We start from the raw sequence: 55,046 nt of genomic DNA on the forward strand, positions 1-55,046 counted from the left end.
TGATCGAGCAGCCGGGCAATCTGCTGGAACGCCGGGTGTGGCTGCAGGGCCTGGACAGCGGCCGCCCCGCGCTGCTGCAGGAGTACAGTCACGGCGGGCGCGGATGGGAGCAGCATTGGCGCAACGGTCATGTGCATGCCGGCTGCCTGCATTTCCATCCGGGTACGGTGCCGTTGCGCGCCGTGCCGGGCGAACTCGATGCCGGCGTGGAGGCTGGCGCCGCGCTGCCGCGCACCGACACCCTGGACGCCGCCGCCCGTGCGCATGCGCTCAACCCATGGCTGCCGCAGGTGCCGATGCGCCTGCGGGAGGCGCAGATCGCGCACGACGGCCGCAGCGTCCGGGCGCAGCACAGCGAAGGCAGCCTGCCGTTGCAGCTGCCCGCGATGCAGGGCTGGGCGCTGCTCGCGTTCGCCGGCGGTCATCCTGTCTGCCTGATGGGCGAGTGGGACGGCGACACGCTGTGGCCGCTCAGCGCGTGGAACGCGCAGGGCGAGCGTTGGGAAAGGAGCGCGGCATGAACGAGGCCTGGTTGAAACCGGCGCTGCTGGGCATCGATCGCCCGCAACGGATTCCCCTCGATGGCGCACTCGGCGAGCTGCTCGCCGCCATCGCCACGCAGGACGATGCCGCACTGGGCTACAGCCTGCAGGTGGGCGCGTTGGCCGCCTGCCGGCGTGCGGCGCTGCGTCTCGGCGCGCCACTGCTGCTATCGCCGCCCGCGCCGCCCGATCCGCAAGCGCTGCCCGCAGACCATGCCTGGGTGCCGCTGTTGCGGGCGCTGTTCGCCAGCGCGCAGCCCGCAGCGTGGCTGAAACGCCTTCGCCACGAAGCCTGCCTGCAGCTGGCCGCACGCGGCCAGCATCTGCCGGTCGCAGTACTGCCGCAGGCATTGGACGCAGGCGCGCGCCTGAGTGCGCTGCGGGGCGCATTGCGCCCAGTGCTGGGCGCGCGTGGCCGCTGGCTCGCGGCGCGCAATACGGAGTGGACCTACGCCGCCGATGCGGTAGTGGCGGCGCAGACGCCGGCCGATCTGGCGCGGATCTGGGAGGAGGGCACGTTCGATGCGCGCCTGCTGGCCTTGCGGCAGTTGCGCGCGTCCGACCCCGACGGCGCGCGCCAGCGCCTGCAGGACGCGCAGAAGGAACTGTCCGCACGTGAACGCGCCGCCTGCGTCGATGCGTTGTGGCCGCAGTTGTGCGAGGCCGATGCGCCGTTCCTGCAGCAACTGCTGAAGGACCGCAGCCGCGAGGTCCGCCAGTTGGCCGGGCCGATGCTGGCGCGGTTGTCGTCCACCGCACATGCGCAGTACCTGCAGGCGCAGATGTCGGCGGTGTTGCAACAGCAGCGCACTGGCCTGTTGCGCCGAGTGAGCTGGACCCTGGAGGCGCCGAGGGCGGCCGATGCCGGCTGGAACGAGGCGGCCATCGACAGCAAGCGGCCCGACAGCGACGCGCTCGGTGAGCGCGCCTGGTGGCTCTATCAACTGGCGCGGCAGTTGCCGCTCGCCTGGTGGTGCCGCACGCTGGAGAAGACCCCGCAAGAGGTGCTGGCCTGGTCCCGCACCACGGAGTGGGACGCCGCCCTGCTGCGTGCCTGGCTGGAGCAGGTGGACGCCAGCGAGCCGGCCTGGGTGGAAGCCCTGCTCGACGTGGAGCAACGGCAGCGCAGCCCGAGCGAGCTGCTGGCCCTGCTGCCGCCGGAGCGGCGCGAGCGCTACTGGCCGCCGAGTACCGCGCAACTGCAGCGGCAGGCGCTGCTCGGCGAGGTGCTGGCCGGCACCGCCCACGGCCAGCACTTGAGCGCCGCCTATTCGCAGTCGCTGGCGACAGACCTGGGGTCGCTGTTCGGCGCTCCGATGCTGCGCCACGACTATCTGCTGCGCGACGCGCTGCTGGAACTGCTCGCCGTCCTGCATCCATCCGCATTGCCGCGGGTGCAGGTGGCCGATCCGCCGGCGGACGCCAGCGCCGCCTTGCTCGACTGCGTGCAGCAGGCCCGCCAGCTTCTGGTCCTGCGCCAGAGCCTGCACGCCGCATCCTGATCCTCACGCCTTTCACTGGAGACCTCATGAGCACTGCCGTCCTGCGCCAGCACGCCGAACATCAATACGCCGAGGAACTGGAGGAACTGCGCCGCCAGGACAACCGCCAGCGGCCTGCCAACTGGCAGCTGTCGCCCTGGGCGGTGGTGACCTACCTGCTCGGCGGCACGCTGGAGAACGGCTTCGTGGTCAGCCCCAAGTACATCGGCGACCGCCGCCTGATGGAAGTGGCCGTGGCGACCATCGCCACCGATCGCGCCCTGCTGCTGTTCGGCGTACCGGGCACCGCCAAGTCCTGGGTGTCCGAACACATGACCGCGGCGATCAGCGGCGATTCCACGCTGCTGGTGCAGGGCACCGCCGGCACCAGCGAAGAGCAGATCCGCTACGGCTGGAACTATGCGCAGCTGCTGGCCAACGGGCCCAGCGAGAAGGCGCTGGTGCCGAGTCCGCTGATGCAGGCCATGCGCCTGGGCAAGATCGCCCGCATCGAGGAGCTCACCCGCATTCCGGCCGACGTGCAGGACGCGCTGATCACCGTGCTGTCGGAAAAGACCCTGCCGATCCCGGAGCTGGGCAGCGAAGTGCAGGCGGTGCGCGGCTTCAGCGTGATCGCCACCGCCAACAACCGCGACAAGGGCGTCAACGAACTGTCCAGCGCGCTGAAGCGCCGCTTCAACACCGTGATCCTGCCGGTGCCGTCCAGCGAGGAGGACGAAGTGGCGATCGTGCGCAAGCGCGTGGCCGAAATGGGCGCGGCGCTGGACCTGCCGGCCGAACCGCCGGCGCTGCAGGAAGTGGCGCGCGTGGTGCGCATCTTCCGCGAGTTGCGCAACGGCGTCACCGAAGACGGCAAGGCCAAGCTGAAGAGCCCGACCGCCACGCTCTCCACCGCCGAGGCCATTTCCGTGATCAACAACGGCATGGCCCTGGCCGGCCATTTCGGCGACGGCGTGTTGCGCCCCGGCGACATGGCCGCCGGCATGATCGGCGCCATCGTCAAGGATCCGGTGCAGGACGCGCTGGTGTGGAAGGAATACCTGGAAACCGTGGTGAAGGAGCGCGAGGACTGGAAGGATCTGTACCGCGCGTTCCGCGAGCAGGCCTGAGTGAGCCGTCGTCGATGAGCGAAGCCATCTCCCTGTTCGGCATTCGCCACCACGGTCCCGGCTGCGCGCGCAGCCTGGTGGCCGCGTTGACGGCGTTGCAGCCGGACTGCGTGCTGATCGAAGGGCCGGCAGGTACCGAAGCATTGCTGCCGCACGTGCTGGAGGAGGGCATGCAGCCGCCGGTGGCCCTGCTGTCCTATTGCGTCGACGACCCGCAACTGGCCGTGTTCCATCCGTATGCGGCGTACTCCCCGGAATGGCAGGCCATGCACTGGGCGCTGCGCAACGGCGTGGCGGTGCGCTTCATGGACGTGCCGCCGGCCCTGACCCTGGAATGGCAGTCGCAGGCGCGTGCCGAGCGCGTGGCTGCGCCTGCAGACCAAACGTTGGAGCCGGCGGACACGTCGCCACCGGTGCAGGACGCCGCCGACGCACCCGAGGACGAGCGCGCCGAGGTGCGCCCGTCCGATCCGCTGGACTGGCTGGCGCGCGCCGCCGGTCATGCCGACGGCGAGGCCTGGTGGAACCACATGGTGGAAGAGCGGGGCGACGGGCAGGGGCTGTTCGATGCCATCGCCGAGGCCATGGCCGCCGTGCGCGAACACACGCCGGAGCCTCCCGGCCTGCGCGGCGAACACGAGGCCGTGCGCGAAGCCCACATGCGCAGCGCGCTGCGCAGTGCCAGCAAGGCGTTCACGCGTGTCGCGGTGGTTTGTGGCGCCTGGCATGTGCCGGCGCTGCAGCCGGACGCGTTGCGCGCCAACAGCGCCACCGCGGACAGCCGCCTGCTCAAGGCGATGCCCAAGCGCAAGACGCAGAGCACCTGGGTGCCGTGGACCTATCGCCACCTGAGCATGGACAGCGGCTACGGTGCTGGCGTGGAAGCGCCGGGCTGGTACGACCACCTGTGGCGCAGCAGCGGCGTCCACGACCAACGCGCCGTCGGCTGGTACGCGCGGGTGGGGCGCCTGTTGCGCGACCACGGACTCGACTGCTCGTCGGCGCACCTGATCGAGGCCACCCGCCTGGCCGACACCCTGGCCGCCTTGCGTGGTCATCCGGCCCCTGGCCTGGAGGACATCGCCGAAGCCAGCCGCGCGGTCATCTGCAATGGCGACGATGCGCCCATGCGGCTCATCCGCGAGCGCCTGATGGTCGGCGACGCCCTGGGTCAGGTACCCGACAGCGTGCCGGCGGTGCCGCTGCAGCGCGACCTGGAGGCGCAGCAGAAGCGCCTGCGCCTGAAACCCGAAGCGCTGGAAAAGACCCTGGATCTGGATCTGCGCAAGGACACCGACCTGGCACGCAGCCATCTGCTGCATCGGCTGCGCCTGATCGGCATCGAATGGGGCCGGCTCGCGCGCACCGGGCAGTCCGCACGCGGCACCTTCCACGAAATCTGGCAACTGGCCTGGCAGCCGCAGTTCCTGGTGGACCTGGTGCAAGCCAGCCGCCACGGGCAGACCCTGGCCGATGCCGCGTCCAGCATGGCCATTGCGCAGGCGCGCAAGGCCGAGGCGCTGCCGGCGTTGTCCGCGTTGGTGGACCAGGTGCTGCTGGCCGATCTGCCGCAGGCGGTCAGCGCGATCGCCGCCGAGCTCGAGGCCCGCGCCGCCACCGATGCCGACCCGCTGGCGCTGCTCGGCGCACTGCCGCCGCTGGCCAACGTGTACCGCTACGGCAATGTCCGCCAGACCGAGGGCAGCCAGGTCGCGCACCTGTTCGACAGCATGCTGGCGCGCGCGGTCGTCGGCCTGACCCTGGCGCTGTCCAGCCTCGACGAGGCCCGCGCCGAGCAGGCGCGCAGCATCGTCCTGGACGCCGATCGCGCCATCGGCCTGCGCGGCGATGCGGACGGCAGCGCCAACTGGCAACAAGCGTTGCAACGCGTGGCGCTGTCGCCGGCATGCAACGCGTTGCTGCAGGGCGTCGCCCTGCGGCTGCTGTTCGACACCCAGGCGGTGCAGGGCACCACCGTGCACCTGCAACTGCAGCAGCACCTGTCGCCGGGTGCCGAACCACTGCAGGCCGCGCAATGGCTGGACGGCTTCCTCAACCGCAACGCCACCGTGCTGCTGCACGACGACGCCGTGTGGCAGATGATCGACGCCTGGGTCGTGGCGCTGGACGAGGCGCAACTGGTGCGCGTGCTGCCGCTGGTGCGGCGCACCTTCGCCGCCTTCCAGCCCGCCGACCGCCGCGACCTGGGAACGCGCGTGCGTCAGGCGCCGTTGGAGAAAACCGAGGCCGCTGTCGTCCCCGATTGGAACCTGGCCCGCGCCGAGCGCGCCGTGCCGACGCTGCGCGAACTGCTGGGATTGCCCGCATGACCGACACGCCATCCACGCCCGACACGCCCACCTCGCGCGCGCAGCGCTGGCGCCTGATCCTGGGGCAGGAGGCCGAATCCAGTTGCGGCGCCTTGCCCAAGCCGCTGCAGGGCATCGACCAAGCGCTGGCCGCCCTGTACGAGCCCGATGGCCCAGGCGGCCTGGGGCGCCGCGGCGGGCGAGGGGCCTCCTCGCCCAATGTGGCCCGCTGGCTGGGCGACATCCGCCGCTACTTCCCCTCGTCGGTGGTGCAGGTGATGCAGCGTGACGCCCTGCAGCGCCTGGATCTGACCCAGATGCTGCTCGAAAAGGAAATGCTCGAGCAGGTGCAGCCCGACGTGCACCTGGTCGCCAACCTGATCGGCCTGACCCAGGTGATTCCGGCGCAGACCAAGGACACCGCGCGCATGGTCGTGCGCCAGGTGGTGGAGAGCCTGCTGCGCCAGCTCGAGGAACCGATGCGCTCGGCGGTGACCGGCGCCCTGGACCGCGCGCGCCGCAACCGCCGCCCGCGGCTGGCCGAGATCGACTGGCACCGCACCATCCGCAGCAACCTGCGGCACTGGCAACCCGACCTGCGCACCGTGGTGCCGCAGGACCTGGTCGGTTACGGCCGCAAGGCCAGGAAGCCGCAACGCGAAGTGCTGCTGTGCATCGACCAGAGCGGCTCCATGGCCGCCTCGGTGGTGTATTCCAGCATTTTCGGCGCGGTGATGGCCTCGCTGCCGGCAGTGTCCACGCGCCTGGTGGTGTTCGACACCGAAGTGGTCGACATGAGCGAGCAACTGGACGATCCGGTGGACCTGCTGTTCGGCGTGCAACTGGGTGGCGGCACCGACATCCACCGCGCCGTGAGCTATTGCCAGAGCATCATCCGCGAACCGCACAACGCCATCCTGGTGCTGATCTCCGACCTGTACGAAGGCGGCGTCGAGGAGCGGTTGCTGGCGCGTGCCCGCGAACTGGTCGAATCCGGCGTGCAGTTCATCGTGCTGCTGGCCCTCAGCGACGAAGGCACACCGTCCTACGACCGCGCCCTGGCCGCCAAGCTGGCGGCACTGGGCGTGCCGTCGTTCGCCTGCACCCCGGACGCATTCCCCGGCCTGATGGCCGCGGCGATCCGCCGTGACGACATCCAGCAGTGGGCGGGGGCGCAGGGATTGGTGACGGTGCGGTGAGGTTGGTGGGTGTGATGGTGTCTGGGTTGCGGACCGCCTTGGGCCTAGGTGATTTTACATAAGATACATACGAGGCGCGTTGCTTTCGGGAGCCGTTGCAGATAGCGCGTTTCCGGCTATCCCAATTACGCATAAAAAAACGGCGGCGGTCGCTCCCAGCCGCTTGTAGAGCTTTGCCCATTCGCGGCCAAGTTCACCCTGGTCTTGTTCCGATCTGATCAGCAGCAGCCAAGGGCCGGCGTCCTGCCCGGCGATCTTTGCTAGCTGGTGGATCCGCTCGTCTGGTATCGGCTTATTGCCTTTTTTCCATTCGCTCAGCACACCGCTGGTGATGTTCATCTGCTCGGCAAGGCCGCGCAGGCTCTTTCTTAATGAACGCTGAATTGCAAGTTCGATCAATGTGTTTATGTGCATGATCGCTTCCTAAATGGTATGCAGTGCTTCCCGATTAGCATACACTTGGACCGCTTCCTGATTGGGAAGCACCCAGCCCCCGGCACCCCCCGGGGTGTCTGGGGTCCAGGGTAGGGGTAAGGGGCAACACATGAACATCGATCAGTACAACCGCCTTCAGCCGCGGATTGTCGACTTGCAGCGCGCTGCGTTGGAGTTCGCGGAACTCGGCCTGACGAAGGTCTCGCGTCACATCCTCGCCGCGGTTTTCACCGCCCAGAAGATCAAGCCGACCAAGGCGGCCGTTGCAACCCAGCCGTCCGAGCCGTCCGAGCCGTCAAGCCTCACCGCCAAGCTCTCCGTAGATCAAGCGAAAGAGCAATTTGGTTCCGCACCGAAGAAGGGGAAGGGCGCCTAACGCGCCCGTTTCTTCGTAGGGGAAATTCGCATGTTGCACGAGTACGAAATTCAGCAACGCGATGGGCGGCGCTGGGTCGTCGTGGACGTGTGTACCGATTACCACGATGCATTGGAACAGAAGCTAGAGCATGTGGCTGCCGAGGTTGAACACGGTCGTCTCTTTGCCCTGGTGATTCGTGACTTCCGTGTGCGTCGCGTTTCTATGGGGGTTCCGTGATGTATACCGGCCAAGATATTGCGCACATTTGCGCCCTGGTTCTCGCACTATTTTTGCTCGCGTTCTGCGCACTACGTGCTCTGCGCGCTTATCTCGACTACCGTAAGGACGTTCTGTTTAGGCGCGTCGATTCCGCCTATCGTGCAGCCGCCATGATCGCTGAGGCGAAACGGTCGGTGCGCCGTGGATGACAGCAATCTCAAGCTTTGGCAACTGATCGACCAGCGCAAGCAAGCGACGACGAACGAAGAACGTGACCGATTCGACCGACTGATAGAAGCACGCATCAGGTTGGTCGGATCGGGGCAGGGCGATGCCCAATGAACGCTCACTTTCCGAACCGTCCTTGTTACCACTGCGGGGGCAACCTCCAGACGATCAATGCGGCGGATGTGGCGTTGACGGTCTGCACCAGCTGCGGGCTGTTGACCTCGAAGCGCAGGGCTATGCAGAACTCCTACAGCGCATCCCTTGGCAGCAGTTTTGGACGCTCACATTTCGGCTCAATAAAACAGGCCGAAACGGCGGCGTCCACGCCGAGGCCGCAGACAAAGCGTTCCGCTTCTTCGTCAGCAGCATCAACCGCAGCCTGTACGGCGCTCGATGGTCTGCACGGCCCCACGGTGGTCTCCAATGGGCGCGCGGCCAAGAGTTCCACCGAGACGGCCGCCTGCACTTCCACGCCGTTGCAGCTGCGCCTAACGACGATTTAAACCGCCTCATCAACCGGTACGAATGGCACGAGTTTTGGTACCGCGAATTTGGCCGCAACAAGATCGAAGCGCCACGCAGTCAATCGGATATCACCGGCTACGTGTCGAAGTACGTAACAAAGGGCGGTGAGGTCGATTTCAGCAAGAACTTTGGCGCGTGGTTGCCACCGCCAATCGACTACACCGCACGACCCGAGCAACACGCCTTGATCGCAGGCGACCAGCTTCACCGCGATCACCGGGTGGCCCGCAGCGAGCTGCGCACTGGGGAACAACAAGCGCCTACCACGTCCTCCTCCGGGGGGGTAGGGGGGGACTTAGCTTGACCCCACAGTACCGCCCGAAATTTGCAGTAACCCCAACCGTAAGCAAGCCAACTCAACGACAGAGAGAACACACGAATGAACGCTCCCAAGATCACCATCAATGGCCCCGTCGATACCCGCAACGTCACCACGTCCAAGGGACTCCCCCGCGCGATCTACAGCCAGAAAGCCACGCTCGAAACCGAACTCATGCGCGTGCAGATCGACGTCGAGGTCGACGGCCCGAACTCCGGCTATCCGGTCGGTGCCGTCAAGGAGTGGGACATCGTTGCCGACCTCGTGCCGGGTCGCTTCGGTCCCGAGCTTGCCCGCCGTATGACCCTGGTCGATCCCCAGGGCGCGCGCGCCAAGGCCGCGGCCTGAGTCATGGCGCGCGTCCTCACCTGCATCGACCCCACGCCGGCGCAGGACGGTACGTGCGCTCAAACCGCCTGGGTGGACGAACCCACCTGGGTGCACATGCTGCCCACTGTTGATCAGGCCAACCAAGTGGGCGCGGCCATCTTCACTTCGGTGATGTTGGTCGCAGTCGCAAAACGCCTGCTCTTCCCACCGCAAGAGAGAGAACTTCAATGAACAGCAACACCCGCAAAACCATCCTGCTGCGCGCCAAGGCCAAGGCGCTGTCCCTCCGCAATCGCGTCGTCGTCTTCGTTGTCGCGTTTGCCACCGCCCCTGCCTTCGCCATGGCGGCGGATGGCGACTTCGACGTGTCCACCATCCTCAGCAAGGTGACGCTGTACGGCGGTTATGCCCTGGCGATCATCCTGGGTTTCGCCGCTGCCGTCTGGGGTCTGCGTGCTGCCGGCCTGATCGGCGGCCGTCGCTGATCGTCCTTCCGTGTCGTTTTAATTGGGGCGGGAAACCGCCCCTTTTTTTAGGGGAATTTTATGGAAGGAATGGTGATGCTTCTTTGGTGGCTGATCCTCACGTCCGTTGCTGCGAGGGTGTGATGCGCTGGCTCGCGCGTTACTTTGCTCGCGCTGTTGTCCGACGTGTCGCCTATCTGGCTGTTGCAGGCGTTCTCGCGCTAGCGTTTCAGATGTGTTCGCAGCCTGCGCACGCCCAGGCGCAGGACTGCTTTAGCAACGTCCGTTATGGCGTTGTCTGTGCTGATCAGGGCGAGGCCAAGGCGGGCGTGTATGCCAACCTGATGAAGTATAAGAAGCCCAGGAACATGATTTGTTGGGGTGATGAAAGCGGGTCTCAGGTCTATGGGTACGTTACGGGCGAATCTGATTCCCCTTCGTGCAACGGTAGTTACGCCGTTGATTTTTCGCGTCAGTGGCCTACCGAAAAGACGTGCGCGGCGCGCAATTCCACGCCGCTCGCCGATGCGAAAATGTGGTACTCGGCCCCTGCTACGTGCGTCTCAGGTTGTCAGATTCAGGGCGAGGCCATAAGTCAATCTGTTGGTGGCGTTACGGTTTATGGCATGCGTAATCGCACCTACACCGGTCAGACTTGCACGCCTCAGACAATCGATGCTGACGCGCCCATTTCTACGTCCGATAGCGCGGACAAGCAGCAGGATGCGACCAAGCCTAAGCCGCCCGAGTGCACTGCTCTAGCTGGTGGTCAGACAGGATGTATGAAGCCCAACGGCGATTACTGTGCCACGTCCTCTACAGGCAAGACTTTCTGTTGGCAGCCCAATGAAACGGGAAAAAAGACTGACGGGTCGGACGCTCAAGTCAAGTCTAAAAAGGGTGAGCCTGTGACACCGCCCAGTGTCACCATTCCGGATCAGGAATGGCAACGTAAGGAAGGGCATCAGAATACTGCGTGTGTTAACAATACTTGCAATACTTATAATGTCACTAATTATTCAAGCGTAGGTGCTGGAACATCAAAAAACTCAACTGGCGATAATAGCACCGATGGAACTGGCAACACGTCTGGCAATGGCGCTCCTGGCAAAGGCTCTAAGGATGGTGATAAGGACGGCGACAGTGACAGCGCGTCTGATAGTGGCAATTGTGCTGCTCCGCCTGCTTGTACAGGTGACACCCTTAAGTGTTTGCATCTGAAATACACTTGGAAAAACCAGTGCAACACTGCTCATAATGAAATATCAAAAGGCGATGGGTGCGCTGATAGCGATGTGCCTGTTTGCGCTGGCTCCAGTTGCAAGGCGGAGGCATACGCTCAGCTATTGCAGCAGTGGCGTTCTCGCTGTGCTTCCGAGTCGATGCGTAAGGGCGTCGAGGATCAGGCGGGGCAGGGCGATGGTGACGACGGAAAGGGGTCTATATTCATAACGGATAGCGATAAGCCTGGTTTAAATGAGGGGCTTATATCTTATGGCGGTGGCGAACTTGGGTATAACTTTGACGTTGAGGGCATTAAATTCCAGATGCCTCAGAGGGTTCTAGATTTCATTCCAATATTGCGAATGCTTATAATAGCTGCAGCGACCTTATATGCCGTTTCGATTGTTCGGGGGCAGTGATGAGTCTTTTTACTGATGGCCTTGGCGTCTGGCTTTCCAAGATAATTATCACCAAGGCGGCCCGCTGGGTCACAAAGACCTTTATTGGCCTCGGTGTTGGCCTGGGAAGTTATGCGCTCATATTGCAGCCCCTCTTAGATTGGGCTGTTACCAAGTGGCAAGCCATGCCCGGGAATATTGCTGCTTGGTTGCACGCGCTTGGTATAGACGTGGCGGTGTCAATCATCCTCAGCGCTTACGGCTTTAAGGGTACGGAAAGGCTATTCCTGCGGAGGCGTGATATCCCATGAGTATTTATAAGACTGCTGCCATGTCGATTCTTACGGGAATCCTTGGCAGTGGCAAAACACTGCGTGCCGTACAGCTGATGAACGAAGCCATTAAAGATGGCGAAAAGGTTTATCAGTCCGGCTTTAAGGGGCTGACCGTTCCCGGGGTTATCGATTGGGAGGACCCGCGGCAGTGGCAGCAATTGCCCCCAGGTTCTATTCTTTTCGTTGATGAGGCTCAGAAGTGGTTCGGCGAGCGTCGATCAGGTTATGCCCCTGATTACCTCAAGGCGATGAATACCATGCGCGGCGAAGAGGGTGTGCGTATGGTCTTGCTTACTCAGCATCCAAAATACCTCGATAGTCACATTAAGGATTTGGTTGGTTGCCATGAGCATCTGCTGCGCGAATCAGGCAAGCTGTCTTCTAAGCTGTTTCGTACCGATGAAATCATGGAAGACCCGCGTAGTCCGCGCGGTCGCGCAAAGGCAGATAGTGAGACGTTCCGGTTTCCAATTGAAACCGCTGGAAAAATGTATGTATCTGCCAATAGCGATCACACCATTAAATATCGCATGCCTGCCCTGGTTAAAAAGGCCATTCTTATTGGCGGCGCTGGTGCTCTCCTGCTGGGTCTGACGTGGTACTTCATGTTTCGCGGTGCTTACAAGCAGATAGCGGACGCCGAGCCTGCCGGTGCCGCCGCCGCCGGCCCGGCCACGCCGGGTCGTAGCGGCGGCACCGCTTCCCCTGGCGTTGCTGCTGAGCGTGTGGTTCCGCGTACAGGAAGTGACTACGTCGCGTCTATTACGCCCCTTGTACAGGACGTGCCTTGGTCCGCTCCAGCCTACCTGGCCAGGCCGGTCGTTTCCGATCCGCACGTGTACTGCATGAGCACGTCCAACAGTTGCAGGTGCGTCACTGAGCAGAACACCCGCATGGTTGTCAGAGACGACGTTTGCCGCGATATCGCGCGCAACGGCGAACCTTACAACCCCTACAAGGCGCCTCAGCGCGTGCAAGAAGCCTCGCAGCGTTATGACGCAGGGCAGGGTAGTGACCATCCTTCTCATGCTGCCCCGATAGCGTCTGGTGTGCCTGCCGGCGGTGTTATATCCAAGCAGCCCCGCGCTCTCGGCACCTTCCCAGAGTCCAAACCTTACCCGAGCTCCAGCGTCACTCCTCCCACAACTCTTGAAATGTGACTATGGAAAGCATCGATTGGATTGCCACTGCTCAGCTAGCTGTTTTCCTAGTACTTTGCCTGGCTGGGATCTTTTCCGGTGTTCATGCCACTCTGCGTATTCGCCATTTTGAACGTGCCAGACGCAGACTAGAAGCTGAATCCTACATGCGTCGCCTTCATCAGCATGAGCGTGACGTTTTTTATGATCCTTTCGATTAGCGCCACGGGTTTTCTTCGCATGGCATTGCACGTCCTTGCTTTAGCAATGACTCAAATCCATGCTCTGTGTGTATCAGTAGCACGCCACCTTGGCATCGCACATTGTCAGGCCAATCCATGCGCCCGTATCGCTTAGGGGCGTCCTGTGGCCTCTGCTGACTTACTTCTTCAGCCGCGTTGTGCGTGATCGTCGGGCAGGGTTGTGCGTCGTTTCTTTCTTGCTGCAATGCGCTTCGGTTCGCCAACGCTCCAAACCCTGCGCCTATGAATGCTAGCCCCAGTGCAAACGCTGTTACTTGCCATCCTGTCTTGCCCATGTTTGCTCCATGCTGCTGGTGCCGCATTTTGGGGTGCAGGGGCGTGCCCCTGCGTAGACGCCTTATCCTGCCATCTGCCCTGAGTGTCTGTCCCGCCAGGTCGCAAGATCAATGATGACCACTTTCACCATCTGCTGACCGGCTCTTTTGCGGCCAGCTTCGGCCTTTCGCCGTGATGCGTAGCCCGCCCGCAGCAGTTCCATGTGATCGCGCCACGCCAAACCCTTCAGCCGTTCGGGCGTCATCCTGTCGCCATCTGGACTGACTAGGTAGTTGCCGGCCACACGCCAGCCCGCGAAGCGACCACTCAGATACTCACACATGCGTCAATCCTTCCTTGACCTCGGGGAGGTTTGCCGGGACGCAAGAGTGATGCCAGAAGCAGCCGCAGGAGTCCCCAGTAGTATCGGCACGCACTTAACATAAGATACATTATGCGAAATTGGCTGTGCACGGCGCGGGCGCGGGCGCGCATGCGCTGAGTCTGGCTTTTGTCAGTCTCTTTAGTATGCAGGCAGCTTGATTGGTGTCAGGTTGCAGCCACGTTGCCGCTACTACGCCTGGAGCGTGCTGTTTAGGAGGCTTGGGCTGACCGTGTCCAACACGTTGGTGCCAATCCGCTTCGAGTGCCGCAGGGAGATCGTTCAATTTGGCCAGCTGTGCCTCCAACGCGTCGGCACGCGCTTGCTGGACGGTAAGTTCCTGGCGAGTCTGAGAGACCGTGGCCTTCGCGCGCTCGAGCTCCTCGTCATGCAGCCGTTCGGCCATTGCAGCTTCTTTTCGCAGGCTCATCAGTTGCTGTTGAGCCTGGCTAGAGGCCGCCGGGATCAACGAGGGGGCGATCTTTCGGCGGATCTGGAAGGGGCGAGTTGGCCCTGCCCTGCTCCCGGGCTTAGTGGCCGCTATCGTGAAGCGCCGGGCGCGTTTGACGGGATTGGAGGGGGACTTTGGGACTCACAGCTTGCGCTCGGGCCTCGTGACCGAGGCAGGTAAGCAAGGTGTGCCGCTGCCGCCGGTGATGGCGATGACCGAGCACCGATCTGTGGCGAGCGTCATTGGATACTTCCAAGCCGGCGCTGCTGAGGACAATCCTGCGACGCGACTATTGAAGTAGGTGCTGGTGATCAATGGTTTTCCTGCTGAGCTTTCCGCACCCAGAATATCAACCTCACGTAGTGCCCGCCCCCCCAGGTCCAATCGGCCCCTCCTACCACGAATATCTCTTAACTGAGTTCCCGCCCGGCGAACGATGTGCGCACCTTGGTACGCACATCGTTCCGACTTGCATCGGCGGTCGCTCCTTCGAAATCACCGAGCACTTACCCAACGCACGACTAGTCGGGGAGGCAGTCCGCGTCGCCGCGTCGGCCGATCAATGCGACAGCGCTCGCTATCACTGCGTCGCGATACCCTCTCTGTCCTCGTCGACCCAGCGCCGCACATCTTCGCTGTTCTGAACGACGACATGCTGTTGAGCAGGAACCTTCCCGACTTCGAGGTCTTGAAGATTTAGATGCCGCAGCGTGTAGAAGAGCATCGCTTTTCTACACTTCAACTCTATCTTACCGTTCTGCATGGCGTAATCACGCATCACGCATTCGCGTTGCGAACTCGAAAGTCCAGGATGAGGCACAAGGAGGACTACGACCTGAGTGTTCCATCCTTCGTCAGTGGCTGCGTCAATCTTGGGCGCTAGTACGGGCCCCAGAACAGTCAGCCGGCCGATTGCGTAATCCCGAAACCGCGCTCTGGAATGGCACCATGCCCTCACATGCCAGCGCAGGCCATCGAAGCCCATAGCGTGCGGTGTCAGGACGAACTCTCTCGGGTCATCCTCTTCCATGGACTGGTAGCGCACCCGTAGCGCAACCTGATCACGGATAGCGCGCACGAGGATGGCGACCTCGACAGCGCCAATCTTTCGCACTGGCGTCGCTACCACGCCGGTGTCCGGCTGGAACCCGATGAAGCTTTCGTCTGGCTCGATGATCCCGCGCGCCAGGCGCTGCAACTCGTTCAAGTAGCGCGTCGCTTCGCTTCGCGCGAATGCCGGCTCGAATCTGGGATCGGCCAGATACATCCGCTGCCGAGGGTCATAGAGCAAATTCTGGGGCGCTAGGTCTTGATAGAGCTTCAAATCGGCGCTGGCCTGTGGCAGCGAGATGTCGAAGAAGGACATCAGGTCGGCCCGGTTGATCCGCCCGTCGTATTGCAAGCGGACGTCGATGAAGTGCAGTCGGCGGTTCTGCCCCCACCGATGCTTTGCCTTCTCGGCTGCTTGGTTCATGTGGCGCCTCCCGAGGATTGGCCGCACATTACCATCAGATAAGATAGTTGACTACCTATAGAAACTACGCGTATGATTTCTATACGGTCAATCCGGCCGCTAGGAGGCACACATGTCCAAGCGCATTCATGTGGTTCCCCATGGCCCGGGCTGGGCCACCCGCTCCGAGGGGGCCAGCCGGGTCGGCAGCACCCACGGCACCCAGACCGAGGCCACCGAGGCCGCCCGCCAGCAGGCCATCCGCGAGCGCGGCGAGGTCGTGATCCACCGGCCGAACGGCCGAATCCGCGACTCCAACAGCTACGGCAGCGATCCCTTCCCCCCGAAAGGCTGACCCACTCATTCTCCTAACCGAGACTACGACTATGAACCAGCAAGACCAGAGCGAACCGCCCGAACAAGCCAACGACCGCCGCCAGAGCGCGGTGATCGTGAACGACCAGCCCATCGAACTCGGCGATCACACCCCGACCGGCGAGCAGATTCTGGCTGCAGCCCGGCTCCGCCCCGCGGCTGACTACGCCCTCCTGCGCTGGCCCGACAGCGGCCCGACCAACGAGGTGGCCCTCGATGACACCATAAAGCTGCCGCGCAGCGGCCCACTCCTCGCATTCTTCGCCATCAAGTCGGACAGGGTGTCCTACTTCACGCTGGACGAGGAGCGCTACGCCTGGGCTGGCCCGCTGGATGCGGACACCGTGCGCCGGATCGGTCGCGTCGATCCGGCGATGGAGCTCTGGCTTGAGCTCAGCGACCAGAAGGATCGCCTGGTCCAGCCGGGCGAGGTGATCGACCTCGACATGCCGGGTGTCGAGCGCCTCTACACCAAGCGCGCGGTCTGGCACCTGCGCGTGAATGACGAAGACACTGAGTGGCCGCAGTCGCGCGTCTTGGTGCGCAACGCGCTGACCGCAGCCGGCTTCGACGTGTCGCGGCCCTGGACGATGAAGTTCAAGGTGCAGGGTCAGCCGGTGCGCACGGTGAACCTCGATGACGAGCTCGACCTCAGCCAAGCCGGCGTAGAGCGCCTGCGCGTCGCGCCCAGCGAGGTGAACAACGGCGACGGGCAGGACGCCCGCCGGGAGTTCAGTCTGCTCGCTGCGGACGCCGAGTTCCTCGACAGGCGCGGCCTGCACTGGCAGGCCGTCAACAACAACGGGCAGTGGTTGATCGTGAGCGAATTCCCGCTGCCGCCGGGCTACAACGCCGCCGCCTGCACCTTGGCCGTCCTGATCCCGCCGAGTTACCCGACTGCCGCGCTGGACATGTTCTTCTGCCACCCGCCACTCAGCATCAACGGCCGCGTCCCGCCGCAGACCGAGCACCACCAGGCGATCGATGGCCGGAATTTCCAGCGTTGGTCGCGCCACCGCGGCGGCGCCAGCCAGTGGAACCCGGGCGTCGACAACCTCGCCTCCCACTTCGCGCTGATCGACGAGGCGCTGGCGCGGGAGGTCGGCGCGTGAAGCGCAGCAGCGCGCTTGTGATGGCGGGCGTCGACCACGACGTGCTTCGGGATCACCTGTTCCCCGGCGACGGCAAGGAAGCCGCCGCCATCTTGGTGTGCACGCGCGACGCGGGCCAGCGCTTGAAGCTCTTGGTCCGCTCGGTGGTTCCGGTTCCCCATGATGCTTGCCGGCGCAAGCCCGATCGCCTCACTTGGCCGACGGACATGCTCGATGAGTGGCTCGACCGGACCGAAGAGGAAGGACTCGCTCTGGTCCTGATCCACTCCCACCCCAGCGGCTATCCCGAGTTCTCGCCCCTGGATGACGCCTCCGACCAGGAGTTGATGCCCTACCTGTATCCCTACGCACGCACCGACGCGCCGTGGCACGGTACGGCGATCATGCTTCCGGGCGGCGCGATCCGGGCACGCCTTTACGCCCGCGACATGACACCCCAGCCCATCGACCTCGTCGCCGTCCACGGCGAGGAGATCAATCTCTGCTGGCACGACGATCCGCCTGGCCCGCCGATCCTCCCGTTTAGTGCCCAGATGCGCGCCGAGCTCTCGCGGCTCTCGGCGGCCATCGTCGGGATCTCGGGCACCGGGAGCCTCGTGGCCGAGATGCTGCTCCGGATGGGGGTCGGCGAGCTGATCGTGATTGACGACGATCGGGTCGAGCCCAAGAACCTCAACCGCATCCTCAACTCCACCGCCGCCGACGCGATCAACGGGCGCTTGAAGGTGGATGTGTTCAAGGACGCGGCTGCGCTGAGCCATCCCGGTACGCGCGTGATCGCGGTGCCGGAGCGAATCGGCACCTGGCCCGCAATCCGGGCTGCGGCTGACGCGGATATTCTTTTCTCGTGCGTAGATAGCGTGGACGGACGCCACATTGCCGACCGCCTCGCCGCGTCCATGCTCCAGCCGCTCTTCGATGTTGGCGTGAACATTCCTGTGTTCCACCCGCGTGGGCATATGAGGATCGCCAACATTTCTGGCCGTATCGACTTTATCCAGCCCGGCCGCTCGACCCTGCTCGACCGCCGCGTATACTCGCCCGAGCAGCTCGCTGCCGAGGATCTTCGCAGGCGAAACCCCGAAGCCTTCGCGCAGCAGGTGATGGAGGGCTACATGCCTGGCAGCCATGAAGAAGCACCAGCCGTGATCTCGGTGAACATGCGCGCCGCGAGTATGGTGGTGCAGGAGCTGGTCGCGCGCCTCACGCCTTATAGGAAGGACAACGGGCCCTACGCACGAACCGAGTTCGATCTGGTGATCGAAGAGACCTCCCACGCGCCCGAGACGGAGTTCCCGGCCCAGCGGGCCTCGCAGACAGCGCTCGGCCTCGGCGCCCCACTGCTCGGCCTTCCGGCATTGGAGGATAAGCGGTGCGCGTGATCTGGTGGGTCAAGGACTTCTTCCGCCAGTTGCTCGGCCGCCGGCGCATCGACATCCGCGTGCTGGATACGATTGGATATGACGCGCCTTCCAGTGTTCCGCCGAAGCGGCTTCTTCGCATGATGGATGAGGGCGAGGCATGGGCCGCGGTGATGACTTGCCCATGCGGCTGCGGTGCGGTGATCGAGCTCCTGCTGTCTCCGACAGCGAGGCCTCGATGGACCCTCACTGCGCGCGGCGACTTGCCGACTCTTCATCCCTCAGTGTGGCGCAGCACCGGTTGCCGCTCGCACTTCTGGGTGCGCGATGGCCAGATCCATTGGGTGCGCTGATGCGCCGCTTCCAAGCCTCTCTAATCACGCCGCTCAGCTCGTGCTCTTGGGTGCCCCCACCCTCGCTCTCATCGGCCGCGTTTGTGGTGTGATCGTGATGCCGCTGAGCGCGGCGCATAGTATCTGCAGCGCACGAGCGGAGCGCGCATTTGAAGAGTGAGCGCCCCTCGGCCAACAGGCACAGATGGTCGGATTCAAGGCAGAGTCAGGCGCGCTATTGCAACTCGTCCGATGCACGGAACGATTCTGCGCGGTGAAGGACGGGTCTCTACTCAGTGTCGTGACGATCGACGAGATCGCCTGGCGGATCGACTCCGCTGACGAGTCCGCCGCCGAGTAGCGCCGCCCTGAGTAGCAAGAGACGCCGCTGCCTTTTCCCTCCAGTCGCCCTGCGCGGATTCGCCCGAAACTAGGCCAACGCGAACTCCGCCTCGCTCGCTTGTATGCCGCGGCCAGCACGGGCCTATTGGACCCAGGCCTCGCGCGTCCCGCGGCGAAGGAGAGTAGCTGCGTTGAGCGGTGGACGGTGCTCAAGAAGGTCTGAGCCGGACAGCTCTGAACTTGGCTTTGCAAGGCCTCGGCGTTCTGGCCGCGCCTCCATCTTCTCAGCAGGCCAGGCGCAATCTGCGCTCGGCCACTAGCCACGCGGCTGCTTCCCCCCGATAAAGCCTCCTGATCACCTGCCCCGCGGGCTTCCGTTTCCGGCCGCAAACAGACATTAGTACTGCAAATTGCAAGAGCGGCTTACTCCCTTACGCTCTCGATGAGCATATGGCGAATGGTCCGATTCTCCAGCTTAGAAACGATGGGACTATTGTCATCCACGTTGTCGTGAACGTGCATCCCGTCGTTGTAGATGATGCCCAGGAGGTAGATGGTGTCGTCAACGTCGACACCATTTGCAACGGCAAAATCCAGCTTGTTCTTCGTCATCCGCTTGCCGAGGAAATCAGACTTCTGAACCGGGCCTTGGATTGCGTCATGGACAATCTTCTCAATCCTGACACGGACAAAGCAGCAGACCGCAAATGGATCATAGTTATCCGATTCGTTGACGTACTTATTCCACTCCGCTTCTGTGTAAGAATGGAATGCGATCGAATCTCCCCAGGACTCCTTCAGGCCAAGAGCTTGGAACTGCGTCGTTACGTCAACCGGTGACGGGTCATAGTGCAGATAGTGGCGACCAAGGTCTTCTTTAATGGATGGATCTTCCCGCTTTGCGATGAGGGCGCGAAAGTCCTTGTTGATGGCTGGCTTGGACTTCTTCAGAAAATAGACCTTCTGACTAGCGAATGTGAAGTTCCTAAAGTAGTAAGGATTCAGATGCGTTAGAATCAGGGGGTACATGCTCCTTTGTTTTTCACGGACCTTCTTGATGAGCCTGGTGATGTAGTACTGGACAGCCACAAGATTGGCGTCATCTAGGTAATCAAACACCTCGTCAATGACGAGAATGATGTCGCGCGACGAGATTGATCGCTCAATCTTCCTCAACTCGGCCGCAAAGCATAGAGAGTCACGCTGGCCATTAGAGATATGCAACGCTGGCGGGAACGAGACAACGAGACTCCCCTTGCGCTCAGTAGGCTTGACCCTTTTCCATGTAGAACCGAACGCTTTTATGATGTCCTCAAAGCTCTCCTTTTCGTTGACGTACGAAAGATACTTACACGCTTCCTTGAACGCCTTCTTATTGCCTAGGTAGGTCAGCACCACCTGCAGACCCGATAGGAGAGCATCGATACGGGCTTGAGTGGGACCGGCAGCCATCGCCAAGAGATCAGCCAGCGCCTTGACGGCGTCTATCGCTTCAAGGCGTGGCGCGAGGGCACCGCCAGCCCACGCACGTATTTCGTCGGCGGTTCCGGCTTGGGCCTGAAGCAACGCGGTCATCTCTTCTATGTCATTTTGAATGCGGACACCCGACACTTTGTCCATCACGCCATACAGATCAATCAAACCGTCGGCTAGCGTCGGGCTCCCGAGTGTCTTGCCGAGGTTCTGAAAAGCCTTGCCGGATAGCCCAAAACGCGTGCGCATCTCCATCACGTCATAGGCATGTTGTGCCTTGGGGGGAATGGTCTGGACCAGCACCAGGTCACTGATCTCCAGCGATGCTGTTGCGGTCGTGAACTTGCCCATATTGTGCTTAGTGGCCTTTGCCCGAAGCCGGCTGGCGACCACATGGATATCAAAGAATGCCGCAATTGCGTTGCAGTTTCTGTCTGCAACGAGAGTGGAAGTCCCGTCATTCCGCCTGATGGTGAGGGTTAGTTTTGGTGCGAGCGATTCGTCTCCTAAGTGGAACTGATTCTTTGGGAGCTCTATTCGGTTGGTCTTGAGCGCGGCAAACGCCGCTGCAAGCGAACTTTTTCCGAACCCATTTGGAGCGACAAGGAGCGACGGCTTGTTAGGAATAATGTCGAGTTGAAACGTGCAACTCTTGATGCCCCTAACGTTCTCAATGTCTATAGATTTGAGCATCGCTTCCTCCTGCGAATGACGTAAGCGCCTGGCCAAACTATCGCGCGTCAGACTTCCATTGCACCAAGCAAATAGTGAGGGGGCGCCGCCACAACTGCCTCAAGGGCGCGATCGACGCCAGCCCCAAAGCACCGACTGCCCTGAGATCCCAGAGCAGTCTGTCAGCTATGGGTCGGCTGCGGCATCCCTACCCCCGATAAATCTTCCTAATCCGCTATCCTACTCAGACGTCCGTTCCCAGCCAGACGCTGTTGTCCACGATTGAAAACCTTCGAGTAAGCTCTGTCTCGATACGAAGAATCTCTGATTGCCAAAGCGACCTGTGAGATCCCTCACGGCTATACCTGCCGGACGAATGGAGGGTGCCTGACCTACCTTCGCCCACTTGGCCTTGAGCAAAGAGAGAGTCGTCTACTTACAATGACGCAGAGGCATAGATGAAAACATTGCGCATAAATGGCCGAGACGTGAAGCCTCACAAGGCCACGGTCAGTCCCAATCTTGGCGCCCGCACTGTCTTGACCGACAGCCACTGGGAGTACGTCTCCCTCTGGCTCCGTCGCGCCAAGAAATCTAACGCGTTGTTCTATTGGGAGCAAGCACAGTCGTTCTTTTCGGCATCGCGGGGAATGCCAGTCGAGTCCGCCCCGCTATTGCTCTACTACACTTTCATGAACGCCACGAAGGCATTGCTCTCCGCCAAAGGTGTTGCTTTCGATGAGCACCATGGTGTTCGCGCGCACAACATGAGGGGGGCGTCTAGCAAGATTGCCCTTTCAAATGAGGGGGTAAGAATCATGCAAAGAGGTATTGCGCCCGCATTGTCGCAGTACCTGGGTGAGTTGGAGACGTCGTCCACTCACAGCCTAGAGGAGATTTTTTTTAATTTGCCATGCATCCATCGGACCTTTTGCCTAAGCTATGCAAATCAGCGCGATCTTTTCATTCCGCTTACGGAATGCGAGATAAAGTTTGATGCAGCAACAGGCGCTGCCTACTTCTCGGCACTCTTGTCGAAGGACTTCATGGGACGGGCCCACATGCGTCACCTTCCACCTTCGCTCATAGCCGATCCAACAGTGAAGGATGAAAGAACGATCAGGTCTGTTGCGGCGGCGATAGTCAGTAAGAGAGATGCTGATTCGGCAACCGATAAAGCCGCCATTGCAGGGCTTTTGAGCGGACTTCGGCCGGACATCAATTACCTTGCCGGCTCGCAGACGCTTTGGTATGCGAAGTGCGTTGTTCATGGCCCACCTAGACTGCAGCGTTCGCCACTCACGCTGACGCTACTTGCGATGCATCGGCTCAGCGAAATTTGTCGATATCGCCCTATCGAACTGGTCTCCTTTCTAAATGGCCAAAAGAACTGGCTGTTGACGGAGTTTATACGAATGTCGCCGGCTCAATTTCTTGACGAACTGGCAGCAGAGCTTACAGGTCAACAGTTCATGATTCCCAACGTGCGACCCTCAAACTGAAGTGTATCTATCATGATTAAAATTTATCTGGCATGCGGATTGACGCACGTACCTCGCTGCGAGTTTGCTGCATATGTGATCCTCTTGCAGAATCTGGCGGCGCATTTGACAGAAAGGCATGACGCCGAAGTCAAGTACGCCCTTCGCGACAGCGATCCTCAACTTGGGCAGAAACCATTTTCTGATCGAGCGAGACTCTGCTACGATTGGGACAGGGAAATGGTCGAGTGGGCGGACTTAGTCATTGCTGAAGCGAGCTTTCCGTCGACGGGTCTAGGCATTGAAATGCAAATTGCTTGTGCCCGAAAAACCCCAATCATCGTCGCTTTTAAGCTGGACGAGGGGCATAAAGCCCAACCTGTCGATTACCGAACTCCGGATCAAGACCTTCATAGCCTTCAACTCGGAGAGGGCTATGTCTCACTTATGGCTCTGGGCTTGCCGACGATCGCTAAAGTACTGTCGTACGGAAATGATGCCGACGCTCTGGCAAAGGTCGGTGCAGCTATCGATGCGTACAGATGACGTTCAAGCCTATCGACCTAAGCCTTAGAACGTTCTTAATGAAGATTTCATTGCACGCAGGAAAGGTTTTTGCCTCTTATCGATGCTAGAGGCTTTACGACTATTTTCAGGTATTACAACTGAATCTGTCCGCCGACAGCAACGGGCCGAAGGCGGACATTAGTTCCAGCACCATGCCCACGACCTACCCCGATAAACATCACTAATCGCCTCCCAGGCGCGCTTGGTCTAAACCAAAAGAGAGCCTTTCAGGATGTCGGCGCAAGCCGAGCCTAGAACCCGAGTTGGCGAGTCCCACTGTACGGCTCTTCGTCTAAGGGAAGTGGATCTTCGGTTCATGTGGAATGCTTCTGGCGGGAGATGTCTCGCGATATTCGGATCAGGATTGTCTGTCAGAGGCGATACAGACTGCCAGCGCCATTCGCCGGCGTCCCGTCAGTGCATTCGGCCATCGGCAAGCCCTGCGACCATCCTGCCGCCATGGCCTGGGCATCACGCAACGGATCGGACGCCTTGGCGCGCGCATTGCGAAGACGGCAGGTTTCGGGGTCTTGGGCGAAAAGGCCGCGCGCGAACAGTCTGCCCTGCTCTGCCAGCTTCGTGGTCTTGGGTCCGCGGATTGCGGCAAAACACGGCAATGCTCGATCCAGCACACCGCCGGCCGCTTCGAGGCACCGCGCCAGATGCCAGGCGTCTTCCAACGCCTGACAGGCGCCCTGGCCCGAGGTCGGCAGTGGCGCGTGCGCCGCATCGCCGACGAGCAGCACATTTGCTCGGCTCCAGGTGTGCAGCGGCTGCACGTCGTGCACGGCGATCAGTTGGATGGAGTGCGCCGGCGTGGCTTCGATGAGGCGGGCGACGGGCTCGGGCCATCCTGCAAACAGATCCATCACTTCCTTGCGCATCTCCGCTGCTGGCGTCGCCTCAGGCAATGGCCGCGCCTGCGCGGCGGCCCAGTACACCAGATCCTTCCGGATCGGCACGCAACCGAAACGATCGCCGGTCCCCCAGTAGTCCTGAATTGCGAGCTTGCTGACCAACGCGCCACTTCCCTGGGCAACGCCGATCCAGTTTACGAACCCTTGGTAGATGGGGGTGTTGTCCCCTGCGACGAATTTGCGCGCGACCGAGTCCATGCGGCCATCGGCACCAATGAGCAGATCTGGACGGATGCTCTTCCCGTTCTCGAACCGCGCCACGGCCTTGTCGCCGGCATCCAGATCAATCGCGACCGTCCGATGCCCGAACTCCACCTGGATACCAGCGCGTGCCACGTGGTCCAGCAGCACAGCCTGCAGATCGCGACGCAGGATCGTATGGGTCGGGTAGCCCATGAGTCGGTCCAGCAGCGTGATGTCCAGGCCTCCCAGCGCGTTACCCGCTGCGTCTTTACGGTGTACCGACAATGGCCGACCGCCCACCGCCCCGACATCCTCCAACAACCCGAGTTCTTGCAGCACAAAACCCGCGTTGGGCCAGAGCGTCACGCCAGCGCCCATGGTGGCCGGCCCATTCCGACGTTCATAGACGCGGACGGTGTGCCCCTGCTTGTGCAACGCGAGCGCCACGCTCAAGCCTGCGATGCCGCCACCCAGTACTCCGATCTTCATGCCGATGCATCCCGATTCAATTGGTCCCCGCGTGCCGTTGAAGGTCAGCCGTTGGACGGGAGTGCATCTTGGTCCCCACCAATTGCGCAAACTAGCATGCAAAAATGGCGGACTTTCATACCTCAGGTGGGATAACGGTGCGCAGCAAGCTCGACCTGAATGCAGTCCGCGTCTATGTGGCCGTCGTCGACGAGCAGAGCTTTTCCGGCGCGGGGCGCCTCCTGGCCCTGCCGTCGTCGAACGTCAGCCGTCACGTCGCGGCGCTGGAGCGCAGGTTGGGCGTGCGCTTGCTGGAACGCAGCACGCGCCATCTGCGCATGACGGAAGCCGGCAGGCTGGTGTACGAGCGCGCCAAACCGGTACTCGACGCCCTGCTGTCCACGGAGGAGGAGCTCGGCGCAGTACAAGGCGAATTGAAGGGGCCTCTCAGGATGTGCATGCCCAACGAGGCGCCCAGGCTGCTCGCGCCTATCCTCGCCGAATTCTGCAGTCTTCATCCTGGCATTGAGTTGGAATGCGACACGCGCCTCACCGGACTGGAAGTGTTGCGGGAAGACATGGACCTCTCCATTATCTTCCACCGCGGGCGTCAGGACGACAGTGCGTTCATTACCCGCGAACTGGCGACATTGCCCAGCATCGTGGTCGCGTCCCCCGCGCTATTGGCCCAAACCGGAATCCCGCGCCACGTGCGCGAGCTCAAATCCTTGCCTTGCATCACCACCGTGAGCGCCCTGAAGGGGCAACCCTGGCAGTTTCTCGATCCTGCGGGCGAGATCGTGAAGGTGCCGGTGCGCAGCCGCTACCGCGTCAACAGCGGGGAACTTGCGGTGGCGGGCGCGCGCCAGGGGCTTGGCTTCGCGATCGTTGCGGCCTACCCATGCCAGGAAGATCTTGCCGCGGGCCGGTTGCAGGAAGTGCCGCTGGATCTAAGCCCTGCACCGCTGCAATTGCTTGGCGCCTACAGTCACCGTCATTCGGTCACTGCGCGGGTTCGGGCGTTGCTGGAGTTCATCCAGCTGCGGTTGCAGGGGTTCGGGGGCAAGTGAACGTAAAACCCACTTAACAACGTGGCCTGGGAAAACATTCCTAATTGCCGTTACGGATCCAACCCGTGTACGAAAAGGAATAGTAGCTCCCTAATGCGGCACTAAGTCACGTCGCGAAACAGCGTCGACTGAGATGAGTGATGCCTATCTACCACTAGCCTTGTACGAATAAGTTGACGGTTCAAGCCTAAACAAAACACCAGCAAGATCCATTCTCATTGAAAGGCGTTCCTTGCCTAGGCTTTCGCGCATGTCATCACAGAGGGCACGGAAGGCAAGGATCTCCTGCTCTTGTTCCAAAGTTCCGCCTTGCAACCAGAATTTTTGTAAGCTTTGGGCTACAGGAAGATCGGCCGTCAACAAGATGCGCGCCTTGGCGTCGTTGAGGTGAGCCAATTCTTCGACTTCATCCTTGTTGCGTCCTGCGCGACGCGCGGTGAACAGAAGTGAGGTCGACTTCAAGAAGTCTACGTAGGCAGCCATTCTCATCGCTGCGAGTTCATCTTGGCGTGCGCGCTTCGCGGCAAATATATGACCTAATGCAACGCCCAAAAGCGCCGAGACGCCGGAAAGCGCTGCCACTAGAAACGCTGAACCTTGCATAGGCGAGTTTTCCTGAATTTAGCCGCGTAGCGAAGCGGTGCCAGTTGATTGGTTGTTAGCCATAGCACACGCTACCGCAGTTCGTCCTTTCGCTGCAGCACTGGCGCGATTCCACTAGCCGCTGCAACTGAGCAACAGCCTTTAGCGACAGGATTCCGGCAACTTCTCCAGCAAGCCAGCCACCATCGGCGTCAGCCGTTTCGCGACCTCCGGCGGAATCGCCCCACCTGCCCCCTGCACGCCTTCGCTGCGGGCTTGTTCGCAGGCTTTGACGATCCGCGGGCGCATGCCGGACCACAGCGCTCTGCACTGCCAGCCGTCCCGGCCCAGCGGTAGCACGGCGTAGGCGATGGACTGGCATTCCTGTGCCGCGCGGGTGCCCAGCGGCTGGCCGGCGTACTCGTGCGGCACGGTGTCCAGCGTGGGTTGGTAGTAGCTGTCGGGGAACGCCGCCGCGTAGCGTTCCGGGTCCAGTTGCAGCGGCAGGCCGGTCGCTGTCAGGTCGAGCGCGCGGCCGCAGGGCGCAGCGGCGGCGGTGCGCTGGATCGCCTGGTAGATCGGATGGTCCAGGTCGGGTTCGCGCGTCGTCACCTCGGATGTTGCGACCAGTATCGGCAGGCGGGCGCGGTTGGCCATCTTGGCCAATTCACCAGAATGGGCCGGTGCGCAGCGTTCGCGGATGCTGGCCACGATCAGGAATGTGGCGTCGCGCGCGAATGCGGCGTCGCTGTGCAGCAGTGTGGTGATGCGCTTGTCGGCGGCATCTTCGGACAATGGCGCGACATGAAATGCGGGCACCGTTGGCGGGTGGATCGCGGTGGTCGCAGCAGCACGCGGTGTCGGTGCCACATGCCTGTGCGTGCGCAATGCCAACAGCACGCCGCCGGCAACGACGACGCCACAGGCGGCGATCGCGATCGCCAAACGCATCGGCGACTTCAGGCGCATCGGACCGCGCCCTCAGCCCTGCACCGGGGTGATCGTGGCGTCCTCCGCCTCGTAGGTGGCATTGGCGATATCGGCCTTGAAGTCGGCCAGATGCAGCCGCCCCTGCAGGTGGAACGGGTCCCACAGCTCCGGTACGTCGATCGGCGTGCGCAGCACCACGTGCAGGATCTGGTTCGGTGGCGGTGGCGGCACGTGAATGCAGGCGCCATAGAACGGCACGAACAGCAGTTCGCTGACCTTGCCCTGGTCGTCGCTTTCCAGCGGCACCACGTAGCCGTCCAGGGCGAAGCGTTTGCCTTCCAGGCCCTTCACCACTTGCGATGAACCGAACTGCGCGGCGCGCTGGGTGCCGGAATGGTCGATCGGCATGCCATTGACCACCGAGGGACCATCGTCGACGGGCGCCGGCTGATCCAGCACCGCGGCATCGCCTCGCCACGCCGTGCCGATCCGCGGCGGCGGGCGCTGGTAGATGTCGTTGGCCGGTGCCAGTTGTTCCCAGCGTTCCACTGTGTCCGGGACGGCGTCGGCGGCTGCGGTCGCGTGCGTGGCTGCCGGCGATGGTGTGGGCGTGGCGTCCGGCTGCTTCCCGCCATCACCGTGGCAGCCCGCCAGCAGGCACAGCACTCCAGTCAGCAGGAAATGGCGATCAGCCTTTTTCATAGGGATGCAGGTGCGCCTGCTCCATCGTGTAGGCGGTGCCGGCGAGTTCGCCGTGGAGGGTTTCCGCGCGCAGTTGGCCGGTCAGGTAGAACGGGCTGTACATGTCGGGCGGGTCGATCGGGGTTTCCAGGCGCACATGCACGATCTGGTTCGGCGGCGGGGGCGGCACGTGGATGCAGGCGCCGTAGTACGGCACGAACAGGAACTCGCGCACGCGGCCGGCGTCGTCGCTGTCCAGCGGCACCACGTAGCCCGGCAGGCGCACCTTGCGCGCCAGCACGGCGGCCACGGTGTTGTAGGTACCGGTCTGCGGCATCGCACGCTTGCCGGTGTGGTTGACCGGTGCTTCGTCGCTGTTTTCCAGCGCCTTCAGCTCGGCCGGCGGCAGCATCGCGCTCCAGTCCAGCTCGCGATAGCCGTCGGCATCGGGCTCGCCCAGTGGCGGGTTGATCGCCGCTTCCTTGGTCGGTGCTGGCTGCGCCGCCGCTGTCGCCTGCGCTTTTTCCGGGATGGGGGCTTGTTGCTGGCGGCCGCAGCCGCACAGCAGTGCGAGCGCCAGCAAGGGAAGGATCCAGCGGGTCATGCTCACAGCTCCGGCGACAGGCCATCGGCCAGGGTGCGGCGATAGGCCAGCAGGGCCGGCACGATGCCGGCGAGCACGCCGGCCAGCAGCACGCAGCCGAGCCAGCCCCACTCCGCCGCACTGGGCGCGACACGGTTGATCGCCAGGCCGAAATGATCGAGCACCCAGCCGCGCGCCAGCCAGCTGGCCGCGGTCACCAGCAGCAGCGCCAGTGCGCACGACACCACGGTGACCAGGCCGGCCTCGAACAGCAGCAGCCAGGCGATGTCGCGCGGCCGTGCGCCGACCGCGCGCAGGATCGCCATCTCGCGCCGGCGCTCCTGCAGCGTGGCCACCAGCAGCGCGACCATCGACACCAGGCCGAGCAGCACCACCAGCGAGGCGATCATCCGCAAGGCGCCTTCGGCCGTACCCAGCGTGCCCCACAGCTGCTGCAGGGTGACGCCGGGCATGATCGCCAGCATCGCTTCCTCCGGGTACTCGTTGATCCGCCGCTGGACCGAGAAGGTGGCGATGCGGGTCTTCAGGCCGAGCATGAAGGCGGTGATGGTGTCCGGGGTCAGGTCCATCGCCCGCGCCTGCGCGGCGCTGACGTGCTGGCCCGGCAGGCGCACGCCGGAATGCCAGTCGATATGGATCGCCTCGATCGCCTGCAGCGACACCAGCACGCTGGAATCCACCGGCGTGCCGGTGCGGCGCAGGATGCCGACGATCCGGAACGGCTTGTCGGCATGGTTGGCCAGGCTGATGCGCCCGGTGCCATGGGTCAGCACGATCTCGTCGCCGAGGTGGCGGCCGAGCGCGGCGGCGACGTCGGCGCCGATCACCGCATCGTAGAGATCGTCGAACGCCCTGCCCTGCGCGAACGCCAGGGGATGCTTGGCGCCGTAGTGGTAGTGCTCGAAGAAGTCGGTGCTGGTGCCGACCACCCGGTAGCCGCGGTAGGAATCGCCCAGCGACAGCGGCACCGCCCACTTCACTTCGGGCATCGCGCTCAGGTCCTGGTAGCTCTTCCACGACACGTTGTTGGTGGCGTCGCCGATGTGGAACACCGAGTAAAGCAACAGGTTCACCGGGCCCGAGCGCGCGCCGACGATCAGGTCGGTGCCCGACACGGTGCTGGCGAAACCTTCGTGCGCCTGCGTGCGGATCCGCTCCACGCCCAGCAGCAGGGTCACGCTCAGGGTGATCACCAGTACGGTCAACGCCACGCCCAGGCGCCGGCTGCGCAGGCTGGCCAGGGCCAGCTTCAACAAGCTCATTGCGCACCTCCGGCGCTGGCGCGGTTGAGCGTGGCCAGGTCGGCCTGGGCGTCGAACAGCGGCGCGATCGACGGATCGTGGCTGACCACGATCGAACTGGTGCCGCCCTGCCGGCACTCGGCGAACAGCAACTGCAGGAAGGCCTGCGCCGCGACCGGGTCGAGTGCGGAGGTGGGTTCGTCGGCCAGCAGCAGCGGCGGCCGCGCGATCAACGCGCGCGCGGCGGCAACGCGTTGCTGCTGGCCGACGCTGAGGCGCGCGGCCGGCCGCGACCATAGCGCCGCCACGTCCAGGCCCAGCGCGACCATCAGCCGCTCGATCTCGGTGTCCAGCGCCTGCGTGCCCGCCGCCAGCCGGCCGCGGCGCGCGGAGAACTGCAGGCCCAGCGCGATATTGTCGCGGGTGCTCAGGAACGGCAGCAGGTTGAACTGCTGGAACACCACGCCGCAGTGGTCGGCGCGGAAGCGATCGCGTGCGGCCTTGCGCAAGGCCGCCAGGTCCTGCCCGGCCACGCGCACGCAGCCGGTAGTGGGCTGCAGCACGCCGGCGATCAACGCCAGCAAGGTGCTCTTGCCCGATCCGCTGGCGCCTCGCAGCAACAGTTGCTGCCCACGCGGCAGCGCAAACGATGCGATGTCCAGCACCGGTGCGGCGGCGCCGGGATAGCCGAAGCGCAGCTCGGTCAGTTCGACGACGTGGTGCTGGTTCATTCCGGCAGCTTCACCCGGGTCTGCCCGGGCACCACCTCGGTGCGGCCCTGGCCCGCAGCGGTGGCGACATCGACCAGCACCGTGTGCAACCCGGGGAAACGTTGCGGCAACAGCACCTGCAGGTGATCCAGGCGCGCCGGCTGCGTGCAGTTGAACGCGTACCGGGCGTGGAACTCGGCGTGGCTGTGGCCGGGCTCGTCCGGATCGGCCATCGCCACGTCGTAGCCCTCGGTGGTGACCTGCGCGCTGCGCAGCGAACAGGCCGCCGCGACCGGGAACTGCAACCAGCCCGCACCGCGCAGGGTGGCGACCGCGGCCTCCAGCCGCTGGCGCTCGCCGGCATCGCGCGTCGGGTGTTCGAAATCGAGGATGCCGATGCCGGGCGCGCTGAGCTGCACGTCCACGGCGGTGCCGTCGACGGCGACCTCCAGGTTGGCCTGGCCGTGCACGTGCGGGCCATGGTGGCGGATCGCAGCGGTGGCTGGCGAGCTGGCGGAGAGGAGCAACAGGATCAGGGGAATGCCAGGTCGCATATGCAGCGCATCGGTTGAGTTACACTATAACATTAGTGAACTATCGAGCGCGGGCGCAAGCCTGCCGTTGCCGTCAGTCAGCCGCGGTTCGCATCCGGCCACCACCGACGCGCCTCGCACGGCGGCCCTGTGCCGCGATGGGCGCCGAACTCCAGGGATCTTCATGTCTTCTTCCATCATTCCCGACAGTTACACCGCCTGGCGCCACTGCATCGAGGTCGACTGCGGCCTGCGACTGGAGCCTGCCTACATCGCGCAACGCATTGCGGCGCTGAACGACCTCACCGACCACCATACCCAGCAATTCGTGCGCTGCTGGGGCGAGCCGCATCGCCAGCAGGTGCTGCAGTGGTTTGCGCAGGCGCAGGCCGCATTCGCCGACGGTCGGGCCTGAATCTTCTCGCGCGGCACGACGCGGTCGCCGGTGCCGTTGGACGGCGATGCATTCCTTCTGCGAACGCCGCACGGCGCGGCATGGCGACGCCCTGATCCAATCAGGACCGTGAATGGTCAAGCGATGAAGGTCGGCCGCGGCCTGCGTGCGCATTGGTGGCGCGCTCTGCCTTGAAGCGCTGACGCCCCTGGACGGGAACGCCAACTTAGCCGTAACCATCTCACTGACACATGCGCTGCAAAGCAGGCTGCCAAGCTACGACCGCTGCCGGTAGCATGCACGCGCATCGCCGCCCGGCATCCACTTCCCACGCTCCCGCAAGGACACCCAACGTGCCTCTCGCTTCCATCGCCAGCGTGCATCCCGCACGCCGCTTCCTGTCCGCCGCCATGGCCTGCCTGCTGCTGTCGGCAGCCACCGGCGCCCAGGCCCGGCCGCAGCCCTCGCAGTTCCAGATCGTCGAGAGCGTGCCCGAGGCCAGCGTCTACGGCGAACCCGGCGTGCCGCGCACCCAGCAGACATGGCTGGCGATGATCAACGGGGCCAGGCAGCGCATCGACATCGCCGCGTTCTACATCTCCGAGAAGCCCGGCACCGGCCTGACGCCGGTACTGGACGCACTGGCCGCCCGCGCCCGCGCCGGGGTGGCGGTGCACCTGCTGGTCGACCACACCTTCCTGGCCAAGAACCCGGACAGCGTCGCCTGGCTGGGCAAGGTGCCGGGTATCACCGCGCGGGTGCTGCCGGTCGATACGCTGACCGGCGGCGTGCTGCACGCCAAGTACATGATCGTCGACGACGCCAGCGTGTTCGTCGGCAGCCAGAACTGGGATTGGCGGGCGCTGGAGCAGATCCATGAGATCGGCGCGCGCATCGATGACGCGCGCTTCGCCAAGACCTTCGCCGCGAGCTTCGACTACAGCTGGCGCCTGGCCGACGAAGGCAATCTGGCCAAGGCGCAGGCGCGCGGTGTGCAGCCGCCGGACTTCGTTCCGGTCACCGCCACCGATCCGGTGCTGCTGGATGCCGGCAGCGACGCGCCGCTGGTCGCCTTCCCCGCGTTCAGCCCGCCGGCGCTGCAGCCGGCATGGGTCAGCGCCGAGGAGCCGGCCCTGGTCGAGATGATCCGCGCCAGCCAGCATGGGCTGCGCATCCAGGTGATGACGCTCTCGGCGATCCGCAGCTTCGGGCCCAAGGGCTGGTGGGCGCCGGTCGACAGCGCCATCCGCGACGCCGCCGCCCGCGGCGTGCAGGTGCACATCATCGTCGCCGACTGGGCGCTGCGCGAACCGATGCAGGCCTATCTGAAAAGCCTGGCCGCACTGCCGAACATCGCGGTGAAGTTCAGCCGCCTGCCGCCGGCGCCGCAGGGCTTCATCCCGTATGCGCGGGTCGAGCACGCCAAGTACGCGGTGGCCGACGACCGCAGCAGCGTGATCGGCACCGGCAACTGGGAATGGAGCTACTTCAATACCGCGGTGGACGCCTCGGTGTTCGTCAAGGGCAAGGGGCCAGCCGAGACGCTGACGCGCATCTTCGACCGGGATTGGAACGGCCCCTACGTCACTACGTTGCAGCCTGGGCAGAACTACGAGGCGCCGCGGACCGAGTAGTCGCTGAGTCGTCCTGCGCGGCCTGTGCGTCCATGGGCGAGCCGGCGCATGTCAAAGCATGCGCTCGGCCCGAAGACCCAGCGCCGCGTCAATGCGTTGCGTTAACCTGTCGAATGTTGCTGCGACGGTCTTGCGCGCCGATCCCCACGAAGCCTTAACCAGCACTCCCTATCCTGGCTCCGCGCTGGAGGGCGGCCGCGGCGCCGGGCATTGCCGCATGCGCCGCAACGCACGCCTCCCACCGCGTACGGACATCAAAACAAGGAGACGCCATGAAGACGCTGCACGCACTCGTGTTCGCAGGAAGCTTGTTGGGCCTCGCCTCGCCGGCTTTCGCCGAGGTCGCCAATCTCACCAACAGCGCCGACGGTGCCAACCGCGACGCCGGCATCGCCGCGGTCAAGAAGAAGTTGCAGGACGCCTGTACCGAACGCAAGGGCAAGCCGGACCCCAACTCGTTCGAGGTGGTGTTCGAGAAGACCAGCCAGAATCCGGACGTGCCCAAGCCGTACTACGTGGATGGAAAGATGAAGTGCGACATCCCGTAGGGGGAGTGCCCCAATTTAGTCTTGTCTGTCCAGATGGCACGACATAGGAACAAGACCCCGCTTGCGGGGTTTTGTTTTTCTGCTGGTCCCACATATCCGACTGCCAGACGCATACGAAGCAGTAGGCTGCAGCGGGCTGAGCGGAGTTCGGCCCCTGCTGATGAGTGCGACGCTGAGGGAATGCTGTCGGCTCAGGAAGCCCGATCAGCCAACAACAGCGGCGACACGGTCCCGCGTTGCACCATCACGCACTGGTCGGCGATGGCGGTCAGGCCGAGGCGGTGCGAGACCGCGACCAGGGCGGTCTGCGGCAGCCGCCGCCGCAACGTGCTCAGGACCTGCTGTTCGGCGACGGCGTCGAGCGCGCTGGTGGCTTCGTCGAGCAAGGCGACGCGCGGTTGCCGCAGCAGCACCTGGGCGAGCAGCAACCGCTGCAGTTCGCCGCCGGACAGGCGCGCGCCGGCGCCGTGTGCGGCGGTGTCCAGGCCGGTGCCGCCCTGCAGGCGCGCGGCCAGGCCGACGTCGCGCAGGGCTTCCCACATCGCGGCCTCGCTCGCGGCCGGTGCCGCCCAGGCGAGGCAGTGCCGCACGCTGTGCTGCCAGGGCCGCACGCCCTGGGCGACATAGGCCAAGGGCTGCAGCGCGGCGCGATAGCCGGCCAAGTCGAGCGCGCGGCCGTCGCAGTGCGCGGCGAACTGCGGTGGCGCGACCATGCCGGCCAGCGCGTCCATCAGGCTGCTCTTGCCGACACCGGATGGGCCGCTGATCAGGGTCAGCGTGCCCGGTGCGAGGACCAGACCGGTCAAGGCCACCGCGGCCAGCGGCGGCGCCAGGCCGATGCGTTCGATCTGGATCGGCGCCGTCGCTTCTGTCGCCGCACTGGGCTGTGCCGCCACGGTGCCAGGTGGCGTTGGCAGCGTGCCGAGCGCGACGTAGCGCTGCCACAACTCCAGCGCAGGCGCGGCCGAGCGCAGTTGCTGCACGCTCTGCCGGGTCGAGACCAGGTACGGCAGCAGCCGCCCCAGCAGCAGGCCGACGGTGATCAGCGCGCCGCGGTCGATGCCGTGCCACACTCCGGCCAGCAGCATGATCGCGGCGATGGCCGCCACCGCCGCCAGTTCCAGCAACAGGCGGCCGGAGGCGACCAGCGCCTGCTGGCGCGCGTAGCCATAGGCGAGCCGACCGGCGATCGCCTCGTAGGCTTCCTGCTCGCGCGCCTCCCGTGCGAACGAGCGCACGTGGCGCAGGCGCCGCGGGAAATCCTCGCTGAGCCAGAACAGCCGGGTCATGTCGGCGACGTACTCGCGGCTGACCCGGGCCTGTTCGTGGCCGGCGATGCGGAAGGCGAGCAGGCCCAGCGCCAGCAGCGGCGGCAGCGCCAGCACCAGCATGGGCGAGACCAGGAGCGCCGCGGCCAGGCTCACCACCGCGGTGATCGCCGCCACCAGCAGTTGCAGCAGCGCGCTGAAGCCCTGCACCACGATCTCGACGTTGTAGGTGAGCAGGTTGGCGATTTCCGCCGAGCTGGCGTCGGCCAGGGCCGGCAGCGGCGCCTGCAGCAGCCGCGCATGTACCTGCCGGCGCAGGTCCAGCGCGTGGCGGCTGGCCAGGTCCGCGGCCAGTCGTGTGCCCCACCAACGCAGCAGGGCGAAGCCGCTGCTGGCGGCGACGAACAGCAGGGTCTGCGCGAGGAAGCCGGTCGGCAACGGCAAGGCGTGGCCGGCCAGGGTCAGCACGTGGCCGGGTTGCACCAGCGGCACCAGCGCGACCGCGGCCAGCGCGCCGGCCAGCGCGCCGAGCAGCGACAGCAGCACGTACCCGGCGATGCGCAGGCGCTCGCCGCGACCGAGCACGGCGACGAAGGCGCGCAGCAAGTGCGATACCGGTTGCGGGCGTGTGCTCATCGGTGGGTGTCCTTGGGGCGGACCATCGACGCGGTGCGCCATCCGCACTCCCCTGCGTCGGCGATGCGCGTCGCCGGCACCGTCACGTTTTGCACGGGATCAGGCCAACAGTGTCTGCACCGCATCGACCGAGGCCTCCGGATGCGTGCCGCGCTGCAGTTCGTACACGCCCAGCCGCTGCAACTGGCGCGCGAACAACGGCCAGTGCGGCTGGCCAGCGGCGTAGGGCTGGTCCGCGGCCAGGCGTGCCGCCACGTCCGCGTCGGGCATCGGCTGCAGCAGCCGCTGCGGATCGGCGGCCATGGTGGACGAGACGAACACGGCCGCGGCCAGCCGCAACGGCGCCTGTGCCAGGCGCCCCTCGCCCTGGCGGATGTCCACCTCGTGCTTCAGCGCGCCGCTGCGGCGGCGGATCATCGGCGCCGCGGCGATCCAGGCGCGGGTCTGCGGATCGAGCAGGTGCAACAGTTCCGGCCGCAGATGCAGGAAGTTGCCGATGCCGGTGGCGAGCAGGTAGTGCGGGGCGACGAACAGCGCGTCCTCGGCAAGGAACTCCAGCCCACGCAGCAGGCTGTGCAGCGCCAGGGTCGACTTGCCGGCGCCGCTGCCGCCGAGCAGCAGCACGCCGCGGCCGTCGCGGCCGACGCAGGCGCCGTGCAGCGGCACCAGGCGCATGCCGTGCGCGGCAAGCACGAACACGGCGAACTCGATCAGTTCGTAACGCACGTGGTAGGCGTGCGCGAGCATGTCCTCGGACACCACCACCAGCGCCCTGCACTGCTCGGGCACCAGCACGACGTAGTTGTGCGCATCGATCACCCCGCTCAATACACCCGCGCCGGAATGGGTCTGCACCGGCGGCGGCTCCATTGCCAGCGCGTAGGGCGCGTCGCCGCGGTCCACCAGGCTCAGTTCGATGCGGAACGCGGCGCTCTCCGGCAGGCGATGCGCCGGCACCGCGCCGAATGCCGTTTCCACCAAGGCCAGCAGCGCCGGACTGTTGCTCTCGAAGTGGAAGCGTCCACCGAGCAGTTGCTTGCTGAGGGTGTGGGGGCGCCGCAGCTGGGTGTGGAACGGATCGCAGGCACCGCCCGCAGCGACGACTGGCGTGGCGTGGTCGCTTGTTGCCACGTCCAGAACACGCACGGTCGATCGCTGCATCGGAGAAGGGTCGCTTGGGTGGATGCAGCGTGGGTGCGCCTGCCGCGGCCAAAGGTTGCGCGGGGTCATGCTGGTGTTTCGCGCAACCAAACGGCGCAGCCTCGGCACCTACCGCCACGGCCACCTGCGCGCGGCCATCGCTGCATGCGCCCCTCCCCCGCGGCGCCGAACGAGACCTTTCGCCGATGCTCAAGATCCAGGTCAGCCACTCCTACTTCCTGCGCTACGACCCCAAGCAATGGGAACGCGGCAAGCCGTACCCGCCGCTGGCCACGCTGCAGGTGGCGGCACTGCTGCGTCAGCACGGACACCAGGTGACGCTGTTCGACGCGATGCTGGCCGAGGGCGTGGAGGACTACGACCACGCCGTCCGCACGCAGCGGCCGGACCTGGTGGTGTTCTACGAGGACAACTTCAACTTCCTCACCAAGATGTGCCTGAGCCGGATGCGCGAGGCCGCGTGCCGGATGATCGCCGAGGCGCGCGCCAGCGGCAGCCGGGTACTCGTCGCCGGCTCCGACGCCTCTGACCATCCGGAGGCGTTCCTCGCTGCCGGTGCCGACGCGGTGCTGATCGGCGAAGGCATCGCGGCCTTGCTGGACCTGGTGGCGCGGCTGCAGGCGGAACCGGACATCGACCCGGCGCGCTGGGTGGCCGGCCTCGCCGAGGTGGCCAGCGCGGTGCTGCCGCAACTCAAGCGCGCGCAGATCGGCGCGCGGCCGCCGGATCCGCGGCTGTCGGTGACGGCGGCCTGGGACCTGCTGGATATCCCGCGCTACCGCGCGTTCTGGCAGCAGCGACACGGCCATTTCAGTCTGAACATGGCCGCCTCGCGCGGCTGCCCGTTCCGCTGCAACTGGTGCGCCAAGCCGATCTGGGGCAATCACTACAAGCGCCGCGAGGCGCAGGACGTGGCCGCGGAGATGACCCAGCTCAAGCGCAGCTTCGCGCCCGACCATGTGTGGATGGCCGACGACATCTTCGGCTTCCACGTGGACTGGGTGGAGGACTTCGCCGATGCGCTGGCCGCCACCGACGGCGCGGTGCACTTCACCATCCAGACCCGTGCCGACCTGTGCAGCGAGCGCATGACCGCCGCCCTGGCGCGGGCCGGCTGCCGCGAAGCCTGGATCGGCGCGGAGAGCGGCAGCCAGCGCATCCTCGACAAGATGACCAAGGGCACCGATGTGGACGGCGTGATCGCCGCGCGCCAGCGGCTCGGCGCGCAGGGCATCCGCGTCGGCTTCTTCCTGCAGCTGGGCTACCTGGACGAGCAACTCGGCGACATCCTCGCCACGCGCCGGCTGGTGGCGCAGGCGCGCCCGGACGACATCGGCGTCAGCGTGTCCTATCCCCTGCCCGGCACCGTGTTCTACCAACAGGTCAAGGACCAGCTCGGGCGCAAGACCCATTGGCAGGACAGCGACGACCTGGCGATGATGTTCCGTGGCGCCTACGACTCGGCGTTCTACCGCCAGGTACGCGATCTGCTGCACCGGCAGGTGGACCTGCAATGTCGCGAGGATGCGCGCCCTGCACCGACGCACGCGCAGGACTGGGCGGCGCTGGACGCCGACTGGGCAGCGCTGATCGCGCGCGAAGCCGAGCATCGGACCGACGCGCCGCCAGCGCCGGCGGCCAAGGCGGTCGCCGCCGGCGGCAGCCGCCGCATCCCGCTGGTGCAGCGCTCATGAGCGACCTGGCAACGCCCTCGTCACAGGCCGTGGCGGCCGACCTGCCGACAGCGGCAGCCGCGGCGACGCCGGCACACCTGCCGTTGCGGCGCATCGGCCGTGGCCTGCGCCTGGCCACCGAAACGCTGGCGCATGAGCTGGCACGCCCCGGTGCGCCGATGCCGGACTGGAGCGGCCTGCACTGGCAACTCGCCGCAGCCGCGGCGGTCGCGCACGGCGTGGCGCCACTGCTGAGCCAGCGCTCGCAATGGCCGGACCGGCCGTGGCGCGCGTTCCTGGAGGGGCAACGCGAACACGTGGCGCAGCGCTACCAGCGCATCGCGGCGTTGCTGCAGCGAATCGACGCCCTGGCGCAGACCGCCGGCCTGGCGATCGTGCCGCTGAAAGGCGCGGCGCTGCATGCGCAAGGCCTGTATCGGCCGGGCGACCGGCCGATGGCCGACATCGACCTGCTGGTGCGCCCCGAGGACGCCGAGCGTGCCGCGACTTTGCTCGCCGCGCTGGGCTACGTGGCCGAGTTCGCGCAGTGGAAGCACCAGACCTTCCGTCCAGCGCAGGCGCAGGCGGTGGGTGGCCTGGGCGAGCACCGTGACACGCCGATCAACATCGAACTGCACGTGCGCATCCAGGAACGCCTGCCGCTGCGCACGGTCGACCTCGGCACGCAACTCCTGCCGCGCGACGGCAGGCCCGGCCTGAATCCCTACCCCAGCAACGGCGCGCTGATGCGCCACCTGCTGCTGCACGCGGCCGGCGGACTGTGCAGCCGCAGCCTGCGGCTGATGCACCTGCACGACCTGGCCTTGCTCGCCCCGCGCATGCGCGCCAGCGACTGGCAGATGCTGACCGGTACCGACGCCTGGTGGGCATGGCCGCCGCTGCGGCTGATGTTGCGCTACTACCGCGCGGCGATTCCGTCGGCGGTGCTCAAGCAACTGCGCGCGCAGTGTCCGCCGCTGTTGCGGCTGCGCGCGCGCGGACTGGATCTGACCGCGGCGTCGTGCTCGCAACTGTGGCTGCCGGCGCTACCGGGCATCGAATGGGCGCGTTCGGGCGGCGAGGTGCTGGACTATCTGCGCCAGCGCCTGCAGCCCTCGGCGGAAAGCCGCCAGGAACGCGCCGAGATGATCCGCACCCAACTGTGGTTGCAGGGCCAGGACTGGGTGCGCCTGCCGCAGCGCCGCCGCGTGCTGCAGCGCCTGCTGCGCCCGGTGCCGCGGATGGACACGCTGTACGCGGTGCGCACCGCGCTGCAGGGCTATGCGCCGTCGTCGGAGTGACGCACGCCCTCCTAGAGCGCGCAGTAAACGACCGTCGCGGGAGCGGCTTCAGCCACGACAGCCGTTGTGGCGGCGCACGTCGCGGCTGAAGCCGCTGCCACGACAAGACACGAGGCCGCCTTAAAGGCGAAGCGCCGGCACGCCGCGCTGCGCATCACCCGTTCTGCGCCGCGCGCCGCTCATCGGTGCTGCGCGGTGCGCACAGGCGCTGGTACAGCGCGGTGAAGCCGCGCACGCTGCAGTCGGCGTCCTCGCGCACGGCCCGGCATTGCGCCGCCCAGGCCAGGCGCAGGCGCAGGTCGTCGTCGCTGAGTACCTGGCGTAGCGCATCGGCCAGCCCGGCCCAGTCGCCCACGGGCACCGCCAGCGCCGCCGACGGCGCCCACTCCTGCAGATGCCCGACCGCGGTGCCCACGGTCGGCACGCCGGCCACCGCCGCTTCCAGCAACACCAGCGGCCCGGCCTCGTGCTGCGACGACAACACCAGCAGATCCGCCGCCTCCACCAGCGGCCGCAGGTCGCGCTGGGTCTTGAAGCCGAGGAAGCGCACGCGCGCGCTCAGGCCAAGCGTGGCGACCAGGCGCTGCATCGCGCCGTCGAGGGTGTCCACCCCGACCAGGTCGATGCGGAAGTCGACCCCGGCGCGGGCCAGTGCGGCGAGTGCGCGCAACAGGGTCGTCTGGTCCTTCACCGGATTGAGGCTGGCCACGTGCAGCAGCCGCGCCGGGCCCTCCCCCCGCGCGCGCGGCGGGCGCGGCGGCCAGGCGCGCAGGTCCACGCCCAGCGGCACGCGTTCGGCGGCGATGCCCAACGCCCGCAAGCTGTCGAGGATGGGCGCGCTGGCGGCGGTCACCGCACTCGCCAGGCGCAACACCAGCGCCTCGCGCAGCCGTCCCTGCCATTTGCGCCGGCCGCCGTAGCCGATCGCATGCAGTGCGACCAGTTCGCCGCCGGCGATGTGCACCAGGCTCGGTCGCCGCAGCCAGCGCGCTGCCGCCACCGCGATCAGGCTGCAGTGGCCGGAAAACAGCGACTGCACCACGTCGAACGGCGCGCGGCGGTGCTCGGCGCGGATCGCGGCGATCGCCCGCCAGCGCGTACGCGCCGCACCGATGTTGTGGATCCGCGCGCCCAGCAGGTCCCATTGCGCCGGCAGCGGTTCCTGGTGCAGCACGAAGACGTGTAATTCATGCATGCGCGCCAGCCGCTCGATCAGGCTCAGGAAGGCCGGAATCACCCGGTACTCGCCGCTGCGGTCGACGCCGCCCGGTACCACCAGCGCCAGCTTCATGCCGCGCTCCGCGCCGTGGCACCGAGCAACTGCGCATAGGCGCGCGCCCAGCGCCGGCCGACTGCCGCGAACGACAGCTGCGCATCGAAATGCGCGCGCACCAGCGCCCGCGACGGCCCGTCGCGCGAGGCCTGCAGCAGCGCGGTGGCCAGGCGTTCGGCGTCGCCGCACGGCCACAGCGCGCCGACCCGGCCGCCGTCGCTGAGCGCACGGAACGCCGGGATGTCGGTCAACACCGGCACCGTGCCGCAGGCATAGGCCTCCAGCGCCGCGTAGCCGCAGCTCTCGCCCAGGCTGCCGGACACGAACAGGTCGGCCGCGCGCATCAGGGTCTGGATCTGCGCGTGCTCCACCCGGCCCAGCAGGTGCACGCGGCCGGCCAGCCGCGGATCGGCCTGGATGCGCTGTTGCACCACCGGCAGCAGCGGCGCATCGCCGAACGCGCAGAACAACTGCAGCCCGCTCAGTTGCTCGCTGGCGCGGGCCATGCCGTCGAGCACGGTGAGCGGATCCTTGCCCTCGCTCAGATGGCCGACCCACAGCACGCAGGGCGCGCCATGCAGCCCGCTGTCGCGGCGCGCCTGGTCGCGCTCGCCGGGAGTGAAGCGGCAACTGGATTCGGGAATGGCGAACAGGCGCGTGGATCCGGCGAACAGTCCGGCGCCGACGAAACCGCGCGCCAGCTCCAGCGAGGTGAAGGCGATGCCGGCGGCGGCGGCGTACCAGCGCCGCCACTGCGGCCGCCGCCACCAGCGCGGCGGACGGTTGGCGTGGTCCTGCAGCAGGATCGGCAGCGACGGCCGCCAGCGCGCCAGCGTCGCCGCCTCGCGCGCGAACTGCAGGCCGTGCACGTGCACCACGTCGGCCTCCAGCTCGGCCAGCAGCGCGGCGATGCGGCGCAGATGGCGCCGGCGCCCGGTCTCGGCACGGCGCACGAAGTGATAGTTCACGCCGTTGCGCTGCAGTCGCGCATCGACCGCGGCGGCCTGGATCACCGAGACGCGGGTGCCGGCGCTGGCCACCGCCTCGGCGATGTCGGCCAGCGATGGCCACAGCGCGAAGGCCTGCTCCGGCGTCACCCCGTCCGGCAACGGCACGAAGTTGAGTTGCACGGCATGCATGGCGCGGTCGACGTTGCCGTCCATGCTCAGATCCCGGATACCTGCGGCCGGTGCAGGCGCACCAGCCGGTTGGCCAGGTTCAGTTCCCATGGCCGGTCGTAGCGCCGGTAGCGGTAGCGCCAAGCGGCCAGCGCGCTGAGGCCGCGCTTGGCCCAGCCCGGCGAGCGCTGGTCCTGCGCGGTGGGATAGCGGCAGCCGAGCACGGTGACGAAATCGCGGATGCGCTGGCGCAGCGCATCGGTGAGCCAGGGCGCATCGGCGTGGCAGGCGTAGTCCACCCACTGCGGCTGCGCCCATTCCTCCGGTGTGCGCGGGAACTGCACCGGCACCCCGTCGCGGTCGAGCAACGGCGTGCCGGCACGGCGGCCGCGGTCCTTCTCGTGGCGGCTGCTGTCCGGCAGCGGCGTGTACACGTAGACGATGATTTCCGACTGCGGGTTGATCCGCTTCAGCTCGCGGATGAACTCGAAGGTCTGCTCGGTCTCGCGTTCGCTGTCCTGCGGCGGCGCGACCATGAACGACAGCTCCGGGATCACCCCGTTGCGCCGGCACAGTTCGGCCACTTCCAGGGTCTGGTCCGGGCGCGTGCCCTTGCGGATCTCCTTGAGCATCGCCCCGCTCGGCGACTCGGCGCCGATGTAGGCCATGCGCAGGCGGCTCTTGCGCACCAGTTTCCAGGTGCTCTCGGACAGGTTGAGCAGCGCGTCGGCGCGGGCGTAGCACCACCACGGCAGTTCCAGCTTCGCCATCACCTCCAGCAGCGGGATCATGTCGGCTTCGCGGTCGAAGAAGTTGTGGTCGAAGAACTGGATCGAGTCCGCGCCCAGGCCGTATTTCAGATAGCCCAGCTCGCGCTCCAGGCGGGCCGCGGTCGGCAAGGCGGTGGCGCCGCCGAACATCGCCGCCACCCCGCAGAAGGTGCAGCGGAAACGGCAGCCCAGCGCGGCCTGGTGCGAGGCGGTGCGGCGGCCGAGGAAGGTACGGCCGAGATAGCGGCGCGGTTCGCCGAGTTTCTCGTATGGCAGCGATGGCAACGCGTCGCCGCGCTGGAAGGCGCGGTTGCGGTTGTGCACCACGGCGCCGTCGTGCTTCCAGGACAGCCCGTCGACCTGCGCCAGCGTCGGCCCCTCGCCACGCAAGGCGGCCAGCAGTTCCGGCAAGGTGTCCTCGCCCTGCGCGCGGATCGCGTAGTCCACGTACGGCGCGGCCAGCGCGGTGTCCGGGTACAGCGTGGGAAAATAGCCGCCCCAGACGATCGGCAGCGCCGGGAAACGCGCACGGATGGCCTGCGACAGCGCGATCGACGGCGCCAGTTGCGGCCCGCCCATCACGCTGATGCCGACCGCATCGAAGCGCTGCTCCTGCAGCGCCTGCAGGCTGCGGTCGATGAAGTCGCGGTCGACGTTGCCGTCGATGATGCGGCTGTCGCCAGTGCGATCCAGCACCGCCGCCAGGTTCAGCAGCGACAGCGGAAAGCGGGCGCTGGACGGCTTGGCGATGGTGGGATTGACCAGCAGCGTGTTGGGTCTGGAGGACATACGGGGCGAACGCAGGACGGGGGTCACGGCAGGCGCCGCAGGCGCAGCACCAGGGCCACCGGCACCTGCAATGCAGCGGGATCGAAATGGGCGCCGGCGGGGATGTCCGCCGGGTCGAGCATCGGTTCGCTGACCGCGTCGATGGCCAGCCCGAGCGCGGCGCAGGCGGCGTGCCAGTGGCTGTACAGGTGCTGGGTGTGGCGCACCGCGTAGCGCCGGCCGCCGGCCTTGAAGTCGCGGCGCCAGCCCAGCGCCGGGCCGATCGGGTGCACGTCGCTGCACAGCACCCAGCCGCCGGGCCGGGTGACCCGGCGCAGTTCCGCCAGGGCCGGCGGCAACTGCGGCAGGTGCCCCAGCGCCAGCGCGCAGAGGCTGAGGTCGGCGCTGGCATCGGCCAGCGGCAAGGCCTCCAGGCGGCCTTCGTGCAGCGCGTAGCGGCCGGTATCGACGTCGCCCAGTTCCTGCGCGGCGCGTGCCAGCATCTGCGGCGACAGGTCCACGCCGGTGACGTGGCCGGCGCCACGCTGCAGCGCATGCAGCAGGTAGCGGCCGCTGCCGCAGCCGGCATCGAGCACGTGCTGGCCGCGCAACGACGACGGCAGCAAGGCCAGCATGGCGCGCTGCTCGGCCAGCATCACCGGGTTGTGCGCCTGCGCCGGGTAGCTGTCCGCCCACAGCGCATAGGCGGTCAGCGGATCGAGGGTCGGGACGCCGCTCATGCCGGGCATTCCTGCGACAGTTGTGTCTTGTGTGGACGCGGTGGCGCAACGTGAAGTTCCAGGCCCGGCTCCAGCGCGAGCAGCGTCGGGTCGGCCAGCTCCGCTGCGAGCAGCTTGGGGGTCCCGTCCAGCGTCACCGGTACCGTGTCCACGCCGGCGGCAGCGAACCACGCGGCGAAATCTGGATCGGCGATCCGCGGCCGCCCGTCGCGCACCACCGCGAGCAATGCGCTGCGCGGCAGCCCGACCAGGCTGTTGGCAGGCGCCCCGCCACGGTCGGCGACGATCAGCAGATCGGCGTGTGCGCCCGGCGCCAGATGCCCGCGATCCGGCATGCGCAGGATGTCGGCCGCGGCGGTCGTGGCCAGGCGCAGTGCCTGGGTCGCGTCCAGGCCGTGGGTGGCAGCCAGGCGCAGATCCTCGAGCAGGTCGCGGCCGCCGCTGACCCGCGCATCGCTGCCCAGCGTCAGGCGCCCGGCCGCGCTCAGGCGCTGCGGATCGAGGGTGCGTCCGAGCAGGGTCAGGTTGCTGCTCGGGCACCACACCACCGCCGCGCCGCACGTGAGCACGCGGGCGACGTCGTCCGCGCCCAGGCCCACGCCGTGGATCAGCACCGTGTTGTCCGCCAGATAGCCGCGCCGCTCCAGCTCGGCGAGTTCGCCGGCGGCCACCGCGTCGGTACCTTCGGCCAGGTGGATCATCCACGGCCAGCCGGCGGCGGACGCCGCGGCGAAGCTCCGTGCCAGCGGCGGTCCGTAGTCGGGGCCGTGCAAGGTGTAGCTCCAGCCGAACTCGCGCAGCAGCGCCACCGGGAAGTCGGCCGCATCCAGCGCGGCATGCCAGGGATCGTGGTGGGCCACGCAGGTCACCCCGGCCAGCAGGTTCTTCAGCCCGCCATGGCGCAGCCGCAGCGACTTGGGCAGGGCCAGCGCGGCGGTCACCGCCGGCGTGCGGAAATGCGCGGCGAAGGCGTCGATCCAGGCATAGCTGTTGGCGAACGGCGCAGCCTGCGGCAGCGGCGGCACCGCATTGACGTGCAGATGCTCGTGGGCGTTGATCAAGCCGGGCAGCACCAACTGCCCGTGCAGATCGATGCGCAGCGCGGCCGGCGTGGCCGCCGCGGCGATCCGGCCGGCGCGCAGCGCCAGCGGCGCGTGCACCGCCCCACAGGCGTGCGCGACACGCGCACCCTCCAGGCAGAGGTCGATGGGGGCGGCAGACGCGGCCATGCTCAGCGCTTGCGCATCACGATCAGGAAGTGATCGCCCATGTCGCGCAGCAGCGGCCAGCCGCCGATGCGGTCGTCGAGGCGGCCGAGCGCCTCGCCCAGGCGCGGATGGCGCTGGTAGTGGTCGACCAGGTACGGCGGCGGCAGGCACAGGCTGAGCGCGCGGTACGACTCCAGCGCGAAGTGCGGCGCGAACGCGCGGTAGAACTCGCGTGGGAAGTAGTACCAGGTCCAGATCGTGTGCCCGTTCATGCCCACGGCGGTGGCGCCACGTGCGGCGCGCACGGCGGCACGGCGAATGCGGCCGCGCAGCAGGTAGTGGCCCAGCTCCCACGGGCACAGGCGGCCGATCACCGAGAACACCAGGCGGCCGTCGCGGCGCAGCAGCCGTGCGCAGTGGCGCGCGACGTCGGGCAGGTCCGGCGCGCAGTTGAGCGGGCCGAAATTGGAGTACATGCCGTCGAACTCGCCGTCGAGCAGATCCAGTTGCTGGATGCCGACATGGGCCACGCTGAGCCGGCCGCGCAGACTAGGATCCTGCGCGCGGGCGCGGGTGCGCTCCACCATCTGCGGCGACCAGTCGGTGGCCAGCACGCGGTAGCCGCGCTGGGCGAAGGCGTGCGCATCCAGGCCGGTGCCGCAGCCCAGATCGACCAGCCGCGAGCCGACCGGCAACTGCGTCGCCACCGTGTCCCACAGGGTGGTGCGCATGCGCTGGATCAGCGCGTTGTTGCCGCGCGGGCCGTCGTAATCGGCGGCCACGCTGTCGAAGGCGCGCTGCGTGTCCAGCAACCGCACCGGGTCCAGAGTGGTCGTGTGCGCCGTTGCACCCGCCTTGCCATTCGCTGTCACCTGCACCTCTCCACTGCCCTGCCCTTGTCGGAATCCGCGCGCATCGAGCGCGCGGTACTGCAGGTAGGTGCGGCGGCAGCGCCGTTTGGTTGAATCGGCGAATTGCTGTTACGCGGCGGCGACGCTCGCCCCTGCCCGCCGGACATGGCGCCGGCGCAGCGCATTGCGCGCCACCGCGGCCAGCACGCCGCCGCCGAGCCCGGCCAGCAGCGCCGCCGCCAGCACCAGCACCGGGTTGGGAAACGCGGCGCGCGGCGGCACGTAGGTCTCCCAGGGCGCCGAGGTGTCGTAGGTATAGCGTGTGCCGAGTCGGCCGAGCAGATCCTCGCGCTCGGCCTTGAGGCCGCGCAGCGTGGTGGTCTTCTCCGACAGCAGCATGTTGCCGAGCAATTGCTGCTCGACGCTGCCGCGGCCTTCGCGTTGCTGCTGCAGCAGGCGGTCGCGCTCGGTCTGAGTGGCGGCGATGTCCGCGGCCAGCTCCTGCAGCCGCGCGGTGGCCTGCAGCAGCGGCGCGGCCTGGATGCGCCGGTGCAGCGCCTGCAACTGCGCGATGGTGGCCGTGGCCAGTTGTCGCGCCTGCTGCGGCGATTGCGCGCGCAGGGTCAACTGGATCAGGTTGGCGTACGGGTCGGGATCCAGCTTCAGGCTGTCGCGGTACAGCGCGGCCTGGCGGCTGTCCAGGGCCACGCCGGCGCTGTGCAGCACCTGTTCCTGGAACTGCCGGGTCTTGATCCGGTCGATCACCCGCTGGAACGGCTCCAGCTTGGGGTCGCGCCCGGCCGGGGTCGGGCCGAATTCGCCGACCTGTACCCAGGCGGTCGCTTGCCACTGGCGGGTTGCACCGTGCAGGAACAACGCCGCCAGCGCCAATGCCAGCAGCAGCGGCAGCAGGCACCAGCGCCATTCGCGCCGCAGGATCCGCCACAGGTCGAGCAGGTAGATTTCGTCTTGGGGCGTGGCGGTGTCGGTCATGGCAGCGGGGATCTCGGGGAAACGGAAGGCAGGGCCGCGTCCGCGGCGGGCTCGCGGCGGTTCGGCAGCAAGGCGCTGCAGGCGTGCAGCAGCAGGCACAGCGCGACGAAGCCGGCATTGGTCCAGGTGAACGCCTGCGGCGCGAACGGCGACATCACGCAGGCGTAGGCGATGCGCAGGAACACCAGCAGGTTGAACAGCGCCACGCCGCGTCCGAGCAGGCGCACGCTCCACAGCAGCGCCGCGTACAGCGCCAGCATCGCCGCCAGCGCGGCGCCGGGGCCGCCGGCCAGCAGGAACGGCAGGAACTCGGTGCCGACATTGATGTTCGGCGCATCCAGCGGGATGCCGGTCCCCGCGGTGGCAATGGAGCCGCTGAGCGGCACCAGTTGGTTGATCAGGAAACTGGCGTTGGCGTAGCCCTTGCTGAGCAGCGCGCCGAAGTTGTACGGGCCGGCGCCGATGTACAGCAACAGCCACTTGATGCCCTGCGGTGCGGCCCGGTACAGCGCGCCGAACGGCAGCGCCACCGAATCCAGCGAGCCCGAACGCAGCGTGCCCAACAGCGAGAACGCGGCGGCGCCGGCGCACAGCAGCGCCAGCACCCGCTTCCACGGCAGCGGCCGCGCCGGGTCGCGGCGCAGCAAGAGCAACAGGCCGACACTGAATACCGCGGCGAACAGGCGGTTGCGGTCGATCACCAGCACCGGGAAGGCGAAGCCGGCCAGCAGCAGCGCATTGCGCACGCTGCGCTCGCGCACGCACAGCAGGCCGATCGGCGGCAGGATCCAGCACATGTTCGAAACATGCCGCACGTGCGCTTGCAGCGGGCTCAGGTCGGCGTAGGCGGAGGGGTTGTGCAGCAACGGGATCGGGAACAGCAGCAGGTCCAGCAGGCAGAACAGCCCCACCGCCGCGGCCAGGCCGAGCGCGACGAAGGCCTCGCGGGTGCCGGCGTATTCGCGCGACCGGAACGCCATCAGCGGCGGCAGGCGGATGCCGAGCAGCGCATCCAGGCTCAGCGTCGCCAGCGCCACGGCGGCCAGCAGCGCGATGCCGGCAAGATAGCCCGGCGGCAGGTCGAAGGTGAGCAGGGTCAGCGCGCAGCTCAGCAGCAGCGGCAGGCCGAAATACGCCGACGGCAGGCGCAGCAGGCGGCTCATCCGCGCTGGGCCAGCGCAGGCTGGCCGCCCTGGCGCAGCCGCGCCAACAGCGACAGCCACGCATGCGCCAGCAGGTGTCCGCCCAGCGCCAGCGGGCTGCGCCGCAGGAACGCGATCTTGGCGGCGATGTAGTGTGCCTGCGCGTGCAGCAGGGTGCGGCAGGCCGGATCGAACAAGCGTGCGCGGCGCAGCGCCACCTGCCGCGACTCGGCCAGGTTGGCCAGGCGGCTGGGCAGATGCCGGGTGCGGCTGGCGTTGTGGTCGTGCACGCGGTAGGCGCAGACCGCCACGTCCAGGAAACCCAGCGCGTCGCGCGCGACCAGGCGCAGGAAGAAGTCCCAGTCCTCGATGCGCAGGCCCTCGTCCCATTCGGCGCCCGGCTGCAGCGCGCTGCGCCGGACCAGAGCCACCGCCCCGCTCACCGCCCAGTGCCGGATCACCGCGCGGCGGATGCCGGCCTCGCTCAGGTACAGGCGTTTGTCCACGCCGTGCAGGTCGCGCATGCTGCTCTGGTGCACGGTGCGGCCCTGGCTGTCGACCACGATGGCGTCGCCGATCACTGCGGCCTTGTGCGGATGCGCGCCCAGGTAGGCCACCTGTACGCCCAGCCCGCCAGGCAGCAGATAGTCGTCGCTGGCCCCCAGGCGCAGGAACTCGCCGCGCGCCATCGCCACCAGGTGGTTGAGCGTGGCGGCGATGCCGAGGTTCTCGCGCGGCCAGAAGCGCACGTGCAATCTGTCGCCGTGCTGCGCGATCCACTCGGCGATGCGCTCGGCGGTGCCGTCGCTGGAGCCGTCGTCGACGATCACCAGTTCCTTGTTCGGGTACGGGTCTTCCAGCACGCTGTCCAGGCAGCGCTGCACGAAGCGCGCGTGGTTGTAGGCCGGAATCAGCACCGACACCAGCGGCGGCGGCGTCGGGGTATACGTTGCGTCCATCAGCCCAGTCCTCGCAGGTAGCGGCGCACCACCAGCATGTTGAACGCCAGGTACAGCGCGTAGTTGCAGGCGAACGCGTAGACCGCGCCGATCAGGCCCATGCGCGCGGTGAACAGCACCACCAGGCCGAGGTAACTGCCGGCGAACAGGCATTCGGAGAGCACGAACAGCCGCGTCATCGCCTTGGCCAGCATCAGGTAGGACAGCACGAAGGAGGCGATCTTGAGCACGTCGCCGAGCAGCTGCGGCGCGTACAGCGGCAATGCAGTAGCGAAATCGGCGGAGAACAGCAGCCGGGTGATCCAGTCGCGGCACAGGTACACCGCCGCTGCGGCGAGGAGCACCGCCGGCAGCACGTAGCGGTAGGCACCGCGCAGTTCCTGCCACAGCGCCTGCCGCGTATGCAACGCCGCCAGCTTGGGCAGGTAGTAGACGTTGATGGCGGTGGTGAAGAACAGCAGATAGGCATCGGACACGCGGCTCACCGCCTGCCAGTAACCGACCTGCTGCCAGCCGAACTGGCCGGCCAGATGATCGCGCACGCCGATGTTGACCAGCAGCGGCAGCAGCGCCGAGGCCAGGGTCATGACCGAGAAGCCGGCCAGTCGCCGCACCATCGCCGGATCGAAACGGATGCGCAGCATCTCGCGGCGGAAATACGGGCTGCGTCGCAGCGCCGGCACGCCGGCGCACAGCCAGGCCACCTGCCCCAGCACCAGGCCCAGCAGCGCCCCGGACAGGCCCATGCCGTGCGCCAGCGCGGCCACCAGCAGCACGCTCAGCACCGCGCCGGCCACCTGGACGAAGGCCAGCCGGCGCACGTCCATGAAACCGTTGACCACCGCCAGGATGTAGTTGGCCAGCGCAATGCCGAGCTGCGCCACCGCCAGCACGCAGATCAGCGGCTGGTACTGCGTATCGCCGAGCAGGCGCTCGGCGATCAGGCGGCTGCACAGCAGCGCGGCCACGCCCATCGCGACCGCAGCGACGCAGGCGTAGCCCAGTGCGCTGCCGAGCAGCCGGGTCAGTGCCGGTGCATCGTCGCGGTACTCGGCCACGTACTTGACCACGCCGGCGCCGATGCCGCCGCCGGCCACCACCGCCAGCAACGACATCAGGCTGGTGAACTGGCCGAGCCGGGCGACCCCGGCCGGGCCGGCGTACACCGCCACCAGCTTCAGCACCAGCAACGCGGACAGCAGCTTGGCCGCAGTGGCCACGCCGCTGTACACGCCGCTGCGCAGCACGTTCATGCCGCCACATCCCCGAAACGCTGGCAGGCATCGATCACCTGCGCCACGGCCGCAGCGTCCAGCGTCGGGCCGATCGGCAGGCTCAACACCTCGGCACCCAAGCGCTCGCACAGCGGCAACTGCAGGGTGGCCAGTTCCGGATAGGCCGGCTGCCGATGCGGCGGCGTCGGATAATGCACCAGGCAGTGCACGCCCTGGGCCTGCAGATGCCGTTGCAGCGCGTCGCGCTGCGCGCAGCGCACCACGAACAGGTGCCAGGCATGCGCGGCCGGGTCGGCCACCTGCGGCACGGCGATCTGCGGATGCGCGATGCCGTCGAGATAGCGCTGGGCGATCGCGCGGCGCGCGGCGATATCGGCATCCAGGTGACGCAGCTTGACCCGCAACAGCGCCGCCTGCAGCTCGTCCAGGCGCGAGTTCACGCCCTGCACGAGATGCCGGTATTTGATGTCCGAGCCGTAGTTGCGCAGTACGCGGAGTTGCGCCGCGAGTTCGGCGTCGTCGGTAGTCACGGCGCCGCCGTCGCCCAACGCGCCCAGGTTCTTGCCAGGGAAGAAGCTGAAGCCGGCGGCGTCGCCGAAGCTGCCCGCATGGCGGCCGTCGCGGCGCGCGCCATGCGCCTGCGCCGCGTCCTCGAGCAGCAGCACCCCATGGCGCTCGGCGATGGCACGCAGTGCGGCCATGTCGGCCAGTTGCCCGTACAGGTGCACCGCCAGGATCGCCCTGGTGCGCGGGCCGATCGCCCGCTCCACCTGCGCCGGATCCAGATTGAAGCTGGCCGCCTCCGGCTCCAGCGGCACCGGCCGCAGCCGGTTCTCGCTGATCGCCAGGAAGCTGGCGATGAAGGTGTTGCCCGGCACCAGCACCTCGTCGCCTTCGCGCAGCCGGCCCAGCGCACGGTAGCCGCGCAGGATCAGGGTCAGCGCATCCATGCCGTTGCCGACGCCGATGGCGTGAGCGGTGCCGCAGTAGGCGGCGAACTCGCGCTCGAACGCCTCCAGCTCCTCGCCGAGCACATACCAGCCCGAATCGATCACCCGTGCTGCCGCCGCCTTGAGCTCATCGGCATAGCGTGCATTGCTTGCCTGCAGATCCAGGAACGGCACGCTGGCCGGCGGCAGGCTCATTGCAACTCCCAACGGTAGAAATCGTGGACCACGGCGCGCGCGCCGAAGCGCTCCTTCTGCTCGACCAGGCCGGCATTGAGCACCTGGCCCTGCTGCTCGGTGGAAATGCCCAGGCTGAGGAAGTCGCGCTGCGCGTAGACCTGCTCGATCAGCTCGGCCAGCAGCAGGCTCAGCGCATCGGTGCGGCGGCCCTGCTCCGAGCAGGCCAGGTATTGGGTGTGGACGACGTGGCCGAAGTCGTACACCAGCGTGCCGGCCAGCAGCTCGCCGCCGTCGCGGACTTCATACGGCACGATCTGCGCCGGGAAGCGCGCGCGCAGCAGGCGCAGTTCGTCCAGGCTGTGGGTCGGACGCGCGTCGTGGCGTTGCAGGACCTCGTCCAGCAGCGCATGCAGCGGCGCCGGGTCGTCCACGCGCTGCACGCGCAGCCCGCCGCGGCGCGCCTTGGCCACCGAGCGCTTGCGTGCGGCAGCGAAGCGCGGCGGCACGCGCAGCGGCACCGCCGAGGACAGGTCGCGACGGTCAAGACGCGCACCGAACCGATGTAGCGCGTACAGGTCCTCTTCTGCCGGACTGCGGTGGAACAGATGCGGCACCGCCTTGTACAGCAGCGTGCGCACGCCGGCGTCGCGGTAATGCGCCGCGATGCGCTCGAACACTTCCAGCGTCGCCGTGGCGCGCAATGCGTGGGTCGACACCAGACCGGCATAGCTGAGCCCGGCATGGCTGGTCACCACGTCGCCGTCGCGGTTGGCCGGGAACACCGCCACCGGCGTGCCGGCACCCTCGACCAGCAAGGAGGCATCGACGAAGCGCGCCGCGTGATACTCCATGTAGCCGCGCCGGTGCAGCAGATTGCCGTTGCGCGAGGCCTCCACCACGGCATCCCACAGCGGTGCGTCGGCCGCGGTGTAGGCCCTAACCGACAGCATCGGCGTCCTCCCACACCATGCCGGCGGGCAGTTGCGCCTCGGCCACGCCGAAGCCGTCGCGGCCCATGTCGTTGCCGTTGTAGAACAGCAACAGCCGCGCGTCGTGGCGGAGCAGCGCCGGGTAGCACAGCGTGCGCGCATCCCAGCCCTCGGCCGACAGCGGCAGGCCCAGCGCCGTGTCGCAGCGCTGCCAGTGGCGGCCGTCGTCGCTGACGGCCATGCCTGGCAGATAGGCACCATCGCGGCTGCCGTGGGTGAAACACATCAGATAGCGGCCACCGTGCCGGTACACCCGCGGGCGGCCGATACGGTATTCGTCGCCTTGCGGTTGCAGGCAGACGGTGTCCTGCCGCGGGACCGCCTGCAGGTCGTCGGTCTCCACGCAGCGGATGTGGTAGCGCGGATACGGCGTGCCGCCGAGCCATTCCCAGTCGTCGCCCACCGCGTACCAGAGCTGCCAGCGGCCAGCGCGATAGCGCGCCGAATGCACCGCGGCGATGGTGCTGCGGCCCGGCGCGCGGTCCAGCAGCGGCGTGTCCTGGCGGCGCTGGAACGTGTCGCCGCCGTCGGTGGACACCGCCAGGCCGGTGAAGGCCAGGAACTTGGCCTTCGCCACCTGCTGGAAGCCGACGTAGAACATGTAGAGACCGTCCGGCCCGTGCACCACGTCGCCGAGGATCATGCCGTTGTCGTCGAAACAGCCGGCGCGGCCGATGTCCAGCACTGGGGCTGCGCTGACGCCCAGCACCTGGGTTGGATCGTCGGCGCGCACGTCGACGTAGCCGATGCGGCTGACCCCAGCGTCGTCGCGAAAGCCGGCGTAGATGCGCAGACGCTCGGCATCCAGGCGCAGCGGCGTGGGCGTCAGCGCCGAATGCCGCATCCAGCCGCCGACGCCATCGCGTGCGGTGTCGAAGACAAGACCGCGTTTGTGCCAGGCGAACATGTGCCTCACAGGTCCACGTCGAAGCTGGACTTGCCGGCCACCGCCCGCGCCGGCGCACCGACGTAGACGCGTCCCGGCTCGGTGTCGCGGGTCAGCAGCGCGCCGGCGCCGATCACGTTGTCGGCGGCCACCTTGACCCGGTCGCTCAGCGTGGCGTTGACCCCGACGAAGCTGCCCGCGCCGATCTCGCAGTAGCCGGAAATCACCGCATGCGAGGCCACGAACACGTGGTCATGGATCACCGTGCGGTGGCCGACGTGGTTGCCGCTCCACAGGATGCAGTTGGCGCCGATGCGGGTGAACGGCTGCAGCACGTTGTGCTCGAACACGAAGCAGTGCTCGCCCAGTTCCACGTTGCGCCAGACGAAGGCGTGCGAACTGACGTAGCTGGCCATGCGGTAGCCGCGGCGCTTGGCGTCCAGGTAGAAGCGCGTGCGCAACCGGTTGAGGCCGCTGGCGGGAATCGCCACGAACACCTCCACCTGCGACGGCGGATAGCGTTGCTCGAGTTCCTCGTAGGCCACCACCGGCAGGCCGGCCAGGGTCGGCGTGGACAGGTAGTCGCGCTCCACGCTGAAGGCCAGCACGGCGTAGTCGCTGTCGTGGGTGAAGTATTCGCAGGCGATCTGCGCCAGCTCGCCGGCGCCGACGATGACCAGGGGACGTGCCATGGCTTCAGGCCTCCTGCCGGCGCAGGCCCGCGGCTTCGCGCAGGAACTCGTCGTAGTCGAAGATGTAGTCGGTGGGATCGTAGGCCTGGTCGGCGAGCACCATCAGCACGCAGTCCTCGCTGAAGTCGTAGAGATCGCGCCAGACCATGCTGCCGAGCAGCAGGCCCTGCCGCGGATCGTCCAGCACCACCTGCATCGGTCCACTGCCGTCGTCGAGCAGGAACGACACCGAACCGTGCAGCGCCACTGCCAACTGGTTGAGATGGCGGTGCGCGTGCTGGCCGCGGTGCACGCCGCTGCGGGTGGCGAACAGGTAGTACACGCGGCGGATGTCGAAAGGTACGTCGCGCTGTTGTTCCAGCGCCACGAGCTGCCCGCGCGCATCGCCGTGCGTCCGCAACTGGATTCGTTCGATTGCCATCAGAGTGCCCGACCGGGCTCCACATCGGAGTGTCCAGGCTGAGTGCCGCCGGTCTGCGGAAAGGTTGCGCGAGGCCGACGCGCCGCGCGACGCAACCTTTCGCCGCAGCGCCGGCACCCATCGACGACCACCGCTGCCGCGATGCCCCGCCGGCATCGGGCTGCGCCCACTTCGTTGCCCCAAGGA

At 66.5% G+C, this 55,046-nt stretch carries 56 protein-coding genes and 1 pseudogene (1 of these 57 running past the window's edge); 28 read left to right on the forward strand and 29 right to left on the reverse strand.

Translation table 11 applies throughout. From position 1 onward, the window contains the following. The 5 genes in view from ACHWVH_RS10690 to ACHWVH_RS10710 are tightly spaced (at most 26 nt apart) and all read left to right on the forward strand, a layout consistent with a single transcriptional unit that may run on beyond the window. Positions 1–521: the 3' portion of an SWIM zinc finger family protein gene (locus ACHWVH_RS10690; protein WP_394687113.1), read on the forward strand. Its footprint begins 823 nt before the window's first position; only the last 521 of its 1,344 coding nucleotides appear in the window; its start codon lies beyond the left edge, outside the window; the stop codon is at positions 519–521. After that, the gene (locus ACHWVH_RS10695; RefSeq protein ID WP_394687114.1) at positions 518–2,044 is read left to right on the forward strand and encodes a DUF5691 domain-containing protein; all 1,527 of its coding nucleotides are present in this window, start codon (positions 518–520) and stop codon (positions 2,042–2,044) included. The genes ACHWVH_RS10690 and ACHWVH_RS10695 overlap by 4 nt, the downstream gene beginning before the upstream one ends. 26 nt (positions 2,045–2,070) lie before the next feature. Next, positions 2,071–3,153 (forward strand): AAA family ATPase, encoded by a 1,083-nt coding sequence (locus ACHWVH_RS10700; RefSeq protein WP_017910372.1) that lies wholly within the window; start codon positions 2,071–2,073, stop codon positions 3,151–3,153. 14 nt (positions 3,154–3,167) lie between these two features. Then, a complete protein-coding gene (locus ACHWVH_RS10705) occupies positions 3,168–5,483 on the forward strand; it encodes a DUF5682 family protein (RefSeq protein ID WP_394687115.1) in 2,316 nt (771 codons plus the stop codon). After that, positions 5,480–6,661, forward strand: coding sequence for a vWA domain-containing protein (locus ACHWVH_RS10710; RefSeq protein ID WP_394687116.1), 1,182 nt, complete (start codon positions 5,480–5,482; stop codon positions 6,659–6,661). Before ACHWVH_RS10705 ends, ACHWVH_RS10710 begins: the two co-directional genes overlap by 4 nt. A 54-nt stretch (positions 6,662–6,715) precedes the next feature. Here the strand turns inward: ACHWVH_RS10710 and ACHWVH_RS10715 are convergent, their stop codons facing one another. Then, positions 6,716–7,075, reverse strand: a complete 360-nt coding sequence (locus ACHWVH_RS10715) for a DUF3693 domain-containing protein (protein WP_394687117.1) — start codon at positions 7,073–7,075, stop codon at positions 6,716–6,718. A gap of 130 nt (positions 7,076–7,205) precedes the next feature. Between ACHWVH_RS10715 and ACHWVH_RS10720 the strand changes: the two genes are divergently transcribed. From ACHWVH_RS10720 to ACHWVH_RS10765, 10 genes are all read left to right on the forward strand, one after another. Beyond that, on the forward strand, positions 7,206–7,472 hold the full coding sequence (locus ACHWVH_RS10720) for a hypothetical protein (RefSeq protein ID WP_394687118.1): 267 nt from the start codon (positions 7,206–7,208) through the stop codon (positions 7,470–7,472). A gap of 30 nt (positions 7,473–7,502) precedes the next feature. Next, positions 7,503–7,691 (forward strand): hypothetical protein, encoded by a 189-nt coding sequence (locus ACHWVH_RS10725; protein WP_267083453.1) that lies wholly within the window; start codon positions 7,503–7,505, stop codon positions 7,689–7,691. Between the two features lie 183 nt (positions 7,692–7,874). After that, positions 7,875–8,015 (forward strand): hypothetical protein, encoded by a 141-nt coding sequence (locus ACHWVH_RS10730; protein ID WP_394687119.1) that lies wholly within the window; start codon positions 7,875–7,877, stop codon positions 8,013–8,015. Further along, complete coding sequence (locus ACHWVH_RS10735) at positions 8,005–8,730, forward strand: hypothetical protein (protein WP_394687120.1); 726 nt, start codon at positions 8,005–8,007, stop codon at positions 8,728–8,730. The genes ACHWVH_RS10730 and ACHWVH_RS10735 overlap by 11 nt, the downstream gene beginning before the upstream one ends. Before the next feature lie 75 nt (positions 8,731–8,805). Then, complete coding sequence (locus ACHWVH_RS10740) at positions 8,806–9,093, forward strand: hypothetical protein (RefSeq protein ID WP_267083455.1); 288 nt, start codon at positions 8,806–8,808, stop codon at positions 9,091–9,093. 3 nt (positions 9,094–9,096) lie between these two features. Continuing rightward, on the forward strand, positions 9,097–9,306 hold the full coding sequence (locus tag ACHWVH_RS10745) for a hypothetical protein (protein WP_267083456.1): 210 nt from the start codon (positions 9,097–9,099) through the stop codon (positions 9,304–9,306). Then, positions 9,303–9,560, forward strand: a complete 258-nt coding sequence (locus tag ACHWVH_RS10750) for a hypothetical protein (RefSeq protein WP_394687121.1) — start codon at positions 9,303–9,305, stop codon at positions 9,558–9,560. Before ACHWVH_RS10745 ends, ACHWVH_RS10750 begins: the two co-directional genes overlap by 4 nt. Before the next feature lie 122 nt (positions 9,561–9,682). Then, on the forward strand, positions 9,683–11,182 hold the full coding sequence (locus ACHWVH_RS10755; protein ID WP_394687122.1) for an A coat protein: 1,500 nt from the start codon (positions 9,683–9,685) through the stop codon (positions 11,180–11,182). Beyond that, the gene (locus tag ACHWVH_RS10760; protein WP_394687123.1) at positions 11,182–11,472 is read left to right on the forward strand and encodes a DUF2523 family protein; all 291 of its coding nucleotides are present in this window, start codon (positions 11,182–11,184) and stop codon (positions 11,470–11,472) included. The genes ACHWVH_RS10755 and ACHWVH_RS10760 overlap by 1 nt, the downstream gene beginning before the upstream one ends. Beyond that, positions 11,469–12,656: a zonular occludens toxin domain-containing protein gene (locus tag ACHWVH_RS10765; protein WP_394687124.1), complete on the forward strand. Its 1,188-nt coding sequence runs from the start codon at positions 11,469–11,471 to the stop codon at positions 12,654–12,656. Before ACHWVH_RS10760 ends, ACHWVH_RS10765 begins: the two co-directional genes overlap by 4 nt. Before the next feature lie 579 nt (positions 12,657–13,235). On the opposite strand, the gene ACHWVH_RS10770 is transcribed toward ACHWVH_RS10765, so the two are convergent. Continuing rightward, on the reverse strand, positions 13,236–13,496 hold the full coding sequence (locus ACHWVH_RS10770; RefSeq protein WP_394687125.1) for a DUF3653 domain-containing protein: 261 nt from the start codon (positions 13,494–13,496) through the stop codon (positions 13,236–13,238). Between the two features lie 482 nt (positions 13,497–13,978). Here ACHWVH_RS10770 and ACHWVH_RS10775 point away from each other — a divergent pair. After that, a pseudogene (locus tag ACHWVH_RS10775) lies at positions 13,979–14,287 on the forward strand (integrase); the annotation flags it as partial. Positions 14,288–14,566: 279 nt separating this feature from the next. Here the strand turns inward: ACHWVH_RS10775 and ACHWVH_RS10780 are convergent. Further along, a complete protein-coding gene (locus ACHWVH_RS10780) occupies positions 14,567–15,460 on the reverse strand; it encodes a WYL domain-containing protein (RefSeq protein WP_394687126.1) in 894 nt (297 codons plus the stop codon). Between the two features lie 112 nt (positions 15,461–15,572). On the opposite strand from ACHWVH_RS10780, the gene ACHWVH_RS10785 reads away from it, so the two are divergent. From ACHWVH_RS10785 to ACHWVH_RS10800, 4 genes are read left to right on the forward strand one after another with little or no spacing between them, the layout of a single operon-like run. After that, positions 15,573–15,794 carry a DUF2188 domain-containing protein gene (locus tag ACHWVH_RS10785; protein ID WP_218490265.1) on the forward strand — a complete coding sequence of 74 codons (222 nt, stop codon included), beginning with the start codon at positions 15,573–15,575 and terminating at the stop codon, positions 15,792–15,794. A 31-nt stretch (positions 15,795–15,825) separates the two neighbouring features. Next, positions 15,826–16,926: a multiubiquitin domain-containing protein gene (locus ACHWVH_RS10790; protein ID WP_394687127.1), complete on the forward strand. Its 1,101-nt coding sequence runs from the start codon at positions 15,826–15,828 to the stop codon at positions 16,924–16,926. Continuing rightward, entirely contained in the window at positions 16,923–18,308 is a 1,386-nt protein-coding gene (locus tag ACHWVH_RS10795; protein ID WP_394687128.1) for a ThiF family adenylyltransferase, read from the forward strand. Before ACHWVH_RS10790 ends, ACHWVH_RS10795 begins: the two co-directional genes overlap by 4 nt. Next, positions 18,299–18,640: a DUF6527 family protein gene (locus ACHWVH_RS10800; RefSeq protein WP_394687129.1), complete on the forward strand. Its 342-nt coding sequence runs from the start codon at positions 18,299–18,301 to the stop codon at positions 18,638–18,640. Before ACHWVH_RS10795 ends, ACHWVH_RS10800 begins: the two co-directional genes overlap by 10 nt. Before the next feature lie 744 nt (positions 18,641–19,384). Here ACHWVH_RS10800 and ACHWVH_RS10805 read toward each other — a convergent pair. Beyond that, positions 19,385–21,127 (reverse strand): hypothetical protein, encoded by a 1,743-nt coding sequence (locus tag ACHWVH_RS10805; RefSeq protein WP_394687130.1) that lies wholly within the window; start codon positions 21,125–21,127, stop codon positions 19,385–19,387. 437 nt (positions 21,128–21,564) lie between these two features. On the opposite strand from ACHWVH_RS10805, the gene ACHWVH_RS10810 reads away from it, so the two are divergent. After that, a complete protein-coding gene (locus ACHWVH_RS10810) occupies positions 21,565–22,608 on the forward strand; it encodes a YaaC family protein (protein WP_394687131.1) in 1,044 nt (347 codons plus the stop codon). 12 nt (positions 22,609–22,620) lie between these two features. After that, complete coding sequence (locus ACHWVH_RS10815) at positions 22,621–23,133, forward strand: hypothetical protein (RefSeq protein ID WP_394687132.1); 513 nt, start codon at positions 22,621–22,623, stop codon at positions 23,131–23,133. 392 nt (positions 23,134–23,525) lie between these two features. Here the strand turns inward: ACHWVH_RS10815 and ACHWVH_RS10820 are convergent, their stop codons facing one another. Further along, a complete protein-coding gene (locus tag ACHWVH_RS10820) occupies positions 23,526–24,743 on the reverse strand; it encodes an FAD-dependent oxidoreductase (protein WP_394687133.1) in 1,218 nt (405 codons plus the stop codon). A gap of 137 nt (positions 24,744–24,880) precedes the next feature. Here ACHWVH_RS10820 and ACHWVH_RS10825 point away from each other — a divergent pair, with 137 nt between their 5' ends. After that, positions 24,881–25,792 (forward strand): LysR family transcriptional regulator, encoded by a 912-nt coding sequence (locus ACHWVH_RS10825; RefSeq protein WP_394687134.1) that lies wholly within the window; start codon positions 24,881–24,883, stop codon positions 25,790–25,792. A gap of 144 nt (positions 25,793–25,936) precedes the next feature. Here ACHWVH_RS10825 and ACHWVH_RS10830 read toward each other — a convergent pair whose 3' ends face one another. The 7 genes from ACHWVH_RS10830 to ACHWVH_RS10860 all read right to left on the reverse strand — a co-directional run bounded on the left by ACHWVH_RS10830 (position 25,937) and on the right by ACHWVH_RS10860 (position 31,067). Further along, positions 25,937–26,395, reverse strand: a complete 459-nt coding sequence (locus tag ACHWVH_RS10830) for a hypothetical protein (RefSeq protein ID WP_394687135.1) — start codon at positions 26,393–26,395, stop codon at positions 25,937–25,939. Positions 26,396–26,536: 141 nt separating this feature from the next. Continuing rightward, positions 26,537–27,343, reverse strand: coding sequence for a hypothetical protein (locus tag ACHWVH_RS10835; RefSeq protein WP_394687136.1), 807 nt, complete (start codon positions 27,341–27,343; stop codon positions 26,537–26,539). Positions 27,344–27,355: 12 nt separating this feature from the next. After that, complete coding sequence (locus ACHWVH_RS10840) at positions 27,356–28,006, reverse strand: DUF3299 domain-containing protein (protein WP_394687137.1); 651 nt, start codon at positions 28,004–28,006, stop codon at positions 27,356–27,358. Continuing rightward, complete coding sequence (locus ACHWVH_RS10845; protein ID WP_394687138.1) at positions 27,993–28,589, reverse strand: DUF3299 domain-containing protein; 597 nt, start codon at positions 28,587–28,589, stop codon at positions 27,993–27,995. Before ACHWVH_RS10845 ends, ACHWVH_RS10840 begins: the two co-directional genes overlap by 14 nt. Positions 28,590–28,591: 2 nt before the next feature. Continuing rightward, entirely contained in the window at positions 28,592–29,845 is a 1,254-nt protein-coding gene (locus ACHWVH_RS10850) for an ABC transporter permease (protein ID WP_394687178.1), read from the reverse strand. A 2-nt stretch (positions 29,846–29,847) separates the two neighbouring features. Beyond that, the gene (locus tag ACHWVH_RS10855) at positions 29,848–30,561 is read right to left on the reverse strand and encodes an ATP-binding cassette domain-containing protein (RefSeq protein ID WP_394687139.1); all 714 of its coding nucleotides are present in this window, start codon (positions 30,559–30,561) and stop codon (positions 29,848–29,850) included. Beyond that, positions 30,558–31,067, reverse strand: a complete 510-nt coding sequence (locus tag ACHWVH_RS10860; protein WP_052250733.1) for a DUF2796 domain-containing protein — start codon at positions 31,065–31,067, stop codon at positions 30,558–30,560. The genes ACHWVH_RS10855 and ACHWVH_RS10860 overlap by 4 nt, the downstream gene beginning before the upstream one ends. Positions 31,068–31,257: 190 nt before the next feature. Here ACHWVH_RS10860 and ACHWVH_RS10865 point away from each other — a divergent pair, with 190 nt between their 5' ends. The 3 genes from ACHWVH_RS10865 (at position 31,258) to ACHWVH_RS10875 (ending at position 33,649) form a co-directional block, all read left to right on the forward strand. After that, entirely contained in the window at positions 31,258–31,488 is a 231-nt protein-coding gene (locus ACHWVH_RS10865; protein WP_295961458.1) for a hypothetical protein, read from the forward strand. Between the two features lie 332 nt (positions 31,489–31,820). Next, positions 31,821–33,101, forward strand: a complete 1,281-nt coding sequence (locus ACHWVH_RS10870; RefSeq protein WP_394687140.1) for a phospholipase D-like domain-containing protein — start codon at positions 31,821–31,823, stop codon at positions 33,099–33,101. Between the two features lie 272 nt (positions 33,102–33,373). After that, entirely contained in the window at positions 33,374–33,649 is a 276-nt protein-coding gene (locus ACHWVH_RS10875; RefSeq protein ID WP_017910537.1) for a hypothetical protein, read from the forward strand. A gap of 191 nt (positions 33,650–33,840) precedes the next feature. Here the strand turns inward: ACHWVH_RS10875 and ACHWVH_RS10880 are convergent, their stop codons facing one another. Next, positions 33,841–35,553, reverse strand: coding sequence for an ATP-binding cassette domain-containing protein (locus tag ACHWVH_RS10880; protein WP_394687141.1), 1,713 nt, complete (start codon positions 35,551–35,553; stop codon positions 33,841–33,843). A gap of 99 nt (positions 35,554–35,652) precedes the next feature. Then, positions 35,653–36,714: a serine kinase gene (locus tag ACHWVH_RS10885; protein ID WP_295925712.1), complete on the reverse strand. Its 1,062-nt coding sequence runs from the start codon at positions 36,712–36,714 to the stop codon at positions 35,653–35,655. Positions 36,715–36,899: 185 nt separating this feature from the next. Between ACHWVH_RS10885 and ACHWVH_RS10890 the strand changes: the two genes are divergently transcribed. Next, a complete protein-coding gene (locus tag ACHWVH_RS10890; RefSeq protein WP_394687142.1) occupies positions 36,900–38,408 on the forward strand; it encodes a B12-binding domain-containing radical SAM protein in 1,509 nt (502 codons plus the stop codon). Then, positions 38,405–39,688, forward strand: a complete 1,284-nt coding sequence (locus ACHWVH_RS10895) for a nucleotidyltransferase family protein (protein ID WP_295925718.1) — start codon at positions 38,405–38,407, stop codon at positions 39,686–39,688. Before ACHWVH_RS10890 ends, ACHWVH_RS10895 begins: the two co-directional genes overlap by 4 nt. Positions 39,689–39,842: 154 nt before the next feature. Here the strand turns inward: ACHWVH_RS10895 and ACHWVH_RS10900 are convergent, their stop codons facing one another. The 15 genes from ACHWVH_RS10900 to ACHWVH_RS10970 form a co-directional block, all read right to left on the reverse strand. Further along, entirely contained in the window at positions 39,843–40,979 is a 1,137-nt protein-coding gene (locus ACHWVH_RS10900) for a glycosyltransferase family 4 protein (protein ID WP_267085326.1), read from the reverse strand. Next, complete coding sequence (locus ACHWVH_RS10905) at positions 40,976–42,124, reverse strand: glycosyltransferase family 4 protein (RefSeq protein ID WP_394687143.1); 1,149 nt, start codon at positions 42,122–42,124, stop codon at positions 40,976–40,978. Before ACHWVH_RS10905 ends, ACHWVH_RS10900 begins: the two co-directional genes overlap by 4 nt. 2 nt (positions 42,125–42,126) lie before the next feature. Beyond that, positions 42,127–43,638, reverse strand: a complete 1,512-nt coding sequence (locus ACHWVH_RS10910) for a B12-binding domain-containing radical SAM protein (protein ID WP_295925725.1) — start codon at positions 43,636–43,638, stop codon at positions 42,127–42,129. 23 nt (positions 43,639–43,661) lie between these two features. Next, positions 43,662–44,357 carry a class I SAM-dependent methyltransferase gene (locus ACHWVH_RS10915; protein WP_295925727.1) on the reverse strand — a complete coding sequence of 232 codons (696 nt, stop codon included), beginning with the start codon at positions 44,355–44,357 and terminating at the stop codon, positions 43,662–43,664. Next, a complete protein-coding gene (locus ACHWVH_RS10920) occupies positions 44,354–45,586 on the reverse strand; it encodes an amidohydrolase family protein (RefSeq protein ID WP_394687144.1) in 1,233 nt (410 codons plus the stop codon). The genes ACHWVH_RS10915 and ACHWVH_RS10920 overlap by 4 nt, the downstream gene beginning before the upstream one ends. Before the next feature lie 2 nt (positions 45,587–45,588). Continuing rightward, positions 45,589–46,437 (reverse strand): class I SAM-dependent methyltransferase, encoded by an 849-nt coding sequence (locus ACHWVH_RS10925; RefSeq protein WP_295925733.1) that lies wholly within the window; start codon positions 46,435–46,437, stop codon positions 45,589–45,591. Between the two features lie 108 nt (positions 46,438–46,545). After that, a complete protein-coding gene (locus ACHWVH_RS10930; protein ID WP_394687145.1) occupies positions 46,546–47,409 on the reverse strand; it encodes a Wzz/FepE/Etk N-terminal domain-containing protein in 864 nt (287 codons plus the stop codon). Then, positions 47,406–48,572, reverse strand: coding sequence for a hypothetical protein (locus ACHWVH_RS10935; protein ID WP_394687146.1), 1,167 nt, complete (start codon positions 48,570–48,572; stop codon positions 47,406–47,408). The genes ACHWVH_RS10930 and ACHWVH_RS10935 overlap by 4 nt, the downstream gene beginning before the upstream one ends. Beyond that, positions 48,569–49,510 (reverse strand): glycosyltransferase family 2 protein, encoded by a 942-nt coding sequence (locus tag ACHWVH_RS10940; RefSeq protein ID WP_394687147.1) that lies wholly within the window; start codon positions 49,508–49,510, stop codon positions 48,569–48,571. Before ACHWVH_RS10940 ends, ACHWVH_RS10935 begins: the two co-directional genes overlap by 4 nt. Beyond that, positions 49,510–50,763, reverse strand: a complete 1,254-nt coding sequence (locus ACHWVH_RS10945) for an O-antigen translocase (RefSeq protein ID WP_394687148.1) — start codon at positions 50,761–50,763, stop codon at positions 49,510–49,512. The genes ACHWVH_RS10940 and ACHWVH_RS10945 overlap by 1 nt, the downstream gene beginning before the upstream one ends. Continuing rightward, positions 50,760–51,890: a DegT/DnrJ/EryC1/StrS family aminotransferase gene (locus ACHWVH_RS10950; RefSeq protein ID WP_394687149.1), complete on the reverse strand. Its 1,131-nt coding sequence runs from the start codon at positions 51,888–51,890 to the stop codon at positions 50,760–50,762. Before ACHWVH_RS10950 ends, ACHWVH_RS10945 begins: the two co-directional genes overlap by 4 nt. Further along, a complete protein-coding gene (locus ACHWVH_RS10955) occupies positions 51,887–52,822 on the reverse strand; it encodes a GNAT family N-acetyltransferase (RefSeq protein WP_394687150.1) in 936 nt (311 codons plus the stop codon). The genes ACHWVH_RS10950 and ACHWVH_RS10955 overlap by 4 nt, the downstream gene beginning before the upstream one ends. Then, a complete protein-coding gene (locus ACHWVH_RS10960) occupies positions 52,809–53,768 on the reverse strand; it encodes a hypothetical protein (protein ID WP_394687151.1) in 960 nt (319 codons plus the stop codon). The genes ACHWVH_RS10955 and ACHWVH_RS10960 overlap by 14 nt, the downstream gene beginning before the upstream one ends. A gap of 5 nt (positions 53,769–53,773) precedes the next feature. Next, a complete protein-coding gene (locus ACHWVH_RS10965; RefSeq protein WP_394687152.1) occupies positions 53,774–54,439 on the reverse strand; it encodes an acetyltransferase in 666 nt (221 codons plus the stop codon). Between the two features lie 4 nt (positions 54,440–54,443). Then, positions 54,444–54,860, reverse strand: a complete 417-nt coding sequence (locus tag ACHWVH_RS10970) for a sugar 3,4-ketoisomerase (protein ID WP_394687153.1) — start codon at positions 54,858–54,860, stop codon at positions 54,444–54,446. Positions 54,861–55,046: the final 186 nt, after the last annotated feature.

Source organism: uncultured Xanthomonas sp., from assembly GCF_964278005.1.
In the GTDB taxonomy this organism is placed as follows: Bacteria; Pseudomonadota; Gammaproteobacteria; order Xanthomonadales; family Xanthomonadaceae; genus Xanthomonas_A; species Xanthomonas_A sontii.

Coding starts and splice junctions, on each gene's coding strand:
- ACHWVH_RS10695 (WP_394687114.1), top strand. CDS start 518: ATGAACGAGGCCTGGTTGAAACCGGCGCTGCTGGGCATCGATCGCCCG.
- ACHWVH_RS10700 (WP_017910372.1), top strand. CDS start 2,071: ATGAGCACTGCCGTCCTGCGCCAGCACGCCGAACATCAATACGCCGAG.
- ACHWVH_RS10705 (WP_394687115.1), top strand. CDS start 3,168: ATGAGCGAAGCCATCTCCCTGTTCGGCATTCGCCACCACGGTCCCGGC.
- ACHWVH_RS10710 (WP_394687116.1), top strand. CDS start 5,480: ATGACCGACACGCCATCCACGCCCGACACGCCCACCTCGCGCGCGCAG.
- ACHWVH_RS10715 (WP_394687117.1), bottom strand. CDS start 7,075: ATGCACATAAACACATTGATCGAACTTGCAATTCAGCGTTCATTAAGA.
- ACHWVH_RS10720 (WP_394687118.1), top strand. CDS start 7,206: ATGAACATCGATCAGTACAACCGCCTTCAGCCGCGGATTGTCGACTTG.
- ACHWVH_RS10725 (WP_267083453.1), top strand. CDS start 7,503: ATGTTGCACGAGTACGAAATTCAGCAACGCGATGGGCGGCGCTGGGTC.
- ACHWVH_RS10735 (WP_394687120.1), top strand. CDS start 8,005: ATGCCCAATGAACGCTCACTTTCCGAACCGTCCTTGTTACCACTGCGG.
- ACHWVH_RS10740 (WP_267083455.1), top strand. CDS start 8,806: ATGAACGCTCCCAAGATCACCATCAATGGCCCCGTCGATACCCGCAAC.
- ACHWVH_RS10745 (WP_267083456.1), top strand. CDS start 9,097: ATGGCGCGCGTCCTCACCTGCATCGACCCCACGCCGGCGCAGGACGGT.
- ACHWVH_RS10750 (WP_394687121.1), top strand. CDS start 9,303: ATGAACAGCAACACCCGCAAAACCATCCTGCTGCGCGCCAAGGCCAAG.
- ACHWVH_RS10755 (WP_394687122.1), top strand. CDS start 9,683: ATGCGCTGGCTCGCGCGTTACTTTGCTCGCGCTGTTGTCCGACGTGTC.
- ACHWVH_RS10760 (WP_394687123.1), top strand. CDS start 11,182: ATGAGTCTTTTTACTGATGGCCTTGGCGTCTGGCTTTCCAAGATAATT.
- ACHWVH_RS10765 (WP_394687124.1), top strand. CDS start 11,469: ATGAGTATTTATAAGACTGCTGCCATGTCGATTCTTACGGGAATCCTT.
- ACHWVH_RS10770 (WP_394687125.1), bottom strand. CDS start 13,496: ATGTGTGAGTATCTGAGTGGTCGCTTCGCGGGCTGGCGTGTGGCCGGC.
- ACHWVH_RS10780 (WP_394687126.1), bottom strand. CDS start 15,460: ATGAACCAAGCAGCCGAGAAGGCAAAGCATCGGTGGGGGCAGAACCGC.
- ACHWVH_RS10785 (WP_218490265.1), top strand. CDS start 15,573: ATGTCCAAGCGCATTCATGTGGTTCCCCATGGCCCGGGCTGGGCCACC.
- ACHWVH_RS10790 (WP_394687127.1), top strand. CDS start 15,826: ATGAACCAGCAAGACCAGAGCGAACCGCCCGAACAAGCCAACGACCGC.
- ACHWVH_RS10805 (WP_394687130.1), bottom strand. CDS start 21,127: ATGCTCAAATCTATAGACATTGAGAACGTTAGGGGCATCAAGAGTTGC.
- ACHWVH_RS10810 (WP_394687131.1), top strand. CDS start 21,565: ATGAAAACATTGCGCATAAATGGCCGAGACGTGAAGCCTCACAAGGCC.
- ACHWVH_RS10815 (WP_394687132.1), top strand. CDS start 22,621: ATGATTAAAATTTATCTGGCATGCGGATTGACGCACGTACCTCGCTGC.
- ACHWVH_RS10820 (WP_394687133.1), bottom strand. CDS start 24,743: ATGAAGATCGGAGTACTGGGTGGCGGCATCGCAGGCTTGAGCGTGGCG.
- ACHWVH_RS10830 (WP_394687135.1), bottom strand. CDS start 26,395: ATGCAAGGTTCAGCGTTTCTAGTGGCAGCGCTTTCCGGCGTCTCGGCG.
- ACHWVH_RS10835 (WP_394687136.1), bottom strand. CDS start 27,343: ATGCGCCTGAAGTCGCCGATGCGTTTGGCGATCGCGATCGCCGCCTGT.
- ACHWVH_RS10840 (WP_394687137.1), bottom strand. CDS start 28,006: ATGAAAAAGGCTGATCGCCATTTCCTGCTGACTGGAGTGCTGTGCCTG.
- ACHWVH_RS10845 (WP_394687138.1), bottom strand. CDS start 28,589: ATGACCCGCTGGATCCTTCCCTTGCTGGCGCTCGCACTGCTGTGCGGC.
- ACHWVH_RS10855 (WP_394687139.1), bottom strand. CDS start 30,561: ATGAACCAGCACCACGTCGTCGAACTGACCGAGCTGCGCTTCGGCTAT.
- ACHWVH_RS10865 (WP_295961458.1), top strand. CDS start 31,258: ATGTCTTCTTCCATCATTCCCGACAGTTACACCGCCTGGCGCCACTGC.
- ACHWVH_RS10875 (WP_017910537.1), top strand. CDS start 33,374: ATGAAGACGCTGCACGCACTCGTGTTCGCAGGAAGCTTGTTGGGCCTC.
- ACHWVH_RS10880 (WP_394687141.1), bottom strand. CDS start 35,553: ATGAGCACACGCCCGCAACCGGTATCGCACTTGCTGCGCGCCTTCGTC.
- ACHWVH_RS10885 (WP_295925712.1), bottom strand. CDS start 36,714: ATGCAGCGATCGACCGTGCGTGTTCTGGACGTGGCAACAAGCGACCAC.
- ACHWVH_RS10890 (WP_394687142.1), top strand. CDS start 36,900: ATGCTCAAGATCCAGGTCAGCCACTCCTACTTCCTGCGCTACGACCCC.
- ACHWVH_RS10895 (WP_295925718.1), top strand. CDS start 38,405: ATGAGCGACCTGGCAACGCCCTCGTCACAGGCCGTGGCGGCCGACCTG.
- ACHWVH_RS10900 (WP_267085326.1), bottom strand. CDS start 40,979: ATGAAGCTGGCGCTGGTGGTACCGGGCGGCGTCGACCGCAGCGGCGAG.
- ACHWVH_RS10905 (WP_394687143.1), bottom strand. CDS start 42,124: ATGGACGGCAACGTCGACCGCGCCATGCATGCCGTGCAACTCAACTTC.
- ACHWVH_RS10910 (WP_295925725.1), bottom strand. CDS start 43,638: ATGTCCTCCAGACCCAACACGCTGCTGGTCAATCCCACCATCGCCAAG.
- ACHWVH_RS10915 (WP_295925727.1), bottom strand. CDS start 44,357: ATGAGCGGCGTCCCGACCCTCGATCCGCTGACCGCCTATGCGCTGTGG.
- ACHWVH_RS10920 (WP_394687144.1), bottom strand. CDS start 45,586: ATGGCCGCGTCTGCCGCCCCCATCGACCTCTGCCTGGAGGGTGCGCGT.
- ACHWVH_RS10930 (WP_394687145.1), bottom strand. CDS start 47,409: ATGACCGACACCGCCACGCCCCAAGACGAAATCTACCTGCTCGACCTG.
- ACHWVH_RS10935 (WP_394687146.1), bottom strand. CDS start 48,572: ATGAGCCGCCTGCTGCGCCTGCCGTCGGCGTATTTCGGCCTGCCGCTG.
- ACHWVH_RS10940 (WP_394687147.1), bottom strand. CDS start 49,510: ATGGACGCAACGTATACCCCGACGCCGCCGCCGCTGGTGTCGGTGCTG.
- ACHWVH_RS10945 (WP_394687148.1), bottom strand. CDS start 50,763: ATGAACGTGCTGCGCAGCGGCGTGTACAGCGGCGTGGCCACTGCGGCC.
- ACHWVH_RS10950 (WP_394687149.1), bottom strand. CDS start 51,890: ATGAGCCTGCCGCCGGCCAGCGTGCCGTTCCTGGATCTGCAGGCAAGC.
- ACHWVH_RS10955 (WP_394687150.1), bottom strand. CDS start 52,822: ATGCTGTCGGTTAGGGCCTACACCGCGGCCGACGCACCGCTGTGGGAT.
- ACHWVH_RS10960 (WP_394687151.1), bottom strand. CDS start 53,768: ATGTTCGCCTGGCACAAACGCGGTCTTGTCTTCGACACCGCACGCGAT.
- ACHWVH_RS10965 (WP_394687152.1), bottom strand. CDS start 54,439: ATGGCACGTCCCCTGGTCATCGTCGGCGCCGGCGAGCTGGCGCAGATC.
- ACHWVH_RS10970 (WP_394687153.1), bottom strand. CDS start 54,860: ATGGCAATCGAACGAATCCAGTTGCGGACGCACGGCGATGCGCGCGGG.